Raw genomic sequence first — 52,776 nt, 5'->3', positions numbered from 1 at the left:
ACTGTGATCTTGGTCGACACTGTTCTAGCAGGGGCTCTGTTGCTGTTTCCGCCGATTTGACGACACCACGAAATCGCTAACTAAGTGGTCTTGGGCCTAGACCTCGAGGACGAGGGTGATCGGGCCGTCGTTGACCAGCGACACCTTCATGTCCGCCCCGAAGACGCCTGTCTCCACGTGCGCGCCCAACGCGCGCAGCTCCTCCACCACCGCGTCAACCAGCGGCTCGGCGACGGGCCCAGGGGCGGCGGCCTGCCACGTGGGCCGTCGCCCCTTGCGGGCGTCGCCGTACAGGGTGAACTGACTGATCACCAGGAGCGGTGCAGACACGTCCGAGCAGGACTTCTCGCCGTGCAGGATGCGCAGCCCCCACAGCTTCGCGGCGAGCTTGGCGGCCGAGGCGCGGGTGTCCGTGTGCGTGACGCCCACCAGGACCAGCAGCCCCGGCTCCTCGATCGCCCCGACCGTGCGCCCGTCGACCACGACCGACGCCGAACTCACTCTCTGCACCACTGCTCGCATGGCAACCCATTCTGGACCAGGAGCGACGATCCGTAGACTCATGCCGAAAGGGGAAGCGATATGTCGATGATTGTGGAAGTTGTCCGATCTGGGTTCGTGGAGTCCACGCATCAGGCTCGCATGCTGACCGTGGACGCCGAAGGGCACCCGGTCGCGGCGAGGGGCGCGGTGCACGTTCCCGCGTCGCCACGGTCGTCGATGAAGCCGCTCCAGGCGCTCGGCATGCTCCGCGCCGGTCTGCGGCTGGAGGGGGAGCTGCTGGCGCTGGCCTGCGCCTCGCACTCGGGCGAGCCGTTCCACGTGGACGGCGTCAGGAAGATCCTCGCGGGCGCGGGGCTGGAGGAGCCGGCGCTGGGGTGCCCCGAGGACTACCCGTTCGACCGTACGGTGACCGAACGCGGGCGCGTCTACATGAACTGCTCCGGCAAGCACGCCGCCATGCTGGCCACCTGTGTGCTGAACGACTGGCCCACCGACTCCTACCTCGAGCCGAAGCACCCGCTCCAGCGCGCGATCCGCGAGACCGTGGAGGACCTGACGGGGGAGCGGGTCGCGGCCTCGGGGGTGGACGGGTGCGGGGCGCCGCTGTTCTTCGTGTCGATGCTCGGGGTGACCAAGGCGTTCAGGGCGTTCCCCCTGTCCTCGCCCGATTCGTACGAACGCAAGATCTTCGACGCCATGACCACCTACCCCGAGTGGACCTCGGGCACCGACCGGCCGGAGGCCAGGCTCATGCGTGCGCTGCCCGGCCTCATGCTGAAGGCGGGGGCCGAGGCGTTCGACGCGTTCGCGTTCGAGGACGGGCGCGCCGGGACCGTCAAGATCGAGGACGGGTCGCAGCGCGCCCGCGTCCCGATCACGGTCGCGGCCCTGCGCTCGCTGGGCCTGGACGCGCCCGAACTGGCCGAACTGGCCGCGCCGCCGGTGCTCGGCGGCGGCCGGCCAGTGGGTGAGCTCCGCCTGCGTTAGAGGGGGCGCTAGAGGGTGCGGAACTGGCGGGTGGCGGAGATGGCGCCAGAGGTCGTGGTGGTGAACGTGCGCATCGACCCGGCGAACTTGGACAGGTCCCACTCCGCGGGGCCGTGGTACCAGTACAGGTTGTCGGCCTGGTGGCCGTTCCCGGTGACCGAGGCCACCACGCGCGACCAGTGCTCCACGCCGTCGAAGATCACCGCGTACGGCAGGTAGCGCGAGAACAGCTCCACCCGGTGCTGCTCGGGCACCTCGCCCAGCTCGCCCGAGAACAGGTACTTCCTGAAGCCCATGGTGTGCGCGAGCGCCGCCGAGCCCTTGGCCGTCTTGGCTGGCATGTACTGCCCGCCGACGGCCAGCGCGCCGCCCGCGATGATCAGGGCCAGGCCCAGCAGCCCGTACGTGGTGAACCAGGCCAGCGCCACCGTGGCCACCAGCCCGAGGCCGATGAGCGCCACGCCGATCGTCGTCCACCTGGTGCGCTCGGTGTCCGGGCGCCGGGCGAACCAGCCCTGCTTGACCACGTCGGCGTAGAGGGCGTCGCGTACCTTGCCCAGGTGGGTCGCGAACGAGCCGGACAGCTGCGACAGCAGCACCGCGTCCCGCCCGTCGAAGATGGCGTCGTACAGGGCGCGCTCGTAGGGCAGCAGCGCGTTGGTGGGCGCGTTGGGCAGCCTGACCAGCATCCAGTCGGGCGCGTCGTACGTCTGGCGCGGCTGCTCGTCGATCCGCAGGTAGCCGCGGACCGCGAGGTCGACGATCGTGGCGGTCACGTCGATCACGTCGGCCTGCTCGTCCACGAGCGTGCCGATCTGGCCGGGCCGCACCCCGTCGGGCGGGGAGAAGTGGCCGTTCTGCACCGGATCGACCGAGCCCTGCTCGTGCCCCGCGACCCTGGCGTCGCGCCCGCGCGTCCAGTAGAGCAGGGCGAGGCCGCCGAGCAGCAGCACCAGCAGCCCGGCCAGGGCGCCGCCGGTGACGGCGTTCAGCGTGAACGCGGCGGCCAGCGAGAAGCGCTTCTCCAGGATGGGGGCGCCGCTGCTGGAGCCCTTGGGATAGCCGACGACCACGGTCAGCGCCTGGCCGGTCGCGATGTTCTCCTGCTCGAAGTCGGCCTGGGTGGCCGAGTGGTCCATGGAGGCCGAGGTGCAGCCGATGGCCGAGGTCAGCTCCCCGGCGAAGCAGGACAGGTTCTGCACCAGCCCGGGGCCGTGCACCTTGACCGTGGCCTTGGCGACCTGCTGATTCCAGCCGTTCACCGCGAACCAGCGCAGCTCCTCGACACCGCCCGAGGTCGTCACCGCTCCCTTGACGTCGTACTCGACCGTCCCGTTTCCCTTGACGGTGAGTACGTCGCCTGCCAGGGTGCCGCCCTTGACGTTCGAGATCTGGTAGACGCGGTCGTTGTCGTCGTCGTACCGCGTCCTGGTGATGAACGTCCGCTTGAGCTCACCCGACGCCCCGCCGATCTTCTCGACCACGTGCAGGGTGCCGTTCTTGCCGAGGGTCATCGTCACCTCGTCCGTGATCCCGGCTACCGCTGCATGCGCGGGAGCGGCGGTCAACGTCAGAGCGGTGGCCCCGAGCACGGCCATCGTGAGTCTGATACCCATGGCGGCAAATCGTATCGGTTCGTGACTGTCAGTCCAGCGTGATGCTGGTTGCAGCCCGCTGAACACTCTCCGGCGAGGCGCCCTGGCCGGGGTTCTCGAGGGCGAGCGCCTGGTTCTGCTCGACGAACGGGCGCATGCGGTCCTCGTACCGGTCGAAGGCCGCCACCGGGTCCCTGCCGAGCTCCTCCGCCAGCACGTACGCCCCCACCAGGGCCAGGCTCGTGCCCTGGCCCGACAGCGGCGAGGCGCAGTAGCCCGCGTCCCCGATCAGCGCGACCCTGCCCTTCGTCCAGTGCTCCATCCTGACCTGGGCCATGGCGTCGAAGTAGAAGTCGTCGGCCTGCCACATGGCCGCCAGCAGCTTGGGCACCTCCCAGCCCAGCTTCTCGCAGTGCTCCTGGACCAGGCGCTTCTGCTGCTCGGCGTCGCGATAGTCGTAGTCGATCTTCTCCGCGCCGAAGCCCAGGTTGACCCGCATCACGCCGGCGTCGCGGTCGCTGAAGACGGCGCCACCCACGTCGCCCTCGCTGAACCAGGTCTGCCAGTGGTCCAGGCCGAGGAAGTTGTCGGCGGTGAAGATGGAGATGTACATGCCGAGGTGGCTGAGGAACGGCTCCTCTGGGCCGAAGGCGAGCCTGCGCACGTTGGAGTGGAGGCCGTCGGCGCCGAACACGTAGTCGTAGCGCTCCCGCCGGCCGCTCTCGAACGTCACGTCCACGCCGTCGTCGTCCTGCTCGAGGGTGGCGATCGAGTCGCCGTAGACGTATTCGGCACCGTCGGTGGCAGCGGTGAGGATCGCGGTCAGGTCGTCACGCATGATCTCGATGTCCGGGCTGTCGAACCGGCCGCCGCTGATCGTCTCCTCGTAGCTGCGCATGAGCTCGTTGCCGTCGCCGTCCACCATGGACATGCCGCGCATGGTCGTCCGCAGCTCCCTGATCTGGTCGATGACGCCCATCTTCTCGACCACCGTCATCGCGGCGCCCCTGATGTCGACGGCCTGGCCGCCCTTGCGGGGGGCCGGGGCCCGCTCGACCAGCGTCGTCTCGTATCCGTGCCGCCGCAGCCAGTAGGCGAGGGCGGGGCCGCCGATGCTCGCGCCGGAGATGAGTGCCTTCATGATGTGCTCCTGTCTTGTTGACGTCGTACGCTGAATGTACGTCGTACGGACAGCACGTCACAAGGGTATGATGGCATGATCTGTACTAGTACAGGAGGCGGAAATGACAGCGCCCTACGCCCGGATCGTCGCCGACATCAAGCGGCGCATAGCCGACGGCAAGCTGCGCCCGGGCGACCGGGTGCCCTCCACCAGGCAACTCGCCAGGGACTGGCAGGTCGCGCTGGCCACCGCCGCCAAGGCGCTCGCGCTCCTGGCCCAGGAGGGGGTGGTGGTGGCTGAGCCGCGGGTGGGCACGATCGTGGCGGAGCCGCGCGGGGGACGGGCGGCCGCTCGGCGTCCGGAAATTTCTGGAAATGACGTGACTCGCGAGCGCATCGTGCGGGCCGCCGTCGAGATCGCCGACGCCGAAGGGCTCTCGGAGCTCACTATGCGCGGCGTCGCCGACCGGCTCGGCATGGCCACCATGTCCCTTTACCGGCACATAGGCGGCAAGGACGATCTGGTGCTGCTCATGGTGGAGGCCGTGATCGACGAGTTCCCGCTGCCTGAAGAGCCCCCGGACGGCTGGCGGGCCAGGCTGGAGGTGTCGGCCCGTCTCCAGTGGGCCGGCTACCGCGCGCACCCGTGGATGGCCGGCGTCACGTCACTGACCAGGCCGCTGCCCTCGGCCAGTCTGATCAGGCACACGGAATGGGCCATGGCGGCGCTGGCGGACACGAGGCTCGACGCCACGGCCAAGATGCACGTGCACACCCTGCTCTACAGCTACGTGCAGGGCATCGCCGCCAACCTCGAGCTGGAGCGGCGGGCTCTGGCCGCCACGGGCGTCACCGCCGACGAGTGGATGGCCGAGCAGGACGAGCACCTGCGCTGGATCGCCGAGTCGAACGACTATCCCGCCTTCGCGAAGGTCGTCGACGATCTGGGCGGCGACTTCGACCTCGACCTCGACCGGCTCTTCGAGTTCGGCCTCGGCCCGCTGCTCGACGGCCTCGCCAAGGTGATCGACCAGCCCACCCCGTTTCAGCCGTAGGAGGGCTAGTTGGTGATCTGGATCCGCAGCCGCCGGAAGCCGCGCCCCTTGCTCTCGATCTTGGCCACCTTGATGTGCCCGATCTGCCTGGTGGAGGCCACGTGAGTGCCGCCGTCGGCCTGGGTGTCGAGCCCCACGATGTCGACGATGCGCACGTCCTGCACGCTCTCCGGCACGAGGTTGGTGGCCGTGCGGATGATGTCGGGGATCTCGAACGCCTCCTTGCGGGGCAGCACGCGTACGTCGATGCGCCGGTCGGCGGCGATCTCGGCGTTGCACGCGTCCTCGACCGCCTCCTTGAACCCGGCAGGCACCTCCGGCAGGTTGAAGTCCATCCGCGCGCTGAGCTCGTCCATGTTGCCGCCGGTGACGAGGCAGCCGTAGTCCCTGAACACCACCCCGCACAGCACGTGGAGCCCCGAGTGCGTACGCATGAGGGCCGAGCGGCGCTCGTCGGCCACCGCCGCCTGCACCACGGTCCCGGCGGGCGGGATCGGGTCGCCCTCGGCGGGGATCAGGTATAGATCGTCGCCTTTGCGCACCCCCACGACGCGGGTCTCCACGCCTTGCCAGATCAGAACTCCGTGATCCGCCGGTTGACCGCCCCCGCCTGGATAGAATGCCGACCTGCTCAGCACGATCCCATCAGGCGTCGCGTCCAGCACGACGGCTTCGAAGTCGCGTAGGGCCTGGTCCGACAGTTCCAGTCGCTGGGTGCGCCCGTGGAGGTCGTTGGTCATGTCGGCAGCCTAGTGCCCGAGGTGATAATGCGTGGCCTGAGGCTCATCGCACCGCTCGCCGCGATGACGGCGCTGGTGCCGGGATGCGCCGGTGAAGAGCGAGCCAAGCCCTCGCCCAAGCCGGTGATGATGTTCGTGGGCGACAGCTTCGCCGTGGGGTCGGGGCCGGTGCCGCGGTGGGAGACGTACGCGTCGGAGACCGCGCGGCGGCTGGGCTTCGAGCCGGTCATCGCGGGCGCGGGCGGCACGGGCTATCTCAACACGGGCCGGGTGGGGCGTACGTTCCAGCGCTCGTTCGAGACGGAGCTGGCCTGGCGCCCGGCCCCCGACCTGCTGGTCATCTCCGGCGGCCACAACGACCGGCGCTGGAGCCCGGCGCGGGTGGGGGACGCCGCCGCGCGGCTGCTGAAAGAGGTGCGTACGCGCTGGCCGCGCACGAAGGTCGTCATGGTCGGGCCGATCTGGCTGTCCGGCACGCCGAGGAAGGCCTACGGCATGCGTGACGCGCTGGCGAAGGTGGCCGGCCGGGAGGGCGTGACGTTCCTCGACCCCCTGCGCCATCGCTGGCCCGCGGAGGCGATCCTGCCCGACGGCGTGCATCCCACGCTCGCCGGGCACCGGCGGCTCGCCGCCTGGCTGGCGGGCGAGCTGGCCTGATCACCAGGGGCCGTAGGGCCCGTTGTTGCCCCGGCCCATGCCCTTGACGGCCGGCTTGACGTCCACGATGTAGATCGTGGCCGCGATGACCGCCAGGATCGAGAAGAAGCCCAGGCCGATGCCGATGAACTGGGCGCCGCCGACGAAGAGGAACGCGTTGAGGTAGCTCCACGCGCCCGCGGCGGAGAACAGTGTCGCCAGCACGAGGATCAGCAGCCAGAGGTTCTTCTGCAGCTTGCCCGCCGAGACGAACGCCGAAGGGGGCACCCGGAGCGCGTGCACGAGGGCGTAGACCGACATGCCGAAGATGACGGCGGCGAGCACCAGGAAGAGGAGATTGAGAACACCGTTGATCAAGTTCATGTTGTTGGCTCCGCACAACGCCGCGATGGAAAACGGCTTCAGCCTAATAGGCAGCCCCGACAGGAGGGCACCCTGAAGCGGAAAGGCCCGCCTCCCGAAAGAGGCGGGCTTCCGTGGGGCGGTCAATGAGAAACCTGCTCGTCAGCCTGCCGCTCTACTGTCGTACCTGGTCGAGGCCGTAGCGGCAGGCTGCTTGGCAGGTTTCTCATTGAGCCTTCGCCTTGGTGGTGCGGGGCTTCCTGACCGGCGTCACCGGCTTGGCGACGGGCGGCTCGGCGGCCTCGGACACCTCTTCGAGCTCGAGCGCGGCGGTGCCGCTCGCCTTGCTGACGACCTTGCGCCCGCGCGTGGCGAAGTCCTCGTAGACCTCGGTGGCCCTGGTGGTGAACTGGCCGGCGTACTCGCGGGCCTTCTCGGGGAACTCCCTGGCGAGGCCCTCGGCCTTGTCGGCGTACTCGCGGGCGCGCACCGGCAGCTCCTTGGTGAGCTCGGAGCGGCGCGACTGCAGCTTCTGCAGCTGCTCGGGCAGCTCGCGCAGCTTCTCCACGGCGTAGTCGCCGACGCCCGCGACGGCGTAGAACGGCTTGGACTCGGTGAGCTTCTTGACCTCGGTTGCGAGCGTCATGGGTTAACCTTCCTTGGTTTCCTGGGTGACGTTGCCGTTGCCGGAGGGCGCCGCATAGGGCTCAAGAGCGGCGAGAAACTCCTCCGGCAGTGGTTCGTCGTCCGATGCGGAGTCGCGCCGAGGGTGAGCTTTCTGGGAGGTCTGCTCGCCTTCGGCGTGCTTCTCCTTACGGAACGACTCATAGATATCAATCAGCACCTGGCGTTGCCGCTCGGTGAGATGCGTGTCGGCCCTTATTGCCGTGATGACGTCACTTGGCGGCTCGCGGTCCTCGATGAGGCCCGCCTGCACGTAGAGCGCCTGCGAGGAGATGCGCAGACCCTTGGCGATCTGGTTGAGGATCTCCGCGCTCGGCTTGCGCAACCCCCGCTCGATCTGGCTCAGGTAGGGGTTGGAGACCCCTGCCGCCTCCGCCAGCTGCCGCAGCGAGATCTTCGCCTGCTGCCGCTGCTCGCGGATGTATTCGCCGATCGAACCGACTTTGGGTAGTGCCATGCCCCATAGTCTGCCTCGTCCTGCTTGCAATTGCAAGCAGGACGGTTAACTCCAGCAAGCGTCAGAGCTGGAAAACCCACAGAAGGGGTGTTGTTGTGATCAAAGCCACAGAGAGTGCGATGTACCCGTAGCGCACCGACGCGGCCAGCTCGGGACCCGGCTTGATCAGCCGGTCGACCCTGGCCATGACGTGCTGGGCGTGCACGCCCAGCATGCCGTGGGGCGTCGGCATGGCGCCCGCCGTACCGAACCTGAGCAGCGCCGTCGCCAGCCTGCGCGGCGAGCAGTAGCGCCGGGCGCGGTCGTCGGCGGCCATCTCGATGAGCAGCTCGACCTGCGACTGCGCGTCGGCCACCACCTTCGACCAGGGCAGCGCCCTGCGCAGCGCGGCGAACGGCAGCAGCACCAGGTCGTGCCGCTCGCGCACATGCGCGGCCTCGTGCGCGAGCACTGCCGCCAGCTCGTCCTCCGACAGCAGCTTGAGCGCGCCCTCGCTCACCACGACCTGCGAGCGCAGGCCGGGCACGCAGTACGCCGCCGCGCTGGGGTGGTCGAGCACCCGCACTCCGGGCACACCGGGATCGTCGTGGGAGATCAGCGCGAGCAGCATGCGATGCCGCCGTCGCGCCCGCAGCGCCTGCACGCCGGCCGTGAGGAGCACCGCGATCAGCACGGTCAGCGCGGTGAGCCCCGCGATCAGGGCCAACACGTGCAGCGGGTCCCACGCCTCCAGCGGCGGCTCTCCCTGCGCGAACGCGATCAGCCCGGGCAGCACCCCCACGCCGTACGGCTGGACCGCGTAGGCGAGCATGGCGCCGGTGGTGGCAAGTCCCCAGGCCACACCCAGGGACTGCCAGACGATGATGGCCAGCCGTGGAGCTTGTGAGGTCCACCGGGCCGTGGTGAAACGCCAGGAGCCGACCGCGCACGCCGTCGCGAGCGCTGCCAGCACCGCTGCCGTGATCACTCTTCCTCCAGCTCCGTAAGGGCTCTGCGCAGGATCTCCGCCTCCGTGCCGGACACAGCCTGGGCGAAGCGGGTCAGGGCGGCCGATCGGTCGCCCGTCATGTCCAAGGCTTCAAGCATAAGCTCGGCGATGTACGCGTCGCGGCTTTCGGCGGGTTCATACCTCCACGCGCGGCCGTCGCGGGTGCGCTGGAGGAAGCCCTTACGGGTGAGGCGGTCGAGCACGGTCATGACCGTGGTGGGGGCAAGATCGCGGTCGGCTATGAGTCTGCCGACCTCGCGGGCGGTCAACGCACTGTTCTCCGCCCAGAGGATGTCCATGATGCTGCGCTCAAGCTCGCCAAGACCCTTCACGCCCTTCAGGGTAGCTCTACAACCTGTCGAGCTGGCATTTGGGCTGTGTGAATCCCGCCACGCCGGATGAACCCACTTGCGGCACCCCGCGTACCTCCAGACATGCGTTGGAGCACGGCGATTGTGGCGCCGCTCGGCCTGGTGCCGGCGGCGGGATGCTGCCGGCGCTCGCCCTGCTGGCCGTACGCATGACGCCGGTGTTGGCGCGGGACGGCCGATGATGACACTCTCGGTGAGATGGAGATCACGCTGGTGCGAGGCGACATCACCGAGCAGCGGGTGGACGCCGTCGTCAACGCAGCCAACTCCTCCCTCATGGGCGGGGGAGGCGTGGACGGCGCGATTCACCGCCGCGGCGGGCCGGAGATCCTCGAGGAGTGCAGGAAGCTGCGGGCCGGTCACTACGGCAAGGGCCTGCCCACTGGACAGGCGGTGGCCACGACGGCCGGGCGGCTGCCCGCGAGGTGGGTGATCCACACGGTCGGGCCGGTTCACTCCAGGTCGGAAGACCGTTCGGAGCTGCTGGCCTCCTGCTATCGGGGGTCGCTGCGGGTGGCCGACTCGCTGGGGGCCAAGTCGGTGGCCTTTCCCGCGATCTAACCCGGGCTCTACGGCTGGCCCATGGACGACGCCGCGCGGATCGCCCTCGACGCGGTGCGACAGGCGGACACGTCCGTGGAGGACGTCCGCTTCGTGCTGTTCGACAGCGTGGCCTACGCCGTGTTCGAGTCACGCCTCTGACGGCGGCGGCGCCTCAGCGGGGATCGACGGCTGACCAGGGGAGCGTCAGCTCGCCGAGCCGCCACCTGGCCGGGCCGCCCAGCGGCGGGCGCAGGGGCACCGGCCACGACGTGGAAAGCACCCGTACGGAGGCCAGCCACCGCTGCCGCAGACCGTGAGCCCCATACGGCGCGCTCATCGCCCAGGCATGGTCGAAGTCGCTCAGGAACGCATGAATCCGCTCACCGGGCACATTCCGGTGGATGAGAGTCTTCGGCAGGCGGTCGGCCAGGTCCGAAGGCCGCTCGAAGGCGTCGAAACGGGCTGAGAACGTGATCGTCTGGGGCCCTTCCGGAGACAGCCCCACCCAGACCGCCCGCCGCCCGTTCTCTGACGACGTCCCCTCGACCAGGACGCCGCCGGGAGCCAGCCCGCCCCTGAGCACGTCCCAGTAATGCCACGCCTCGGCCTCGCTGTACTGCCTGAGGACGTTGAAGGCCCGCACCAGCGTCGGCGGGCGCGGGACGGGCAGCTCGAACCCGCCCAGCCGGAAGCTCAACCCGTCCCTCTCGTACGGCTTCGCCGCCGCGACCCTGGCCGGATCGATCTCGATCCCGACCACCTCGACCTCCGGCGCCACCCTGCGCAGCCGGGTGAACAGCTCCAGCGTCGTGGTGTGCGACGCCCCGTACCCCAGATCCACCACGAGCGGCCTTTCCGCGGCTCGCAGCAGCCCGCCGTGCACGGCGACGACCCACCGGTCGGAGCGCCGCAGCCGGTTGTGCCCGGTCGTGCCCCGGGTGATCGTGCCGACCGGTGACACGTGCCCTGCCCGGCGCCGTCTGCCTGCGGCTCCGGCCGCTCTAGCCACTGACGCGGTGCACCTTGTGCTGGGCGGCCTGGGCTCTCGGACGGATGATCATGCGGTCGATGTTCACGTGGGCGGGGCGGGTCACGCACCAGGCGATCGCGTCGGCCACGTCGTCCGAGCTCAGCGGGTCGGGCACGCCCGCGTACACCCGCTCAGCGGCCGCCTCGTCCCCGCGGAACCGGGTGACCGCGAACCCCTCGCTCTTCACCATGCCCGGCGCGATCTCCACGACCCGCACCGGCTCCCCGACCAGCTCCAGGCGGAGCGTCTCGACCATCGACGTCTGGGCGTGCTTGGCCGCGCAGTAGCCGCCCCCGCCCTCGTACGACACCAGACCCGCCGTCGAGGTCAGCATCACGAGCACGCCGTCGCCCGACTCGATGAGCTTGGGGACGAGCGCCTGGGTCATGCGCAGGGAGCCGAGCACGTTCACGTCGTACATGCGCTGCCAGTCATCCAGCCGCGCCTCCGCCACCGATTCGAGACCGAGGGCGCCACCGGCGTTGTTGACCAGCACGTCGCAGCGCTCGAGCGAGTCCACCAGCGCGTCGACGGACTCCTGGGAGGTCACATCCAGCGTCACAGGCCTGATCGAGGAGACGTCCGCGGCCAGCTTGTCCAGGCGTTCGCGCCTGCGCGCGCCCGCCACCACCTCGAAACCCTCGGCGGCGAGCCGCCGCGCGGTCGCCTCTCCGATCCCGCTACTCGCGCCGGTCACCACAGCCGTTCTCCGCATGCCCCTCATCCTGCCAGCCACCCGCCACCACACCACCCCACGGCCACCACCCTCTCCGCCTCCACGCCCCGGCCTGCGCCATCGCCTCCGGCGCCGCGCCTCCGCCCCACGTGCAGGGGGACCTCAGCCGAAGTGGCGCGGGAGGCCGTGTCACCGAGCGTTGGAAGGCACCTCCTCAAAGGGTCCTTGGCCCCGCAACCCGGTCGACGGTCGTCCCAAACACCCGGTTATGACCCAATGTCGGGAATGTCGCAAAAATGTGGATGGTTATAAGCAGCTTGGAGGTGGTGCCGAGTGAGGCGACGACGGGTGAGCCGGGTCGCGACCATCAGCATGCACACATCGCCCCTGGACCAGCCCGGAACGGGCGACGCCGGAGGCATGAACGTGTACATCGTCGAGTCCGCCAAACGGCTTGCTCAGCTCGGCGTGGAGGTGGAGATCTTCACCCGGGCCACCGCCCGCGACCTCCCGCCCGTGGCCGAACTCGCCCCGGGCGTCCTCGTACGGCACCTCACCGCGGGCCCGTACGAGGAGATGGACAGGAGCGAGCTCCCGAGCCAGCTCTGCGCGTTCCTGTCTGAGGTGCTGCGCACCGAGGCCATGTACGAACCGGGCCGTTACGACGTCATCCACTCCCACTACTGGCTGTCCGGCCAGGTCGGCTGGCTGGCCAAGGAGCGCTGGGGTGTGCCGCTCGTGCACACCATGCACACCATGGCCAAGGTCAAGAACCTCCTCCTCGCCCAGGGCGACAAGCCGGAGCCCCAGGCGCGCGTGGTCGGCGAGCAGCAGGTCGTGGACATCGCCGACCGCCTCGTGGCCAACACCGTCGACGAGGCGCACGAGCTCATCGAGCTGTACGGCGCCGACGAGAAGCGCGTCGCCGTGGTGAACCCGGGTGTCAACCTCACCGTCTTCCAACCCGCCTCACAGGGCGCCGCCCGCCACCGGCTCGGCCTGCCGCAGGACGCGCACGTGCTCCTCTTCGTCGGCCGCATCCAGCCGCTCAAAGCCCCGGACGTACTGCTCCGCGCCGCCTCCAGGATGCTCATCGACGACCCCTCGCTCCGCGACCGCCTGGTCGTGGCCTGCATCGGCGGCCCGTCGGGCAACGGCCTGGCCAGGCCGTCCCTCCTCACCGAGCTGGCCACCGAGCTCGGCATCTCGGACGTCGTCCGCCTCGTGCCCCCGGCACCGCAGGAGGAGCTGGCCGACTGGTACCGGGCGGCCTCCGTGACGGTCGTGCCCTCGTACAGCGAGTCGTTCGGCCTCGTCGCGCTGGAGTCTCAGGCCTGCGGCACCCCCGTCGCGGCCGCCGCCGTGGGCGGGCTGCGCACCGCCGTACGGGACGGGGTGTCCGGCCTGCTCGTGGACGGCCACGACCCGGCGGAATGGGCGCAGGCGCTGCGCCGCTTCGTCACCTCGCCGCGCTGGCGCGACTCGCTGTCGGAGGGCGCCCGCACGCATGCGACCGCGTTCGGCTGGCAGGCGACCGCGGCCCGGTTGACGGAGGTTTACGCGGGCGCCGTCGCGCACTTGCACAAGACGCCCGTCGCCCTGAACTTCTAGGTCCGTACTTTGTTCTGGCGGCCTTCTATTCTGGTCAATATGCGCGATGTCGTCGAAGCCGCACTCAAGGCCGCGGACGTCTCCTACGACGAGCCGCGGCCGGGAGCGTTCCTGGTCAAACTGCCCGGCCAGCACAAGCTCGCCACCATGACCTGGTTGATCGTGGGGGAGCAGGCGCTGCACGTCGAGGCGTTCTTCTGCCGCCAGCCCGACGAGAACCACACCGAGTTCTACCGCTGGCTGCTCGGCAAGAACGGCTCGATGTACGGGGTGCACTTCTCGCTCGACCCGGTCGGCGACGTCTACCTGGTGGGACGGGTGCCGCCGGCCGCCGTCACGCAGGACGAGGTGGACCGGCTGCTGGGGTGCGTGCTGACGTACTCGGACGACTGGTTCGACCGGGCGCTGGAGCTGGGGTTCGCGTCGTCGATCAGGCGGGAGTGGGAGTGGCGGGCCAAGCGCGGGGAGTCGCTCGCCAACCTGCAGGCGTTCGCCCGCTTCGCCGACCCGCAGCGATGACGGTTTGATCCACAGAACCGCCCCGTACTCCGGTAACCATAGGATTGGCGACATGGCGACTTTGGTGCTGCTTAGGCACGGCGAGAGTGACTGGAATGCGAAGGGCCTGTTCACCGGCTGGGTGGACGTGAGCCTCTCCGCCAAGGGCGAGGACGAGGCCCGCCGCGGCGGCAAGCTCCTCCAGGAGTCCGGAGTGCGCCCGGACGTCGTCCACACCAGCCTGCTGACCAGGGCCATCCAGACGGCCCAGTTCGCGCTGGGGGAGGCTGACCTGCTCTGGCTCCCGGTCAAGCGGAGCTGGCGCCTCAACGAGCGCCACTACGGCGCCCTGCAGGGCAAGAACAAGGCCCAGACGCGGGAGGAGTTCGGCGACGAGCAGTTCATGCTGTGGCGCCGCTCGTACGACGTGCCGCCGCCCCCGATCGCGGACAACGACGAATACTCCCAGGCCGGCGACCCCCGCTACGCCCTGCTTCCCTCGGAGCTGATGCCCCGTACGGAGTGCCTGAAGGACGTGGTCGACCGCATGCTCCCGTACTGGTACGACGAGATCGTCCCGGACCTGGCGCTCGGCCGCACGGTCCTGGTGGCGGCCCACGGCAACTCCCTGAGGGCCCTGGTCAAGCACCTCGACGGCATCGGCGACGAGGAGATCGCGGGCCTCAACATCCCGACGGGCATCCCCCTGCTGTACGAGCTGGACGGTGACTTCCGGCCCCGGCGGCCCGGCGGCGAATACCTCGACCCCGACGCCGCCAAGGCCGCCATCGAGGCAGTGGCCAACCAGGGCCGCTGACCCAGGAGCACGGCCTTTCACTTATGGGCGCTTCGCGCTCGGGATTCCAGACAGCGCCTCCCAGGAGGGGCAAGCCCCCCTTCGACCCCCCAAAGGCGCGGTCTTCGCAGGTGTGCGCTTCGCGCAAGGGGCTCAGGCTGTGTTGCGTGGGGGCACGCCCCCACACCCCCGGGCGAGGGGACTACCGTCCCCTCGCGCTCCCCGCCTTTGACCGCAGAGCGATGAGATGACAAGGCAGACCTATGTCGATTTCGTGAGATGACGTCACGGAATCGAACATAGCGATCGGACAGGCCGAAGGCCGAAGATCGCGTGCGCCAGGCGGCGGATTTCCCTAGGCTGTCCATCAAGGAGGGACATGATGGGAGCCTACGGCGAGACCCCGCGCACTAGTCTGATCAGTGACTTTCGCTATGTCACTCCTCTCTACACCAAGAGCCAAGCGGCTGACTTGATCGGTGTATCTCGTGAGTCCTTCCGAAACTGGTCCGTCGGATACGCGTACAAGCGGATGGACGGCCTGATCGTTGCCGCTGAACCCTTGGTGACGACCGCGGGCGCGCATGGGCCGACTGTGCCGTTCGTCGGACTTGCTGAGGCTTACATGCTTGCCGCATTTCGAAGTGCGAAGGTGCCGATGCAGCGCATCCGGCCGGCTATCCGCTGGCTTGAGGAGAACATCGGTCTTGAGCAGGCATTGGCCAGCGAGCGGCTGATGACCGACGGTGCTGAAGTGTTGTGGGACTTCAGGGAGCACACCGCTGATCCCGCCGAGCGGGAGGCGGTTGACGGTCTGGTCGTGGTGCGTAGCGGTCAGCAGGTGTTCCGCCCGGTCGTGCGCGGTTATCTTCAGCGCGTTACCTACCAGGACGGCTGGATGAAGGTGATTCAGCTTCCCGGTTATGAGCGCGTGACGGTGACAGTTGATCCATGGATCAATGGTGGACAGCCGACGATCAGCCGCCGCGGGATACGTGTAGCGGATGTCCTCAGCCGCTTGCGGGCTGGTGAGGACAGCCATGAAGTCGCTGAAGATTACGACCTGCAGGTGAACGAGGTCGAGGCGCTCCTGCCGCGGGTCGCGTAGGGAAAGGCCCGTGGCAGGCGAGGCGCAGGATTCCGGACTCAGCTTCTTTCTGGATCGAGGGCTGGGCTCTCGGATCGTGCCCAACGCCCTCCGTGAGGCCGGCTGGGTGCTGGAAACAATGTATGAGCGCTACGGAAAGGACGACTCGCAGCGCATCGCAGATGTCCAATGGATCGAGGAAGCGACGATTCGCGGTGACGTCTTGCTGTGTAAGGATCTTGCCATTACCCGGAATCTGGTCGAGGCGCGAGTCATCTATATGAGCGGTGCTCGCATCTTCGCGCTCGCGCATGCTGGCGTGGTTGGGAGAGAGATGGCTGCCATCTTCCTGGCCAATGAGGCGAACATCGTGCATGCGGCCCAGCGGGTCACGGAGCCATTCGTCTTCGCTGTCGGTCGCGATGGTTTGCGGCGTAGCCGCCTGCGATACCCGGTCGCAGGGTCGTAGGGATATGACCAGGTGAGAGTGGCGGCGCTGCAAGCTCAGGCTGACTCATCATCGATACGAAGGGTGCCCAGGACAGGGGACGCGCGAGGGGATGGGAGTCCCCTCGCCTGGGGGTGTTGGGGCGTGCCCCCACACGACACGGCCTGAGCCCATCGCGCGAAGCGTGTCTCGCCTGCGAAGACCATGCCTTTCGGGGGTCGAAGGGGGCGGAAAGCCCTCTGGGAGGCGCTGACTGGAACCCCGGCGCGAAGCCCCCGAACGTGGCTCTCAGCTGGGCCGGGACCCCGTGACCAGGTAAACGACGTCCGCCGCCACCCGCACCGCGTGGTCCGCGTACCGCTCGTAGTACCGCCCGATCAACGTGATGTCGATCGCCGGCTCCACCCCGTGCTCCCAGTCCTTGGACAGGATGTTCTTGAACAGCCTCCGGTGCAGCCGGTCCATCGCGTCGTCGTCCTGCTCCAGCTCCAGGGCCGAGTCCACGTCCCGCGAGGCGATGCAGCTGCCGGTCTTGGTGACGAGGTTCTCCGCGATCTGCCCCATCTCCACGATCGTCGAGCGCACCTCCGCGGGGATCGCCGACTCCGGGTGGCGGAGCCGGGCGACCTTGGCGACGTGGACGGCGAGGTCACCCATGCGTTCCAGGTCGGTGCCCATGCGCAGCGCCGTGATGACCATCCGCAGGTCCACCGCCACCGGCTGCTGCCTGGCCATCAGCTCGAAGATCGAGCTCTCGACGTCGGCGAATATCGCGTTCACTTCCTCGTCCCGGGAAATGACGCTCTCGGCCAGCTGGAGGTCCGAGTCGAGCAGGGCCGTCGTGGCCCGCGAAATGGCCGAACGGACGAGCCTGGTCATCTCGACCAGCTTGTCGGTCAGTGAATCGAGTTCCTCATGGTACGCGTCGCGCATGGTGTCACCGTACGTGCCCGTCGATGAACGAACTTCTACCGTCAGATGAACTTTCCAGGAAAGGCCGTTCATCCGCTGATGAGGGGGGTTATCCCTGGGAAAACGCCACCTACCATCGGAGATATGAGTGAGATGGCCATGAGCTTCGCAGCCCTGGCCGGGTTCGTCGTGGGCGCCCTGGCGGTCCTGTTCTACCGAAATCAGATCGAGGCGCCCAAACGTGGCGGTGGGCCCGACCCGGTCGAGAGCGGCGCGGCGCTGCCGCAGGGCGTGGCGTCCGTGCTGGCCGTGCTGCCCTCGTCCGCCGTGGTGCTCGACGCGCACGACAAGGTGCTGCGCGCGAGCTCGGCCGCGCGGGCGTTCGGGCTGGTCAAGGGCGACCGGCTGATGGCAGCCGAGCTGCTGGCGCTGGCCAGGCAGGTACGCAGGGACGGAGAGATCCGCGAGAGCGAGATCGACGTCGCCGGGCACAAATTTGGCCAAGAAACCACCAACTTCGCAGTCCGCGTCGCCCCGCTCGGCTCCCACGGCCTGGTGCTGGTGCTCGCCGAGGACCAGACCGAGCGGCGCAGGGTCGAGGCCGTACGCCGTGACTTCGTCGCGAACGTCAGCCACGAGCTGAAGACCCCGGTGGGCGCGATGAGCCTGCTGGCCGAGACCATCCAGGACGCCGCCGACGATCCCGAGGCGGTCGGCCGCTTCGCCGGGCGCATGCAGCACGAGGCGGCCCGCCTCAACTACCTCATCCAGGACTTGATCACGCTCAGCAGGATCCAGGGCGCCGAACCCATCCCCACCCCTGGCCAGGTCTCGATCGACGAGTCCATCCACGACGCCATCGACCACTGCAACACCAAGGCCGCCGCCAAGGACATCACGCTCGTCACCGGGGGCACCGAGGGCCTACGCGTCTGGGGCGACGACGAACTCCTCGTCACCGCCCTGCGCAACCTGATCGACAACGCCGTCGCGTACAGCCCCGAGCACACCAGGGTCGTGGTCAGCGTGCGGCCCGCGGGCGACTCGGTGGAGATCAGCGTCAGTGACCAGGGCATCGGCATCCCCGAGGAGGCGCTCGAGCGGATCTTCGAGCGCTTCTTCCGCGTCGACGCGGCCAGGTCACGCGCGACCGGGGGCACGGGCCTCGGCCTGGCCATCGTCAAGCACGTCGCCGCCGCACACGCCGGCGAGGTGTCAGTCTGGAGCAAGGAAGGCTCCGGCTCCACCTTCACCCTCCGCCTGCCCGCCTTCGGCGGCACGGCGGTGGCAGTACCACCCTCGATTCCCCTGGAGACAGCTAAATGACCCGCGTACTCGTCGTGGAGGACGAGGAGTCCTTCTCGGACGCCCTGTCCTACATGCTCCGTAAAGAGGGCTTCGAGGTGTCGGTCGCGGCGACCGGACCCGAGGCGCTCGACACATTCGACCGCAACGGCGCCGATCTGGTCCTGCTCGACCTGATGCTCCCCGGCCTGCCGGGCACGGAGGTCTGCCGCTCCCTCAGGCAGCGCTCCAAGGTCCCGGTCATCATGCTGACGGCCAAGGACAGCGAGATCGACAAGGTCGTCGGCCTCGAGCTGGGCGCCGACGACTACGTCACCAAGCCGTTCTCCTCGCGCGAGCTGGTGGCCCGCATCCGCGCGGTGCTGCGCCGCCAGGGCGACGTGATCGAGGAGCTGGAGACCGCGGTGCTGGCGGTCGGCCCCGTGCGCATGGACGTCGACCGGCACGTCGTCGCCGTGCGCGGCGAGCAGGTGCAGCTGCCGCTGAAGGAGTTCGAGCTCCTGGAGGTGCTGTTGCGCAACGCGGGGCGGGTGCTGACCCGCGGCCAGCTCATCGACCGGGTCTGGGGCGCCGACTACGTGGGCGACACCAAGACCCTCGACGTCCACGTCAAGCGCCTGCGCGCCAAGATCGAGTCTGACCCGTCCAACCCGCGCTGCATCCTCACCGTGCGCGGTCTGGGCTACAAGTTCGACGCCACCGAAGAGTGAAAAACCCTTGTTCCGGTACGGATCCCGTACCGGAACAAGGGTTTTTGCGTGTCAGTGGGCTTCTTCGGAAGCGCTGGCGGAAGGCGTCGGGGTGGGCGTGGCGGCCGGAGTGGCGTTGGGCGCCGGGGGGTAGTCCTTGAACTCACGGCTGCGCGTGACCACAGGGACGTTCATGGACACGATCCCGGCGTTGGCGAACTGGAGGTCCAGCTTGATGCTTTCGCCGCCCCTGAGGCTCTTGGGGATCGCCTCGAGCATGAGCTGAGGGGTGGGCTTGCCGGTGTTCACCAGCTGGTTGCTCGGGAGCTGGATCGGGGCCGTGATCTTGACCGTCCCCCAGCTGCCCGCGTTGACCGCCTCGAGGGTGTCGGGGGCGCCGGCGGTGTTGAGGATGTTCAGGTAGATCGGGGCCGAGCCGCGCCAGGCGAGCTGCGCACCGGAATCGGGGCCGAGGATGAACGCCTGAGGGATCTGAATGCCGCGCGTGCCGTAAGCACCGTTCTGGATCAGTACCCCTGCCTCGTTGGGCGCGTACGGCATGTTGGTGTTGGCGTCGAATCCAGCCCCGCAGCCCGCGAGCACGGGGGCTGCCAAGAAGGCGGCTACGACAATCCAGCGACGGCTGGTCACGGGCGGGTTCTCCTTGGTCTTGCGGAGGGCTCGCGCATGCGCTAAGCGGAGGTGGCGCGCATGCGTGATGTGCAGCGCCCACCATATCCACCCCAATCCATGGTCATATCCGCACCCCTGCAGGTCATTCGCTATGTCCGCAAATGCGATTCATAGAGTTGAGCGCTTGTCAAGCCCCAATATGAGGCCTTGACCTGCAGTTATGAGGATTTCACTGTTCCGGGAGGCTGTGGATGCGTGGTACCCTGGAGTACAGCGGAAGGGGTACTTGTCACATGACTTTCCAGGTCGGCGACACTGTCGTCTACCCCCACCATGGGGCTGCTCGGATCGAAGCAATCACGACGCGATCCATCAAGGGTGAGGAAAAGACCTACCTGGTGCTCAAGGTCGACAAGGGCGACCTTACCGTCCAGGTGCCAGCCGAAAACGCAGAACTCGTCGGTGTGCGCGATGTTGTCGGCCAGGAAGGCCTTGAACGGGTTTTCGATGTCCTGCGTATGCCACACACGGAAGAGCCCACCAACTGGTCTCGTCGCTACAAGGCCAATCTGGAGAAGCTTGCCTCCGGTGATGTGAACAAGGTCGCCGAGGTGGTTCGGGACCTTTGGCGGAGGGACCGCGAGCGCGGGTTGTCCGCGGGCGAGAAGCGCATGCTCGCCAAGGCGCGCCAGATCCTGGTCAGTGAGCTTGCCCTGGCGGAGAAGACCAACGAGGACAAGGCTGAGGCCCTGCTCGACGAGGTTCTCAACTCCTGAACACGAATCTTCCCCGGGTGGGCGTCGGAGTCGACGTCCACCCGTTCGCTTCGGGAGCCTCGAGGCGGGAGCTCAACCTCGCCGGTCTGCACTGGCCGGGCGAAACCGGGCTCGAGGGCCACTCTGACGGCGACGCGGCCGCGCATGCCGCGTGTGACGCGTTGCTGTCCGCCGCCGGTCTGGGCGATCTCGGGCAGCTCTTCGGCACATCCGATCCACGCTGGGCGGGCGCCTCGGGCGTCGCGCTGCTGGAGGAGACCGCGCGCCAGGTCCGGGCCGCGGGTTTCGAGATCGGCAACGTGGCCATCCAGGTGATCGGCAACCGGCCCAGGCTCGCGCCGCGCCGTACGGAGGCCGAGAAGGCCCTCAGCGCCGCCGTGGGCGCGCCTGTGAGCGTGTCTGCCACCACTACTGACGGACTCGGGCTGACCGGGCGCGGAGAGGGCATCGCGGCCTTCGCGACGGCCCTGGTGGTCAACCATTCCTGAACGCCGGGCGTCTTACGTACGGATGCGTGAGGGTGTCCCGGCGGGCCGTCGCCTGGCCCGCTGAATCAGGAGGCGGCGGTTCGTCACTGGCGCGGTACGGACCGCCGCCTCCCCTTGGTTGTTTGCCTGTTCAGAGGGTAGATGTCCCACGACATGTGAACGTGTCGGGGGGAGCTACACATGATCGGCGCGATTGTTTCCGCAGTAGTCATCGGCGCCATCGTCGGTGCCCTGGCCAGGTTGATCGTGCCTGGCAAGCAGAACATGTCCATCGGCCTGACTCTCATCGTCGGCATCGTCGCCGCCCTGATCGGCACGCTGATCGCGCAGGCGGCCGGCTGGGCCGACACGAGAGGGATCGACTGGATCGAGCACATCCTCCAGCTCGTGCTGGCGGTCGCGGGTGTGCTCCTCGTGACGCGGATGGGTCCGGGACGCGCCGGACGTACCCGTGGAACACCCACCTGACCTGCTCGTTCGTAAAACCCGCGCATAAACGCGGTAGATCGGGTAGCGGCATCCCCGTGAGAGTGAACCGTTCGCTCTCACGGGGAGGTTTCGAGTCATGACAATCGAGTCCATCCTTGGCGCCATCGTGATTGGCGCCGTGATTGGCGCAATCGGTCGCCTGCTGCTTCCCGGCAGGCAGGCCATCGGGTGGATCCTCACCATCGTCGTCGGCATCGTGGCCGCCCTGCTGGGCACGGCGCTCGCGCAGGTGCTCGGTGTGGAGACGACCCCTGGAATCGACTGGATCGAGCTGGTGATGCAGGTGGTGCTGGCAATTGTCGGCGTCGGCCTGGTCGCCGGGCTCAGGCGCGGGTCCAGGGTCTAGGCGGAATAGATGGGCCCGCCCGGGGATCGTGTCCCGGGCGGGCCTTCTCCGTCCTCTGGCTCAGTCTTCCGGGTCTTCCGGGGGCCGCGGGGTGCTGCGCAGGCGCCCCGAGGGGGCCGGGGTGTCGTCGTCGCGGATCACGGGGTGGGGGGCGGTGTCCGCTGACTCGTCGTCCCGCTCTTCCACGTCGGCCAGCTCGGGGCCGTGCCCGGGGTCGGGCGCGTCGTCCGTCACGACCGGGTGGGGCTGGGTGTCGGCGTCCTTGTCGTCGGCGCGCGGGTGGACCAGGACGTCGGTCGGCTTGATCCGATCGCCCCAGCGCATGGGGCGCCGCGGCCGCTCTTCCTCCTGCTCCTGTTGCACGGGACGGGGCTGTGGCTCTTCGTCGTGCTGCGCGGGACGGGGCTGTGGCTCTTCGTCGTCGTGCTGCACGCGGCGGGGCTGTGGCTCTGCCCCGTGCTGCACGGGCCACGCGGCCACCTGCGCCGCCACCGCCGGCGCCTCGGGGACTGCCTGGACAACCTCCTCAGGAGCTTCCTGGACCTCTTCTCGGGCCTCCTGAAGCTGTGGAGGCGGGGGCGGGGTCTCGGCCGCCGGGCGGTCGGGGTGGAAGGGGATGATGTCCTGCTCCACCGCGGTGTGGTCGGCCGCCGCCCGATGCGACTGCACGTGCTTGATCAGCAGCAGCCAGAGCCACAGCGCCACGGCCAGCATGACCCAGGGCGCCAGTGCCACGCCGACGGCCGCCTGCCGTACGTCGAACACGAACCGCACCGCGGTCGCCACATTCGCCGCCGCGGCCGCCACGATGAGCACGACCAGCACGAACGCCGCCTGCACGCGTACCAGCAGCCGGGCCGAGCGCAGCAGCAGCACGTCGATCAGCGCGACCACCAGGAGGGCGTCGAAGGCCGCCGGATAGAGGAAGGCGAGGTCTTGCCTGGCCTCGCCGGTGATGGCCAGCGCGCGCAGGTCGTCGAAGGAGAGCGCGCACGCGGCCCCGGTCAGGGCGGCGACGGCGAGCCCGGCCAGGGCGATGCCCAGGCGGCGGAGCGTAGAGGGGGGAGTCACGTCCATGGCGGTTTCGAGCCTACAGAAGAATGGGGCGCACGATCGATCAAGGGAGATACATGGCCGAGCTGTCGGAAGATGTTCGCAAACTCTTGGATGCGCCGAATTATGCGACGGTGACCAGCATCAACCCGGACGGTGGGCCACAGTCGACTGTCGTGTGGGTGCGTACGGACGGCGACGACGTGCTGTTCTCGACCGTGAAGGGGCGTAGGAAGCCGCGGAATTGGGAGCGGGACCCGCGGGCGAGTCTGCTGGTCATCGACCCGGACAATCCGTACAGATATGTGGAGTTGCGCGGGCGTGTGACCATGACGCCCGACCCTGAAGGAGCGCTCATCCAGGAGCTCTCGCAGAAGTATCGAGGGCTCCCATGGGAGGACAAACCGGGCGCAGAGCGGCTCATCGTACGGATCTCTCCGGACAGGGTCACGTTGCGAGGCTGATTTATCGGTGTGACGGCGGGATTTATCGGCGTGACCAAGGCGCGGAGGCGTTAGCCTTGCCTTCGTGAGCCTGCACATCTACGACACCAGTACGCGCGCCATCCGTGAATTCGTTCCGGTCGAAGCCGGCCGGGCGTCGATTTACCTGTGTGGGGCGACCGTGCAGGCTCCTCCGCACATCGGGCACATCCGCTCAGGTGTGAACTTCGACGTTCTCCGGCGCTGGCTGGCGCGTTCCGGCTATGACGTGACGTTCTGCCGCAATGTCACCGACATCGATGACAAGATCATCAGGGTGTCGGCCGCGGAGAGCGTGCCCTGGTTCGTCGTGGCCGAGCGCAACCAGCGGGCCTTCACCTGGGCGTACGAGACGCTGGGCTGCCTCCCGCCGACCGTCGAGCCGCGCGCCACGGGGCACGTGCCCGAGATGATCACGCTGATGGAGCGGCTGATCGCGCGCGGGCACGCGTACGCCTCCGGCGGTGACGTCTACTTCGACGTCCAGTCCTACGCCGACCGCTACGGCTCGCTCTCCAACCAGAAGCTGGAGAACATGCGGGCCGCGGCCGACACCGACGACGAGTCGTGCAAGCGCGACCCGCGCGACTTCGCCCTGTGGAAGGGGGAGAAGCCGGGCGAGCCGACCTGGCCGACCCCCTGGGGGCCCGGTCGTCCCGGCTGGCACCTGGAGTGCTCGGCCATGGCGACGAAATACCTCGGCTCGACCTTCGACATCCACGGGGGCGGGCTCGACCTGATCTTCCCGCACCACGAGAACGAGATCGCGCAGTCGCAGGCGGCGGGCGACGGGTTCGCCCGCTACTGGATGCACAACGGTCTGCTCAAGATCGGCACGGAGAAGATGAGCAAGTCGCTCGGAAACTCGCTGCTGATCCCCGAGATGGTGCAGAAGGTCCGGCCGGTGGAGCTGCGCTACTACCTGGCGGCGCCCCACTACCGCTCCTCGATCGACTACTCCGAGGAGGCCCTGCTGGAGGCCGCGGCGGCCTACCAGCGCATCGAGGGCTTCGTGACGCGTGCCGCCGAGGTCATCCACGACGTCGACGCGGACGCGCCGCTGCCGCAGGCGTTCGCGGACGCCCTCGACGACGACCTCGGCACGCCGCAGGCGCTCGCGGTCGTGCACGAGGTGGTGCGCGAGGGCAACGTGGCGCTGTCGCGGGGCGACAAGGAGGCTGTGGCCCGCCTGCTCGCCGAGACCCAGAACATGCTGGACGTGCTCGGCCTCGACCCGCGCTCCCCGCAGTGGCGTGGGGCCGGATCGGATCTCTCGCCGGTGGTGGACGCGCTGGTGGCGGTGGCGCTGGAGCAGCGGAAGGCGGCCAGGGAGCGCAAGGACTACGCCGCGGCCGACGCGATCAGAGACCAGCTGGCCGCGGCGGGGATCACGGTGGAGGACACCCCTCACGGCGCCCGCTGGGAGCTGACCCGCTGACCTCCGCCCCGAGCGTGGGATTCAGCGCCCGTCGGCCCGAGTACCCTTGTTGGCATGGCAGCAGGCGGTAGGGCTTCGGGCAGGCCCGCGAAGAAGAAGGGCCCGTCCAAAGGCACCGGGGGGCAGGGCCGCCGGTCGCTCGAGGGCAAGGGCGCGACACCGCCTGCCGAAATGCGTCATTGGTACAAGGACAAGGCCCGCGGCGAGCGCCTCGCCCGCGAGGAGCGCGGTGGCGCACGGCGTACCGCACCGGCGCGGCAGAGGCGCTCCGAGGATGCGCCCGAATACATCGGCGGCCGCAACCCGGTGCTCGAGGCCCTGCAGGCGGGCGTGCCGTCCAACGCGCTCTACGTCGCCCAGCGCGTCGACAACGACGACCGCGTACGCGACTCCATCAGGATCGCGGCGGAGCGCGGGATCGCCCTGCTCGAGGTCACCCGCGACAAGCTCGACCGCCTGACGGAGGGCGCCGTCCACCAGGGCATCGCGCTCCAGATTCCCGCCTACGACTACGCGCACCCGTCCGACCTGGTGGAGCTGGCGCACGAGGCCGCCGAGATCCCCCTGATCGTCGCCCTCGACTCGGTCACCGACCCGCGCAACCTCGGCGCCATCGCCCGCTCCGCCACCGCCTTCGGCGCCCACGGCCTCCTCATTCCCTCCCGCCGCTCGGCCGGCGTGACGGGCGGGGCCTGGAAGACCTCCGCGGGCACCCTCGCCACCATGCGCGTGGCCCGCGCGGCCAACCTGACGGCGGCCCTGCGGGAGTACCGCGAGGCCGGCCTGTTCGTGATCGGCCTCGACGGCGCCGGCGACGCTGACCTCGAGGACGTCGAGCTACTGTCCGAGCCGCTCGTGGTGGTCGTGGGCTCCGAGGGCAAGGGCCTTTCGCGGCTGGTCCGGGAGCAGTGCGACGTGGTGACCCGCATTCCGATGCAGGCGGCTGCCGAGTCCCTCAACGCGGGGGTGGCGGCCGGGGTGGCGCTGTACGAAGTCGCTCGTCACAGGCGTCGCTAGCGTCTACACTGGTAGGCCGTGCCGACGTAGCTCAATCGGCAGAGCATCTGTCTTGTAAACAGAAGGTCAGGGGTTCGATTCCCCTCGTCGGCTCGCAGCTCAAAGGCCCCTTCCGATCCTTGGAAGGGGCCTTTTTGATCTCCGTACAGCAGCGCCGAACAGCAACCGTTCCGCTCGTCACATGCCGAAGCCATCGTCGGGGAGTCCATGTGTCAGGGGAGCGCACTTGTGCTCGTTGATCGAGAGGCCAGCCTGTTCTAGGAGAGGTTCGGGCGCATGGTCAGAGCGGAACACCAAGTCGACCCCCGCGGGTGCGAAGCTCAAGCCTGTCGGGCGAGTCATTCGGGGCTGTATGCCAACGACAGCCTGCCTTGTTCAACGATGCCCTGATCTTCCTCAACGTCATGTGAGAGGGATAGGCGGTGAGCACGTTCGTTCCTGTCGCGGGAAGCGCCGTGCCGACCGTTCGCCTCGACAGCCCGGGACCTCGCCCAGCCAGGTCCGGAGCCGTTCTGGGCGGTCAACCGCTGGGGACAAGGGCCGCGTCTGGCAGGTCGAGGTGGTCGTGGAGTGCGGTGCGGCCGGCTGGGCTGAGCGTGATGATCCGGCTCGGGCCGCCCTCGGTCAGCCAGCCGGCGGCGACCATGTGGCCGTACAGCGCCGCGCCGAGGGCTCCGGCCAGATGAAGGCGCTGTTCCGTCCAGTCGAGGCAGGTGCGGATGTGCGGCTGCCAGCCGGGAGGCGGCGTGTCCTTCGCGATGCCGGTCTCGGCCAGCCAGGCGATGCCCCGCTCGGTGAGCCTGGGACCGTACTCCCAGGTCAGCAACTCGCGTGCGGTCATCCCGTCGGCGATCGCGACGGCCAGCGAACCGGCCAGGTGGTCGTAGCAGACCCGCGCGTGGTTCAGCGCGCGGCGGCGGTTGGCGTCGGCCAGCGAACGTACGGGCGCGGGGCGCCGGGGAGCGCGTGCGGCGAGGTTCTCGATCATTTCGGCGGTGTCGGCGCCGGCGAGCCGCAGGTAACGATGGCGGCCCCGGCGCTCCTCGGCCAGCAGCCCGCCGGCGACGAGCAGGTTGAGGTGTTCGGTGGCCGTCGAGATGGCCACTCCCGCGTAGCGCGCCAGCTCGGTGACCGTCCAGGCGTGGCCGTCCAGCAGGGCGAGGCAGAATGCCGCGCGGCTGCGATCGGCCAGCAACCCGGCCAGCGCGGCGACGTCGGGATGACCGTCGGGCATGTCACGGCTGCTCATCACCCCATCCTCGCAAAGCGACATTTCGGGATCGGCCGAAACGTCCGCCATCTACGGTTGCCGGCCATGACCACCGAAACGCATGACCGCACTGCCGAGACCGTGGGCGACCACGTGGTGATCGCCCCGAGCATTCTCTACTTCGGGACGCCAGTCGCCCTGCTGACCACCGAGAACGACGACGCTACCGTCAACCTCTCGCCGATGTCGTCCGCCTGGGCCTTGGGCCAGGTCGTGGTCCTCGGACTGATGAAGTCCGGGCAGACGGCGCACAACCTGACCGCGCGCCCCGATGTGGTGATCAATCTGCCGGCGCCGCACCAGTGGCAGGCCGTCGAGCGCCTGGCCCGCCTCACCGGCCGCAATCCGGTACCGATCGAGAAGCAGGAGCTCTACCGGTACGAGAGCGCCAAGTTCGAAGCGGCCGGGCTGCGTCCCGAGCCGTCAGACCTCGTCCGGCCGCCCCGTGTGGCGGGTTGCCCGCTGCAGCTGGAAGCCCGCGCCGAACGCGTCCGGCCCGATGCGACCGATCGGTTCCTCATCGTCGAGACGCGGGTGTTGCGGGTGCACGCCGCCCCCTCCATCGTCGTTCCCGGCACCGACCACGTGGATCCGGCCGCGTGGAGTCCGTTGATCTTCAATTTCCGGCACTACCACGGCCTCGGTCCCGAGCTGGGTCACAGCTTCCGTTCGGAGACGGCCCGGCGACGGGTGTCTGGATAGAGTTCGCTGATACGTGGAGGCTGGCGGCGTCGGCCATTCCCTGCTCGAAACTTTGCCGTCCTCCCATGTGATCAGCGCCGCCCATGGACCCCGCCAGCCCGTTCGCGTGCCTGCTGATCGGCCAGCCGACCTTGCGCCGCAAGATCGAGCTCGGCGTGTTGGCCGCGCTCGATCAGCGCATCGCCGTCCGCGACCACATGAACGGCATGACCAGCCAGGAGACCATCGACTACCTACGTCACCACCTCGCCCTGGCCGGCCGCACCGAACCGCTGTTCACCGACGACGCGGCCGCGCTGATCCACACCGCCAGCCGCGGCTACCCCCGCGCGATCAACAACCTGGCCATCCAGGCTCTACTGGCGACCTTCATCGCCGACAAGACCATTGTCGACGAATCGGCCGCCCGCGCTGCTGTCAATGAAGTCATCGCCACAGAGTGACACCGTGCTGCCCCGAAGAAGATCGTCCACTATCCCCCGCTTCGGATCACATGAGCACAATGTTCACATGATTGGTCCCTCAAGAGGACCAATTGTCATGTATTGGCTCTGTCATCAGGCCACTATGAGGACAAGGATCGTGGCATGACGACACAACACGAAGATCTTGCTGCGGTCTCGGTGCCTGAGGCCATCGCCGCGCTCCCAGGGCCCTTCCAGCAGCACAATCTGGCGATGGTGAACGACACCACCGTTGTTCGCCTGGCTCGATTGGAGGGCGAGTTCCCCTGGCATTACCACGATGAGGACGAGCTCTTCTTGTGCTGGGACGGCAGCTTCGAGATCCAGTTGGAGGGGCAAGACCCGGTGGTGCTGAAGGCAGGCGAACTGTTCGTCGTTCCCAGGGGAATGCGACACCGTCCCGTTGCCGACAAGACCGCTCATGTCCTGCTCATCGAGCACCCAGACACCAAGCAGTACGGGAACTGACGCAACGCGCCCCAAGGCCCGGTCTGATCCAGCCCACCCTCAAGGCCCTTCGAGGTTTAAGGACGTCTTCTAGCCGCGCCCGCAGAGGCCGACGACAACCCAACCCCGACGGGCATGATGCACATCAGGCTGTCAGTCTGCACACCAAAACCGGCGACGGACGCTGCCACGCCTGCTCATGACGGCACCCCCGCCCGCTGGCCGCAGTCATTGCAGCGATTCGGGCCGGTGGTCATGCGGTGTCGCCGGTGGGCAGGGTGCGCGGCGACCTGATCCGTCGGTCCTTGCCATCGGATGAGATGGCTGATCGAGTACGCCCCATGTGCGGCGGTCACGTTGGCCTGCGTATCTGCCGCCAGTTGAAGGACTACGCCAGCCGGGACGCGTCATGATGCGAGATTCGCCGGCCTACTGGTGAGCACATGGTCGGCGAAGCACACGATGGCGAGTTGTCGCTCGTGGAGGGCGCCGGCCTCCCAGATCCGGCGTTCGAGCCGAACGCCCTGCTCGTTCAGGCAAGCTGATGAAAGAGCCACTCGTCGCCCCGGTCGGCGCAGTCGAGCAGGGCATCCCGATAACCAGGCAGCTGCTGTTCCAGCGCGAGCTCAACCGGCCGCCGTTCTGGAGGCGGCGGTTCATCCTCACCCCAGATGATCACCATGTCGAGGTCTGAGGTAGTGGTGAATCCGGTGAACACGGATCCTTGGCCGTAGGCGAAGTCCATCGTCCCGCAACGTGCGAAGGCCCTCACTACGCCTCGCGCCACCTGCTCGGCCGCGTGACCCGTAGATCCCTGCACGGGAGTATCCAAGCACGAGAGGGGGCATTGATCACGCAGCTCAGCTCAACCGGCCACTCAGCAAGGTCGGCGCCACTCGAAAGATCCAAAGGGATGATGCGCTCGCTGTGCTGTACAGCGGGACGTACAGCACTGCCGTCATACTCGACCGCATGTCACCGCCTCACGATCACCCCTTGAGCAGGGCGGGATCCCGCTGGCGAGTTGGCTCCCCTGCCCTTGTAAACAGAAGGTCAGGGGTTCGATTCCCCTCGTCGGCTCTGGAACTGAAAGGCCTCTGACAGGCATTACGCCGTCAGGGGCCTTCTGCTTTCCGATCTTCAACCGGGGTCTTCGGCGCCTCCGGGAGCCACCGGGGTCTGTCTCCCCAGGAGAGCGCTGGAGATGGCTTCGGTCGCGGTCCGGCGGTCGCCCTCCAGCGGTGCCCGTAGATGGCCTTGGTGATCGCAATGCTGGCGTGCCCGAGGACTTCGGAAACCGTCGTAGACGAGGGCTGCGTGCGCCCGGCCTGCCCGGACCCGGCGTTCCTTATCGGCCCGGTTCTGCGCCGCGGACCGGCCCTGCCCGACGCCCCCGGCGTGAAAAGACATGCACCAGCAGCCGCCCCACACTCCGTTGTGGCGTTCAACCAGCCGCGCGAAGTCGGGCCAGGTGGTCTCGTTCAAGGGCTGTACCCGCAAGCTCGTCATGCAACGGACCTCAGGAACGCCAGCGTGCGGGAAAGCAGCAGTGCGGCGGCGTCCGGGTCGTAGGACGGCAGCGTGCGATCGGCGAAGTAGTGCTGGTCGCCGGGGTAGAGGAACAACTCGCCCTGCCCGGCCGACATGACTACCTCCCGGGCGAAACCGAGGTCGCCCTCGCCGACGAAGACGGGATCGGCGTCCATGCCATGCACCTGGACCGGCACGCCGTCCGGCCAGGCGTCGCCGAACTCCGAGAGTGGCACACAGGCGTAGTACAGCAGCGCGCCCTGCGCGCCCGGCCGGGTCTGAGCCAGCTTCTGCGCGCAGAGCACGCCGACCGAGAAGCCGGCATAGACCAGTGCGGCGGGCAGGTGCTCGACCGCTCGGGTGCCGCGCTCGATCACCGCACCGAAGCCGACCTTCTGGGCGTAACCCATCCCCTCCTCGATGCTGGCGAACCTGTGGCCCTCGAAGAGGTCCGGCGTGTGGACGGTGTGCCCGGCCTGGCGCAGTTCGTCGGCGAACTCGGTGACGCCTTTCGTTAGCCCCAGCATGTGATGGAACAGAACAATGTCGGCCATATCTCCCCCGGCGTCACCTGGCAACACGAATGAACCGGAAATGTAGTATATTCGGGTGTCTTCGATCAATACCGGCTTTCCCGATTACGACCTCGAGGAACGCAAGGTCGTCACCGCGCCTCACGAGCTGCGTGCCATCGCCGACCCGTTCCGGGGCATCCTCCTCGACCTGCTCCTCGAGCGAGCCGCCACGGTCAGCGAACTCGCCCAGGCTGTCGGCCGCCCGAAGAGCACCGTCGCCCACCACGTCAAAGTGCTCCTCGATGCCGGATTCCTGCGGGTAGTGCGCACCCGCCGAGTGCGCGCGATCGAGGAGAGCTTCTACGGGCGCACCGCACGCAACATCTACGTCGGCAAGGTACGCCCCGAGGACGTGACCCCACCACCCTGGCCGAACGAACTCGCGGACGCCGCCGAGGAGTCCATGCCCGCATACCTCGCCGATCGGATGCGGGCGCTGCGCCACCACGTCAGCATTTCCGAGCGGCAGGCCGCAGAGTTCTGGGAACGTGTCATCGCCCTGCTCAACGAGTTCGACCAGCTACCCCGCGAGGGAGACATACCCTACTCGTTCGTCGTCAGCCTCTACCCGGCCGAGCATCCCACCCTGCCGCCCGCCGCACCGTGAACGGCACCTCTCCGCGGCGTGCCCGACCGTCCGTTCACCCGATCGTGGCCATCGAGTGGAGGTCGGCGTCGATCATGTCGATCAGGAGGACAACCGGTGAGCAGCCCGCACAGGCGGTCGGGGTCGGCGGCGACGCCGGCCCCGCGGCGACAACCGGTAGTGGATCTCCGGGCCGGGCCCTCGTCGAGTTGATCAACCAGTGCGCTCAAGAAGAGACTGACCCGGAGCGGCATCCGACGGCCCGGCAAACGCCCGGAACCCTCGGTTTCCCGGCCTGGAGGTGTGTCTTCAGTCCTGCAGAATCGTGAGCTCCCCTTCGCCGACGGGCTCCTCGAAACCGGCAAGGTACCTGTTGAGAAGATCCTCGGACACGGTCACAGAGTTGGCCCCGTGCAGCTTGTTGCGAACGGCGAGCCGCTGACGCAGCGTCTCAGGGCTCGCCTTGAGATAGATCAGCTCCCACTGACATCCATGGCTCTCGATCAGGGCCTTGTAGTGGTCGCGAGTCGCCCGGCGCCAGAAACTGTAGTCCAAGACCACCGGTCGGCCGGCTTCCATCAGGTCCACGAGCCGCCTCTTCAAGGTTTCCTCGGCAGCCGCCTTGTGGTTCTCGTACTCTGCCGGGTCGAACTCGGCGCCGTCACGCCCGAATTGCGCCCAGATCGCTTCATCGATCGACAGCCGGACATAGCCGCGCCGCACTGCACGAGCACCTCGACACACAGGGACCGCTGCCGGTGGAGCGCGCCGCACAGCTCGCCGCGGGGCTGCTGGCAGCCCTCGGCGCGGCGCACCAGGCGGGCATCGTGCACCGCGACATCAAGCCGGCCAACGTCATGCTCTCCACGGATGGCAGGGTGCTGCTCACCGACTTCGGGATCGCGGTCCACACCACCGACACCACCCTGACGACCACAGGGATGCTCATCGGCTCACCCGAGTACATGGCCCCCGAACGGTTACGCGGCACCGACGGGCTCCCCGCCAGCGACCTGTTCTCCCTCGGCGCGACCCTCTACCAGGCCGTCGAGGGCGTCTCACCGTTCCGCCGCGACACCCAGCCGGCAGCGCTGACCGCGGTCCTGCTGGAAGAGCCCCCGCCGCCACGACGGGCGGGCCGGCTCGCGCCGCTCATCACCCGGCTACTCGACAAAGACCCGCACAACAGGCCGACTGTCGAGCAGGCGCCGACCATGCTCGGTGAGCAGCAACCGGGCCGGGACCGCACCAAGATCCTCCCACCTGGGGAGGTCCCCGTGCAGGTGTGGCAGCGCAAAGGCGTCGCGGTGATGATGGCGATCATCTTCGCGCTCGGTGTCCTCGGCCTCACGAACTCCCTCGGTATCTTCGGCCTCACCGACGTCGGCGACCCCTGGAGGTACATCAGGCACATAGTGGTGGAACACCAGACCTGGGGCGTTGACGATGCCTGGAGCGTTGCCCTGGCAGTCGTCCTCATCGCCGACATCGGTCTGGCCGGCTTGTTGTGCGCCCAGGTCGCCCGGTTCTTGGCGCCGGTCGCGGGTAAGACCGTTGCCATCATCGGGGGTGCCGTCGGGTTCCTCGCCGGTGTCGGCGCCGTGTTTTTCGCTTTTGACGGCATCGCCGTTCTTCTGGCGATCATGGACACCAAGCGTGGCGACAGAATCTGGGTGATCCCGTTGATCGTGATCACTCTCGTCATGTTCCTCATGGGGGGCTGGGCCTGGGAGTCGAGGAAGACCTGGCACCTATGGGAATTCCAGAAGGGGGGATCACCCTCGTCATAGGGCCACCCGGCGTGAAGCCGATGATCGCCCGCCGAGGTTCTGGGCATGGCTCCGGCCTGGGCGTCCACCGCTGGGTGATCGAGCAGACCATCGCACTGCTGCACTGGTTCGGTCGTCTGCGTATCCGCTGGGAGATCCGCGATGACATCCACGAGGCCTTCATGGCCCTCGGCGCCGCCATCATCTGCTGGCGGCGCCTCGCCCGCTGATCATTGTGTTGGAGGTCCTTAGTCGTGAGGACCGGACCGGGATCGATATTCGGTGGTCTGCCCGCCCCCTGAGGACGCAAGATGAGGCGCATGACTTTGGCCACCCCCATACTGCACACCGCTCGCCTGCGACTGCGCCCCTTTGCCGACGCCGACGCGGACGCCCTCTTCGCGCTGCACAGCAGCACCTACGTGATGCGCTACTGGGACTCCCCGCCGTGGACCGAACGGGCCCGCGCCGAGCGCTTCATCATGATGTGCCGGAAGATGGCGGACGAAGGCACCGGGGCGCGGGTGGCCATCGACCGTGTTTCTGACGGGGCCTTCGTCGGCTGGTGCTGTCTGACCGGATGGAACCCGGACTACCGCAGTGCGTCACTGGGCTACTGCCTCGATGAGGCGATGTGGGGCCACGGCTTCGCGACGGAGGCCGCGCACGCGTTGCTGCGGTGGGCATTCGACACGCTGGACCTGAATCGTGTTCAGGCCGAGGCCGATACGCGCAACGTGGCATCTGCCCGGGTTCTGGAGAAGATCGGATTCGTACGTGAAGGGACGTTGCGGGAAGACTGCATCGTAAACGGCGACGTGTCCGACTCGTGGGTGTTCGGGTTGCTCAGGCGAGAGTGGCAGCCGTCGGCCGTGCCGATTCCAGCCTGCTGAAAGCTCCGAACCACCCGAGCAATGGGTGGAGCGCTCCTCGAAGCGAGGAGCTTCGTCGTTCCCGTCCCGGCTGCCCGATCCGTGGCAGCTACCGGGAGAGGGGAGAGGAAGGGGCGAGGCGGTCGCTGACCCAGCGCCGGCGTTCCGCCGAAAGGCGGCGAGCAGCCATAGCCCTATCCAGAAGATCTGGATCGAACCCATGCGCCGCCATGTGGTCGAGAAGAGGTTCATATCGATCCAACCGATCACGCAAGAGCTCTGTGGCCAACCGCAGTTCCAGGCGCACTACAGGAACACGATGCGAGCCACACGTGACCAAGACGAAGTGCTGCCACGGGCCACGGCCAATGCACTCCATCCCGTCGGAGTCGGACTCCTGCTCAACCGTGCTGATCTCTAAATGGACCCCGTTCACCTCGTACCTAGCGAAATACTGCGAACTCTCGGGGAGCCAAGATGCCGCATACAGACAGGGAAAGGACGAGAGAGCGGCAGCGAACGTGTCCACGTCCTCCCGCCGAGCCACCAAGAGGTCAACGTCTCCGACAGGAAGACGAACACCTTGCAGCAGAGCGGCACCTGTGCCACCTACGCGGTACGTCGGGTCGGCCCCCACAGCCTTCAGGGCGGTGAGCGTCGTCTCCAACGCCGACGTTACGTCCTCTAGCTGCAGAAATGCCCCACTGTCTCCCATGGCGATCAGCGTACTCATCATGAGCCTCCAAGGTCAGGGCTCTGGTTGTCGGGCCATCAGCAAGAGCTACGACCTGCGCTGCCCCATGAACCCGCAGGTCGTGGATTGGGCAGGGGTCCCAGGTCCGAGGTGGTACGGCCGGAAGCTGTCGCGGAAGCATGTCAGACAGGACTAAACGCCCACTTAAGACACGGAACAACTTCCCCGGCCAGTTCCTCCACCCCAATAACTTCCGACAACTTCACTCCCCCCGGTAACCTTGCGGGATTCTTTGAGTCCGGTGGAGAGTCGTCGTGGGCCCCGATGTTCGTCATGCCGATCAGTGCGCTCGGGTTGATCTTCGATCTCTTCCTGACCGGATGGAAGTACCTGATCCGTGGTGTGACCACCCCGGGACGGAAGCAGGTCCTGCACCCCCCAACCCCCAGGAGGTAGAGCCGTGGGCTCTGGCAAGAAGATGTGGACGGCAGTCTTACTGGCCACTGCCGTGCTGCCGATCACCGCGGCGTGCGGCGGCGAAGGCGCCAGTGGCGAGATCAAGTTGCGCTTCTCCTACTGGGGCAGCGCCGCTCGGCAGCAGATGACCCAAGAGGTGATCAAGAGGTTCGAGGCGAAGAACCCGAACATCGACATCGAGGAAGAGTTCACCGACTTCGGCAGCTACTACGAGACGCTGGCCACGAAGGTCGCGGGCGGCGAAGCGCCTGACGTCATCACCCTCGAGATCCGCGGACTGCGCGAGTACGCCGACCGCGGCACGCTGACCGATCTGGCCAGCAAGGTCAACACCGCCGACATCGACGGCAAGGTGCTGGCCACCGGTGCCGTCGACGGCAAGCAGTACGCCATCCCCACCGGCGTCAACGCCTGGTCCCTGGTCGTGGACCCGAAGGCGATCAAGGACGCGGGGCAGCAACTACCCGACGACACCGCGTGGACCTGGGAACAATACGTCGACTTAGCGGCGAAGATCACCGCAAGGACCGGTGGCAAGGTCTACGGCACGCAGCAGAGCTTCAACCCGGCTTTCCTGCAGATCTTCGCCGCTCAGCGGGGTGAGTCCTTCTACAAGGGCAACAAGATCGGCATCTCGCCCAGCACGCTCAAGGCGTGGTGGGCCGTCCACCGGAAACTGATCAACACCAAGGGCTCTCCTGACGCCGCCAAGAGCGTCGAGCTCGGGGCACTGGGCGAGGACCGGTCGCTGTTCGCCACCGGCACCGGCGCGATGGGCATGTGGTGGAGCAACCAGCTCGGCGCCATCGCCAAGAAGTCGGGCAAGAACGTGGACCTGCTCCGGATGCCGAAGCTGCCGGGCGCCGCCACCGGCGGCATGTTCCTGCAGCCCGCGATGTTCTACACCGCCTCGTCGAAATCCGCGCACGCGGCGGAGGCCGCCAAGTTCATCGACTTCATGATCAACGACCCGGAGGCGGGCCAGGTCATCCTCAGCGACCGCGGCCTGCCGGCCAGCTCCAAGGTGCTGGCGGCGGTCAGGGACAAGCTTCCTGAGTCCGACAAGAAGACGTTGGCCTTCCTCGACGAGATCAAGGGCGAGCTCACGGACGCGCCCGCCGCCCCGCCGAAGCACGCGAGCGCCATCGAGACCATCCTCAAGCGGTATACGAACGAGGTTTTGTTCCTCCGGATGTCCCCTGACGATGCCGCGCAGAAGCTCATCACGGAGGCCAACGCCCTCATCGCAGGCTGATAAAGCGACATGTCGCACGCGTTCGTCGGGGTCGGGCACCGCGCGTAAACGTACGTCGACGTGCTGCTTGGGGAACGGCGCCCATCAGGGGGTGTGCTGGTCATGCGCACCCCCGGAATGCCCTCAATCACCCGGTCGGGTCAGGCGACCATGAGCGCCTGACCAACGCGGCGAGCCTGAGCGGTCAACGCATTAGTCTGATTCCGGGACGACTCGGATGGAGGCGTGGACGCAGATGAGCCAGACCGATCCGCACATCCACGTCGAGCAGAAGGTGGTGCAGGCCGGGGCCGCCGTCCGCAACGCGATCGTGTCGACGTTGGGCTTCGTGCCCGACGCGCCGAGTGTCGTCACCACCGGTTGCGGACTCCAGGTGCCCTATGCGATGACCTCTCCTCGTCCGGAAAGCGTCACCTGCCTCGCCTGCCGGGAACACGCTCACCAGGAGCACCTGCGCTTCGCCGACCAGGTCGAGCGGTGGAGCCGGATACCTGGCATGCCCTTCACCGGCGAGCAGGCGGCCGAGGCCGCGCAATGGGCCCGGGATCTCGCGAAGAGGTTCTCCAGATAGTGCGGTGACCATGCCTTCGGCCTGGTTGCGTCCTGGCCGCGGAACGGTCGCTGATCGTCGCCGCGGCTGAGCCGGGATCCCCGTCCGAGGTGCTCGTGCACGGCGCCCCTGAGCCGCCGGAGTCAGGGTTGGTCCGGTGCGCGCGGGACGAGCAGGCCCCGGTTGAACGCCTCGGTGACGGCGGCGGCGCGGTCGCCGACGCCGAGCTTGCAGGTACCCAGCCTTGATCTTGTACCGGCGGGTGGTCGCATCGCACCGGTCGGCCCACGCCCACCAGGGCGGCCCATGCGGCGTGAGGCTGCTGCTGTACGTGGGGGCGCTCGACTATGGTCGCGCCATGCAGATCCCCGAGCTTGCAGGCGATATCGGTCCTCTTCTCCATCGACCCCGCGGCGGGTGAGGCGTATATCAGCCTTTACGCGGACGGGGAGGAGATCACGTACATCAGGCGGCTGCGGCGTCTCGGGAGGCTGTCGGTTGAGCGCGGGCGATCCGGCTACGAAGGGCTGAAGCTGTGGTTCTCGGAGGACTACAAGGAGCCGGTTGTGCTCCAGACAAAGCCCACGATCCGGCTCTCATGGGACGTGAAGCCCCTCGGTGAGTGGTAGCCATCGGCTGCTTACCGCCATGGGCAAGGTGAATGGGATGGGGAATCGATGGGGCAGGATAGGCCCATGGTCTCAATGGTGCAGAATGTGGCGATCGACTGTGTGGATGCCTATGAGCTCGCCCGGTTCTGGAGCGAGGTGACCGGCTGTCCCATGCATCCCGAGGACCGGCCTGGGGATGAGGAGACGCAGGTCCTGCTGCCGCAGGGGCCACTGCTGCACTTCAACCAAGTGCCGGAGCCCAAGACGGTCAAGAACCGGCTCCATCTCTGCCTGCGACCGGAGACCTCGCGCGAGGCGGAAATCGACCGCCTGCTGGGTCTCGGCGCCACCTTCGTCGCCGACCGGCGCAACTCCGATGGCACGGGCTGGGCCGTTCTCGCTGACCCCGAGGGCAACGAGTTCTGTGTCCTCCGCAGCGAGTCCGAGCGGGCCGCGACGACCCCCTGAGGCGCTGTTTCTGGCAGCCGGTCACGGTCGCCTGGGGCAACGAGTCCTTGCGGGGCGCAGGGCGTGCCGACGACCACCGAACCAGCTGGACTGTTGTTCGCGGCCCCTGCGAAGAACACCTTCCGCCGAACGGAAAACGCTTCAGGCAGGGGTCACCCGGGTCCTGAGGTGATCATCGCGTGCGCGGGCGAGGTGGTCTCATGGGAGGCCGCAGGTGAGGTCGTGTTCCAGCGTGCGGGCGTAGGACTCGACGCCGGCCACGATGTCGATCATGTCGGGGTCGAGCAGCCACTGGGTCTGCAGGCCGTCGAGGACGGCGATGATCTCTGCCGCCTTGGCCATGGGGTCGGTGTTCGCGCGGGTGAGGCCGGCGGCCTGCGCGGAGCGGTGGCGAGAACGTCGCCAACGCCGAAGCCATCGGTAACCTGGTGACGCAGGTACGGCAGGAGCACGGCGGCGGGAAGGTCAGCCTCGTCGGACACAGCATGGGAGGGCTGTCGGCGCGGCACTACCTGAAGTTCCTCGGCGGCGCCGATGCGACGCTGAGCTATGTCTCGATGGGCACCGGGCAGCTCGGCTACTGGCCCGCTTGCCTCCTGCCGGCGAACCAGGGCGGGCAGATGTGCCCCACCAGCACCTTTCTGAGCCACCTCAACAGCGGCGACCCGACACCCGGCCCGGTCCGTTACACGCTGCTGGCGAGTTCGCTCGACGAGACGCGTGACGACGTCATCGGCGGCGTGTGGTGCACGGCCGAGTTCCCAGCGGTGGCGCATGCCGACGAGCCGAAGTCGCAGGTGTTCGTCGACGGGGTCATCAGCGCTCTGGACGGTCGATGCCCGTCCTGACCTCCGGCGGGGCCGGTTGTGAGTTGGTCCAGAACAGGGGACGGGCGGTGGTCAGGAGGGTGCTGATCAGCGGGTTCTGCTGGGCGGCTTCGTCCAGGGCGGCCGGCAGAATCCGCGCATAGGTGCTCCGCGCCTCGTGGTGGCGGGCGCGGCCGGCATCGGTGATGACGGTGTAGACGCCCCGCTTGTCGTCGGGGCACAGGTCGCGGTACGTGAATCCGGCGGCGTTCAGCCGGCTGACCAGGCGGGTCACCGAGCTCTGGTTGAGCCCGAGGCGGCTTGCCAGGTCCTGCATGCGAAGTTCGCCGTCGTCGGCGCCGGCCAGGAGGTCGAGGGCGCGGTACTCGGACAGGCCAAGGCCGTGCTGGCGCTGGAGGGCGGTGCCGAGGCGGTGCTCGACGTGCGCGTACAGGGTCAGCAGCTGGCTCCACATGAGCGCATCCCCGGTGTCGCTGTTCGGGGCGATCTGCGCGGCTGACGACATCACGTGGTCTCCTTCGCCGGACGATTCAGACTGATTGACACAAGCTTACTTGTACATGCATATTCTTTCGAGTCCAAAAGAACTTGCATATACATACAAATAGGGAGCTGCTTCAATGGCCTGGATTTATCTGCTGATCGCCTCGGTCTTCGAGGTGGTGTTCGCCCTGGCCACCAACGCCACCAACGGCTTCACCGAGCTCGGCCCGTCCCTCCTCACCGCCGGGGCCGCCGCCGGCGGCATCTTCTTCCTCAGTCAGGCACTGAAAACGCTGGACGTGGGCGTCGGCTACACCGTGTGGACAGGCATCGGCTCGGTCGGCACGGTGGTGCTCGGCACCGTGATCTTCCACGAGTCGATGAACATCTGGAAGGCGCTCGCCTTCGTCCTGATCATCGGCGGCGTTCTGGGGCTCAAGCTCGCCGACAAGCTCACCAAGAAGCAGCCCGTCGCCGGCTGACCGGCCCAACACCCATTCCGAAGAAGGAGCACACCGTCATGGCCTGGTTCTATCTGTCGCTCGCCATCGTCTTCGAGATCGCCTTCGCGCTCGGCACCAACGCCACCCAGGGCTTCACGAAGCTGTGGCCCTCGGTCTTCACTCTGCTGGCCGCAAGCGGCGGCATCTTCACTCTCAGCCTGGCACTGAAGACGCTGGACGTGGGCGTCGGCTACACCATCTGGACCGGCCTGGGCTCCATCGGCACCGTCATCCTGGGCGCGCTGATCTACAAGGAGAGGATCACCCTGCCCAAGGTGCTGTCTTTCGCCGCCATCATCCTCGGCGCCATCACCCTCAAGCTGGCCGCCGGGGTCTGACCACGGTCGCGTGCTTCAGCGAGTCATCTGAGCGCTCGGGGAGGGACGATGCCGCTGACGGTGGTCCCCCCGCCGGGCACGCCGTTGACCGTGAGGTCCCCGCCCATTTCGGCAAAGTACGCCTTCATCGCGCTCAGCCCTCGACCGGTCGTCCCAGGGGAGAAGCCGCACCCGTCATCGCTCACCGTCAGCCGCAGGCCGCTCTTTCCCAGCGTGAGGGCGATCGAGACGGTACGGGCGCGACTGTGCCTCTCGACGTTGGCCAGCGCCTCGCGCACCGCCGCGTACACGTTACGGGCGACGGCATCGGGAATGTCGCCCTTGGGCAGGGCCCACACCTCCACGGCGATGCCCGTACTCGCTGACAACTCCGCCAATCGGCGCTCTAGCGTTTGCTGAAGGGTCTTGGCTTCCAACAGGCGAAGGTCGTCGTGCAACTGCTTTCTCCCCGCTTCCCCGCGGGCGTCTCGCTGCCCGCAGTCCGACTGGAGGTGAGCATGTCAGGCCGTGCCGTCAATCTGGTTACAAGTCGCTATCCTGCCCCTGGCGTCCCTTATGTACGGCCACTCGACGACATGCCCAGGGGGCTCCAGCGTAGCCCCGGGACGAGTTCCCTTTCCTGTTCTTTGCCGTACTCTAGGCGCTGTATTGAAACGGCCGGGGAAGTGCGGTCCGAAATTCCGGCAGCGGCATGAATGTCTGGAGCGAGGGATCGCGTCGGCCCTGGGGTGTAATACCGTGTTTCGCGGGTGGTGTGGATAATCGCGAATATGCGGCGATGCGGCGGTAACAATGCTTTGCCGCCGGCTGGGACATTCCGGCTGGTGCCGCGATTAATCTGAGTGATGTCCAGCGCCGCATCGGCGTATCCCGAGACCCGGAACCGACTCTCGTCATCCCCGTGAACCGGGGTTGGGTCCTCACTCAGGGAGTGATCTCTGATGCTCAAGCGTTTGCTCCTCGGCGTCGCGCTGGCGGCGTCCACGCTCTTCGTCACCGGGACCGTCACCGGCACCGCGCAGGCCTCCAGCCCTGACGTCTGCGCGCCGGCCCAGCGCCTCACCACCACGGCCCAGGACTGCAAGTGGAGAGATGATGACTGCTATTACTGCTACACCTACCGGACCGCAACCTGGGAGCGCCAGTATTGCCGGTAGCCGCATCGGTTAGTCCCGACGGACGACCGCAGCCCCGCGAAGCGCTGTAATCGCGGGGCTGCCCGCGGGCGCGCTCTGGTGTCAAAGGTCGGCGGCTATGATTCTTTCGATGTTCCGTTCGGCCAGCGCGGTGATGGTGACGAACGGGTTTACCGAGGTGTTGCCGGGGATCAGCGCGCCGTCGATGACGTACAGACCGGGATAGGCGGTCAGGCGGCCGTAATTGTCGGTGGCCTTGTTCAGCACCGCGCCGCCGAGCGGGTGATAGGTGAGGTGGTCGCCCCAGATCTTGTAGACGCCGAATAAGTCGGTACGGTAGATCGTCCCCTCCTTCGCGTTGATTTTGTCGAAGATGGTCCTGGCCATGTCGATGGACGGTTGTTTCCAGGACGTCTGCCAGCTCAGATCCACCTTGCCGGTGGCGGCGTTCCAGGAGAACTGGGCGCGGTTCGGGTTGTTGGTTATCGACAGATAGAACGAGGCGTAGGTCTCGATCCCGGTGGGCAGCGGGGCGACTTCGGCGAAGGCGCCGCCCGCGGTCCAGTTGTCGATGCCGGAGCACGGGATGGCCGACTGGAGTGCGCCGGTCGGGTCCCACATGTGGTTGGCGCGGCCGCACATGACGTTGCCGTTGTCGCCCCAGCCCTTGCCGATCTCGTTGTTCAGGCTGGGGAGCGCGCCGGTGGCCTTCAGCTTGACCAGCAGCTTGCTGGTGCCCACGCTGCCGGCGGCGAAGAACACGCGGTCCGCGGTCACGGTCTTGGTGGCCGTGGTGTCGCCACCGGTGTTCAGCTGGTCGATGACGACCGTGTAGCCGCCGCCGGTCGTCGGGCTTACCGAGGTGACCTTGTGCAGGGACGAGATGGTGACCCTGCCGGTGGCCTTGGCCTGGGCGAGATACGTTTTCTGCAGCGATTTCTTGCCGTGGTTGTTGCCGTAGAGGATTTCGCCGGCCAGCGCGGACTTGGTGACCGTTCCCGCGGCTTCCTGCTTCATGTAGTCCCAGTCGTACACGTCGGGCACGAAGACGAACGGGAAGCCGGAGCGCTGGGCGTGCTTGCGGCCGACGCGGGCGTATTGGTAGCAGTCGGTGGTGTCGAACCAGGCCGGGTCCACGGTGGCGGTGCCGAGGGCGGCGTTCGCGCGGGGGTAGTACGTGTCGTACATTTCCGCGGGGTTCACGGACGGGAGGACGGCGGCGAAATTGGCGCGTTTCGGGGTGACCGCCATGCCGCCGTTCACCAGCGAGCCGCCGCCGACGCCGCGGCCCTGGTAGACCGTGATGCCGCTGAAGTCCTCCGCGTCCAGGATCCCGGTGTAGCGGGGGATGTCCCGGTCGATGGGGAAGCCGAGGAAGTAGTTGAGCGGGGCCTTCGTCCTCGTACGGAGCCAGTAGGAGCGGTAGTCGGGCGTGCGCGTGTTGCAGAAGATCTTGCCGTCGGAGCCGGGGGTGTCCCAGGCCATGCCCATCTCGACCATGTGCACGTCGACGCCCGCCTGGGCCAGCCGCAGGGCGGCGACGGAGCCGCCGTACCCGGTGCCGATCACCAGCACCGGGACGTGGGCCCCGTTCGCGATCGGGCCCGCCGCGGCGGCGGGCTCGCCGAGGGCCACCACCCCCAGGACGGAACCGGCTCCGGCGAGGAATCCGCGGCGAGAGATGCCGCCCGAGGGGTTGCTGCTCATGTGGTCCTCACTTCCTGGGCTGAGGTGTGGGTGAGGAGCCGCCGGTCAGCGTGCAGGCGGTGTCGAGGCCCAGCACGTGGTTGAGGCGGCCGAAGGCCAGCCATGAGCCGAGGCACATGCTCAGCTCCACGATCTCGAGCTGGCTGTAATGCGCGGTCATCCGCGCCCAGAACTCGTCGTCCAGTCCGTGGTGGTCGAGGGCGTAGCGCTCGGCGTACTCGGCGGCCAGCCGGGTGCGCTCGTCGAACGCGTCGGTGGTGCGCCACCGCGTCACCGCCTCCGCGAACTCCTCCTCGACCTTCTCCCCGTCGCGTTCCGTGCGCCAGTCGAGGCAGAAGGTGCACCCGTTGATCTGGGCGATGCGCAGCCGAGCCGCCTCGAACTCGCGCAGCCCGAGCGTGCTGTGGGCGTACACCGACATCGAGAACTTCGAGGCGGCGACCCCGATGCCGGGCACCATCTCGCCCCAGACGTACGCGATCGGGTCCTTGCCCTGGGGGATGTCGATGTTCACGGCCGGTTCCCTCCGAGTCTGCCGGGGTGCAGCGGGACGTCGAGCGCGTCGTACAGTCCTGGCTCCACCTCGGCGAGCCAGTCGATGGCGCCCACCAGCCGGGCGACCGCGGTGGCGTTCCCGCCGGCGGAGCTGTTGCCGCCCTCGTCCGTGGCCTCGACCGTGACCTCGATGCGCGGGCTGCCCTCGATGATCACCCGGTGCGCGCCCACGCCGTTCGGGGGCGTCGGCCAGTCCGGCGCGCAGGAGGGGTGGATGCGGGTGACGTGCTCGATGACGATGCGGGGCGCGCCCCCGACGATGCCCTGCACCTCGAACCGCACCGCGCCCTGGGTCCCCGCCTCGAACTCGCCCACGGTGGCCTCGAGCGGGCGCCGGTCCCTGGTCTCGCGGATCTCGTCCAGCTCGACGCCGAGCGCCCTGGCCATCAGGCGTATCTGCCCGCCCCACACCATGGTGGGGACGGTCGGCGCGATCATGGGCGGCTCGTAGTCCATCGGCTGGCCCATGCCGACCAGGTACCGGACCGAGTCCGGCTGGTCGTACGTGGAGTAGTCGAAGATCTCCTGGCAGCGGATCGCGTCAATGGTGGTGCCGAGCCCGCTGATCAGCAGTGGCAGCACGTCGTTGCCCCAGCCGGGGTCGATCCCCGAGACGAACAGCGAGCCGCCGCCGTGCCCGATGGCGGCCAGCACCGGCTCGCGCAGCTCGGGCGGGGCGCCGCGCTGGTCGTAGAGCGCATACAGCGAGGGGGTGACGACTATGGTCCCCGCCCGGATCGCCCGGGTGACGTCAGCGAGCGCCTCGTCGGGGCGGAGGTCGCCGGAGGCCGCGTACACGACGGCCCGGGGGCTCGCGGCCAGCACCGCCTCGATGTCGTCGGTCGCCGCGACGCCGAGCTCGTGGCCGAGCCCGCCGAGCTCGCCGGCGTCCCGGCCGACCTTGCCGGGGTCGTGGACGAGTACGGCCCAGAGCGTCAGTCCCGGGTGGGCCGCGACGGCACGGATGGCCGCGCGGCCGACGTTGCCGGTGCCCCAGACGACCGTGGACATCATGGCCGGAGCGTAGCAAGCGCTTGGTTGACTGTATAGGGGTCACCCTCGTACGGCGCACAGCAGGCGGTTGTGCCCTGGTGCCCGGCTGTGCTCAAGTTGCTGCGTCGGCGCACACGACTTGCGCTTGCGCATCTGCTATATCGGTGTCGGCCACGAAGTTCACGGTCCATCCACTGCCGTCCGAGAATGGTTGGCTAAATGTGCCGTAGATGGGAGCGGCCGAGCCAAAGATCTTCCACCCGCCGCTCAGGGCCTTCTTGCCTGGCGAGCAAAATGCTTCTGCCCTGCAGATCTCACCACGATTGCAATGGACGGGCATTCCTGGTTTGGACTCCCAGCCAGAAATGCCACCGGGTCCCGCCGGTCCACGTGCTCCCGGCGGACCCTGTGGTCCGGTCGCGCCTTGTTTTCCCGGCGGGCCTTGAGTGCCGGTCGCGCCTTGTTTTCCGGGCGGTCCCTGTGGTCCCGCCGGTCCACGCGCTCCCGGCGGACCCTGTGGTCCGGTCGCGCCTCGTTTTCCAGGCGGTCCCTGTGGTCCGGCCGCGCCAGGGTCACCCTTCAGGCCTCGGGGGCCCTGTGAGCCGGCTGCGCCCTGTTTTCCCGGCGGGCCTTGTGGACCGGTCGCGCCTCGTTCCCCTGACGGACCCTGTGGCCCGGTCGCGCCCTGTTCTCCTCTCGGGCCTTGGAAACCGCGCGGGCCGGTTGCACCTCGTTCTCCCCGCAGCCCCCAAGGGCCAGTCGGACCTACGGGGCCCGGTGGACCAGGCGGACCTGAAAGGCAGCGACGGCAACGGTGGCGATGGCAACAATGTCTCCGGGAGGAACAGTTCCTCCCCCAGCAGCCTGCCTTTGCGCCGGCGAACGGTTTAGCCTCCTGCTCGACGGCGTTCGGTCGTTCTGTGGCGATACCTGCTTCACTGAAAGCGGGGGGCGATGAGAGCAGGACGGTGGCCGCGACTGTCGTCACGGCGGTGAAGGCCACGAAATGCGGGCAAGCGAATTTATCTCGCTTCTCTCTCTTGCGGGACACGCATATCACCTGCCCGCACCGTGAACGGGAAAAGCCGGTAAGCGGTTGACCGGATGGCAAACAGCCGTCAAAGAATGGTGACGCCGTATATATGTCAGAAAGCCGCTATTTAGGCGGGTGTCACCCTCGTACGGCGCACAGCAGGCGGTTGTTGCCCCGCTGCCAGAGCGTGCCGATCTCCGAGAAGCCGGCCTCCCTGAGTGCCTGGACGTGATCCGACAGGAGCCCGGACTCCGAGCCGTGGTGCGAGGCCCCGGCCGTGGTGCGCCGTTCCTCGTTGAGCTCGGCGAAGGCGGGGTCCGCCTCGACCGCGTCCCACCAGGCCCGCCAGCCCTCCGGCGGGTTCGCGCCGAACGTCCGCTCCGTCTCCCGGTCGTGAACGGCGTGCTCCAGGCGGGCGAGGGCCGGGGTGGCGTCGTCGGTGTCCATGTGGTCGCCGTTGAGCAGCAGCCCGCCAGGGCGCAGCACGGCCGCGACCTCTCCGTACACCGCCTTGAGGTCGGACGGGGAGATCCAGTGCAGCGCCGTCGTGCTGATCGCGGCGTCGGCGGGCCCGTCCAGCTTGAGCAGCTCCGTCCATCCTGTGGTGCGGAGGTCCGCGGAGACGAACGTGAGCTGCGGGTACGCGGCCCGCCCGAGCCCGAGCAGCAGGGGGTCGGCGTCCACCGAGATCACCTTCGCCTTCGGGAGGCGGTCGAGCAGCCGGGCGGACAGCGAGCCGGGGCCGCAGCCCAGGTCGATCACCACCGGATCCGGTCGTCCCAGCGCCTCGACGGCGTCGATCAGGGCGGTGAACCGCTCCTCGCGGTCCGGCAGGTAACCCTCCTGCTGGCGGTCCCAGCGCGCGATCCACCGCGATGCGGCATCGTGAGTGAGCACGAACGTCTCCTTGTGACTGTCATTTATGCTTTGGACAGTTACAAGCTAGAACATGAAGGTGTAACCGGTCAATTGGATTTCAACAGTCACACGGACGTGGTGGTCAGGGCGGCGGTGGCGCTCGTCAACGCCCTGACCCCAGGTGAGCAGCGGGGACGCGCCCATCCGGCGCCGGACAGGCCCGGCACCGCCGCCACCGAGGGCCTGCGTGCCGTCTATCCGGATCATCGAGAGGTCACCGAGCCTGAGGGCGCCGAGCTGGCCGAGGTGGCCGCCCGCCTGCGTGCGGTCTTCGCCGCGGTGGCCGACGGGGACATCGACACCGCGGCCACGCAGGTGAACGCCCTGCTGGAGGAGACCCACGCCAGGCCGATGCTCCAGCGGCACGACGGCGAGCCGTGGCACCTGCACTTCCACGGCCGCGGCGGCACCATGGCGGGCGACTGGGGGGCGAGCTGCGCCACCGGGCTCGCGATCGTGCTGGGCGGCGAGTTCAGCGACCGCCTGGGAGTCTGTACGGCGCCGCACTGCGACCGCGTCTACGTGGACGTGTCACGCAACGGCACCCGTAGGTTCTGCTCCACGGCCTGCCAGAACCGCGTCAAGACGGCGGCCTTCAGGGCGAGGGGCAAGGCTCAGTAAAGGCGCCAGGGGCAAGGCTCACTGAAGGCGGCGGATGGGAGAGCCGTCGAGGAAGGCGTCGATGTCCTCGACGGCCTCGCGGAAGAACGTGTGGTAGTTCAGCTCCGTCACGTACCCCAGGTGCGGCGTGGCCAGCACGTTGGGCAGCGTGCGCAGCTCGTGGCCGGCGGGCAGCGGCTCGGTCTCGAACACGTCCAGCCCGGCCCCCGCGATCCGCCCCGCCTTCAGTGCCGCCACCAGCGCCGCCTGGTCGACGATCGCCGCCCGCGAGGTGTTCACCAGGTACGCGCCCGGCCGCATCAACGACAGCTCCCGCTCCCCGATCAGGCCCCGCGTCCGGTCGCTCAGCACGAGGTGGACGGAGACGATGTCGGCCTCGGACAGCAGTGTCTCCATGTCCGGGGCGAGCCGCACGCCGAGGGCGTCCGTACGTTCCTGGGTCAGGTGCCGGCTCCACGCCACGACGTCCATGCCGAACGCCCGGCCGATCTCCGCCATCCGGGACCCGATCTTGCCGAGCCCCAGCAGCCCGAGCGTGCGGCCGTGCAGATCCGTGCCCAGGGTGCTCTGCCAGGGACCTCCTGTGCGCAGGGCCGTCGCCTCCGGCAGCAGGTGGCGGGCGAGGCCGAGGATCAGGGCCCAGGTCAGCTCGACCGGCGGGGTCGAGCTGCTGCCCGTGCCGCAGACCGTGACGCCGCGCGCCCGCGCCGCGTCCAGGTCGATGGAGGCGTTGCGCATGCCCGTGGTGATGAGCAGCCGGAGGTTGGGCAGCCGGTCGAGCACCTCTGCCGGGAACGGCGTGCGCTCCCGCATGGCGACCACGATCTCGTGGTCGTGGATGGCGGCCACGAGCTCGTCCTGGCCGGCGAAGTGGTCGCGGAAGCTCGTCGACCGCACTCTCGACCAGTCGGCCAGGCGGAGAGCCACTCCCTGATAGTCGTCAAGCACGGCGCAACGCAGCATGGTCGGTAATCCTACGAGGCGTTCGGAAAGCGCTCTTATCCGTCCCCCTGCTCCAGCTCCCCGGGTGCGTCCCGGGGAGCTGGAGCCCGCTTTTCTGCCTCTTCGTGCAGCGCCAGGATGAGAACCAGCTCCAGGTGGAGCTCCTCAAGATCGGGCGCCGCGAGACCGTCTGGCGCGCGCATGTTGGGCCTCCCTGGTTATAGGACGTCCCAGGCGCCTCAACGGTTCACGGATCAGGTCTCGGTCCTGAAACGTTCCCACGCGGACTGCCGCGTCATGCCGAGCGAGGCGCCGATGCGCTCCCAGCTGACTTCCCGGGTGCGCAGGTGCGCCACCCAGTCGCGCAGGTTGTCGTCCACCTGTGCTTGTACGGCGGCGATTTTCGGAAGGTGGTCGAGTATTTGCTCTTCGGTCATCGACTCCCACATCGGCAGCCGGGGCTCGGTGGAGGAGACGAGTCGTTCCTCTGCGAGGATTTCATTGCACAGCCCTATGCATTGGTCGCAAATGTGCACACCAGGACCGGCAATCAGCTTGCTCACATCCGAACTCTTCTTGTGACAGAAAGAGCAGCGGATCTTGTCCTTCCAGTCAGGCATGGCCTGACACTACTCCCGTCAGGCCGCACCTGACAACCCTATGTGCTCCTGCAGGATCTCCTGGCGCTCTTCGGTGATCCTGTGGCAGATCGTCACGTATGCGTTCAGCACCTTGCGGTACAGCTCGCGCGCCTGCTCCAGCTGGACGCGCAGCTCCAGGACGCGGTCCACCTCGCCGCGCTGCTCAGCCTCCGCCAGCAAGGCACGCGCCTCGTCCACTATCTCTTCGGCTCGCATCCTCGTACGGCGAAGCAGTGCGGAGCACTCGTGCAGCTCGTTCAGTCGAGCCGTCGAGGCCATGAACTCAGCAGAGTGCCCGGGCGAGTCGTGCGCCGCCCGCCTGCGGAGATCCGATCCCATTTACCGCCACCTCCCGGTCAAGGTTGCCTAACTGTAGACGCGCAACTCTCAGGAGCGGATCACTCGCCGGCGGCCGGGGGTAGCTCAATGATCCTGGTGGAGAGGTTTCTATTCCCCGGTAGGAAAACCTCGTCCCTGAAACTCGTTCGGTACCGACTAAATGTGGTACTTCGATGCCTATTAGTGGAATGCCGTAAATCTCCGTTGCTGGCAAAAGCCGGGGAGGAAGACACCCGATCCGCCCCCATGGACACCTCTGCCCGTCACATACTGAAACCAACTAGCAGCGCAACGTGACTCAGGCGGCGGTGGTGGCGATGTCGGCAACGGGGAACGATGACGACGCGGTTGACGTGAGCGTCGTCATCCCTGCGCACAACTGCCGGGCATACCTCGACAGATGCCTCACCTCCGCGCTCGTGCAGCGCGTGAAGAAGGAGCTCATCGTCGTCGACGACGGCTCCACGGACGGCAGCGGCGAGCTCCTCGACCTCTACGCCGCCTACCACAAGGACAGCGTCAAGGTCGTCCACATCGAGAGCAGCGGCGGCGCGGGCAGGCCGCGCAACGTCGGCATCGAGCACGCCACCGGCCGGTACGTGTTCTTCTGCGACGCCGACGACTATCTCGGTCCCGAGGCGCTGGAACGCATGGTCGCCATGGCCGACAGGAACGGCTCCGACATCGTCCTCGGCAAGATCGTGGGGCACGGCCGGCGGGCGCCGGTGTCGATGTTCCAGCACAGCGCCGACCGCGTGACCCTCGGCGACAGCAACGTCTACAACAGCCTGTGCTGCTTCAAGCTGTTCAGGAGGGACCTGCTCGAGCGCCACGGCATCAGGTTCGGCGAGGGCATGCTCGTCGGCGAGGACATCGTCTTCACCGTCCACGCCTACTGCCACGCCGGGGTCATCTCCGTGGTGGCCGACTACGACTGCTACCACCTCGTGTCCAGGCCGGACGGCAGCAGCATCATGCAGCAGAAGAACAGCAGGGACCCGCTGGCCTGGCTGGCCATGATCAGGCGGCCGATCCGGCTCATGGCCGAGCACGTCGAGCCCGGCCCGCTCCGCGACCACCTGCTGCGCAGGCACTTCAAACTCGACGCGTTCGCGCAGCTCGGGGTGGTGTTCCTGGAGAGCGACGACGTGCGGCGCAAGGACATCGCCCGGGAGGTGGCCGCCCTCTGCGACGAGTGGTACACGCCCGGGGTGCACGAGCTGCTCAACAGCATCGACAGGCAGCGGGCGACCGCGCTTGAGGACATCGACCGCCTGGTGCGCCTGGCCCGCATCGAGAGCGCCACCGTGCGGCGCAGGCTGACCGGGCTGCGCTGGGACGGCGACCGCCTGGTGGTGACGGGATCGGCCCGGCTGGACGGCATCAGCAGGGACGACGGGCTGGCCGTGGTGCTGCGCCCGCGGCACGACCCGGCGGCCGAGATCGTCGTCCCGGCCGAGCGGAAGGGGGGCGAGTTCACCGCCCGGGTGGACGTCTCCGCGCTCGCCTCGGGGATCTGGGATCTGCGGGTGGCGGTCGAGATCGAGGGCGTGGTGCGGTTCGGCAGGCTCGGGGCCGAGCGCGACAGCGGCGCCGGCCTCCCGCCGCCCCGGCTGATCGGCGGCATGGTGGCCCTGCCGTACTTCACCAGGGACAACGGCAATCTCAGCATCGACGTCGGCGGCCACGTGGTCGCGGTGCCCGGCACGGTGCGCCTCATCAGGACGAGGTGGGCGCTGGGGCACCGGCTGGTCGTCGACGGAGAGGTCAGCGTCGTCGGCACCGCTCCGGCGGCCTCGGCGGTCAAGCAGATCGTCTGGCGCGAGCGGCGCACCGGGTGCGAGCGGACCGAGCGCGTGCTGGCGCTGCCCGGAGGGGGCTTCGCGGCCAGGGTCGCGGTCGGCCAGCTGCCGCCCGGGACCTGGGACGCGTACCTGGAGCTCGATCTCGGCGGGCCGCCCGCGCGGTTCAGGATCGAGACCGACGCCGAGACGGTCGCGGCGCCGCGCATATGGTGGGGCGCGGGCCTGCTCAGGACCGTGCGGCCGTACGCGACCTCGGGGAAGGGGCGGCTGAGCACGGTGGTGCGGCGGCTGACGGCGCGGACGATCATCAGAAGGATCATGCGCTAATTGCCATCCATATGCAGGTGCAAGACGATGTCCTAAAGTAGGGTCGTTTGGCTCTTGCAGGAGGTTTGCCGTGCACGTACCCGATGGCTTCTTCAACGCGGCGACATCCGTGTCGGCCGGCGTCGTGGCGGCGGCCGGCGTCGCCGTCTGCCTGCGCGGGGCGCGGCGCGAGCTCGACGACAGGACCGCACCCATGGCCGGGCTCGTCGCGGCCTTCATCTTCGCCGTCCAGATGCTCAACTTCCCCGTCGCCGCCGGCACCAGCGGCCACCTGCTGGGCGGGGCGCTGGCGGCGATACTCGTCGGGCCGTACACAGGCGTGTTGTGCATGGCCGTGGTCCTGCTCGTGCAGGGTGTGTTCTTCGCCGACGGCGGGCTGACCGCGCTCGGCGTCAACATCACGATCATGGGCATCGTCACCGTGCTGGTCGGGTGGGCGATCTTCCGGCTGGTGACGAGGGTGGCGAGAGGCAAGGTCGTGGTGGCGGCGTTCCTGGGCGCGCTGGTCTCGGTGCCCGCGTCCGCGCTGGTGTTCTCGCTGCTGTTCTGGGTCGGGGGGACCGCGCCGATCGAGGTGGGCGCGGTGGCGGCGGCCATGGGCGGCGTGCACGTGCTGATCGGGATCGGCGAGGCGCTGATCACCGCGGTGACGGTCGGCGCGGTCCTCGCGGTCCGGCCCGACCTCGTGTACGGCGCCCGCGGCCTGGCCAAGCCGCTGGTCCTGCGCGGGGCCGAGGGGACGACTATCACCACCACCGCCGGCGAACAGGAGCCGGTGGCCGCGCCAGGCAGGCTCAAGCCGTTCCTGCTCGGGGGGATCGGCCTGACGCTGGTGCTGGCGGGGGTCGTGTCGTTCTTCGCCTCCTCTTCCCCTGACGGGCTGGAGGCGGTGGCGGAGAACAAGGGCTTCCTCTCGCAGGCGAGCGACCACCTGGTGACGTGGGGGCTGGCCGACTACGGCGAGGTGGGCGGCATCCCCGTCGGCGTGGCCGGGGTCATCGGCGTCGGGCTGGTGCTGCTCATCGCCGGGGCCGTGGCCTACGCCGCGCGGAGCCGTGCCAAGGTCGAGGCCTGACCCGTGGGCGCGGGGCACCATCACCAGCTCTACCTGCCGGGCGAGTCGGTCGTGCACCGGCTGCCGCCGCAGTGCAAGCTGCTGGCCGTCTTCGCCTTCGCCATCGTCGTGGTGGCCACGCCGCGCGAGCGGTTCTGGGCGTTCGCGGTCTACGCCGCTCTGCTGGGGGTCGTGGCGGTGGCGGCGAAGGTGCCGATGACGTACGTCCTGCGGCGGATGGTGATCGAGGTGCCCTTCGTGCTGTTCGCGTTCCTCATCCCGGTCATCGGGCTGGGGGAGCGGACCAGCGTCCTGGGGGTGTCGCTGAGCGTGCCGGGGCTCTGGGCGGCCTGGAACATCCTGGCCAAGGCCACGCTCGGTGTGGTCGCCTCCATCCTGCTCGCGGCCACCACGGAGCCGCGGACGATCCTCATCGGGGCACAGCGGCTCCGGCTGCCGAGCCTG

General features: G+C 68.1%; 64 protein-coding genes, 1 tRNA gene and 2 pseudogenes (1 of these 67 only partly in view). 38 read left to right on the top strand and 29 right to left on the bottom strand.

Features of this window, described 5'->3' with window-relative positions:
* Positions 1–96 precede the first annotated feature (96 nt).
* The gene (gene dtd, locus ACIBVN_RS43395; protein WP_397146136.1) at positions 97–522 is read right to left on the bottom strand and encodes a D-aminoacyl-tRNA deacylase; all 426 of its coding nucleotides are present in this window, start codon (positions 520–522) and stop codon (positions 97–99) included.
* Positions 523–582: 60 nt separating this feature from the next.
* Between dtd and ACIBVN_RS43390 the strand changes: the two genes are divergently transcribed.
* Positions 583–1,491 carry an asparaginase gene (locus tag ACIBVN_RS43390; protein ID WP_397146135.1) on the top strand — a complete coding sequence of 303 codons (909 nt, stop codon included), beginning with the start codon at positions 583–585 and terminating at the stop codon, positions 1,489–1,491.
* 8 nt (positions 1,492–1,499) lie between these two features.
* Here the strand turns inward: ACIBVN_RS43390 and ACIBVN_RS43385 are convergent, their stop codons facing one another.
* Positions 1,500–3,107 (bottom strand): DUF2207 domain-containing protein, encoded by a 1,608-nt coding sequence (locus ACIBVN_RS43385; protein ID WP_397146134.1) that lies wholly within the window; start codon positions 3,105–3,107, stop codon positions 1,500–1,502.
* 28 nt (positions 3,108–3,135) lie between these two features.
* Complete coding sequence (locus ACIBVN_RS43380) at positions 3,136–4,227, bottom strand: FAD-dependent monooxygenase (protein ID WP_397146133.1); 1,092 nt, start codon at positions 4,225–4,227, stop codon at positions 3,136–3,138.
* A 103-nt stretch (positions 4,228–4,330) separates the two neighbouring features.
* Here ACIBVN_RS43380 and ACIBVN_RS43375 point away from each other — a divergent pair, with 103 nt between their 5' ends.
* A complete protein-coding gene (locus ACIBVN_RS43375; protein WP_397146132.1) occupies positions 4,331–5,263 on the top strand; it encodes a TetR/AcrR family transcriptional regulator C-terminal domain-containing protein in 933 nt (310 codons plus the stop codon).
* Positions 5,264–5,268: 5 nt separating this feature from the next.
* On the opposite strand, the gene ACIBVN_RS43370 is transcribed toward ACIBVN_RS43375, so the two are convergent.
* Complete coding sequence (locus tag ACIBVN_RS43370; RefSeq protein ID WP_397146131.1) at positions 5,269–6,003, bottom strand: alanyl-tRNA editing protein; 735 nt, start codon at positions 6,001–6,003, stop codon at positions 5,269–5,271.
* Positions 6,004–6,030: 27 nt separating this feature from the next.
* Here ACIBVN_RS43370 and ACIBVN_RS43365 point away from each other — a divergent pair, with 27 nt between their 5' ends.
* Positions 6,031–6,660: an SGNH/GDSL hydrolase family protein gene (locus ACIBVN_RS43365; protein WP_397146130.1), complete on the top strand. Its 630-nt coding sequence runs from the start codon at positions 6,031–6,033 to the stop codon at positions 6,658–6,660.
* Here the strand turns inward: ACIBVN_RS43365 and ACIBVN_RS43360 are convergent, their stop codons facing one another.
* The 5 genes from ACIBVN_RS43360 to ACIBVN_RS43340 form a co-directional block, all read right to left on the bottom strand.
* Positions 6,661–7,023 carry a DUF2516 family protein gene (locus ACIBVN_RS43360; RefSeq protein ID WP_397146129.1) on the bottom strand — a complete coding sequence of 121 codons (363 nt, stop codon included), beginning with the start codon at positions 7,021–7,023 and terminating at the stop codon, positions 6,661–6,663. It abuts the gene before it with no gap.
* Positions 7,024–7,228: 205 nt separating this feature from the next.
* Positions 7,229–7,648, bottom strand: a complete 420-nt coding sequence (locus tag ACIBVN_RS43355) for a hypothetical protein (protein ID WP_397146128.1) — start codon at positions 7,646–7,648, stop codon at positions 7,229–7,231.
* Positions 7,649–7,651: 3 nt separating this feature from the next.
* The gene (locus ACIBVN_RS43350; protein ID WP_397146127.1) at positions 7,652–8,143 is read right to left on the bottom strand and encodes a helix-turn-helix domain-containing protein; all 492 of its coding nucleotides are present in this window, start codon (positions 8,141–8,143) and stop codon (positions 7,652–7,654) included.
* 61 nt (positions 8,144–8,204) lie between these two features.
* The gene (locus ACIBVN_RS43345) at positions 8,205–9,110 is read right to left on the bottom strand and encodes a M56 family metallopeptidase (protein ID WP_397146126.1); all 906 of its coding nucleotides are present in this window, start codon (positions 9,108–9,110) and stop codon (positions 8,205–8,207) included.
* A complete protein-coding gene (locus ACIBVN_RS43340) occupies positions 9,107–9,463 on the bottom strand; it encodes a BlaI/MecI/CopY family transcriptional regulator (protein WP_397146125.1) in 357 nt (118 codons plus the stop codon). Before ACIBVN_RS43340 ends, ACIBVN_RS43345 begins: the two co-directional genes overlap by 4 nt.
* A gap of 237 nt (positions 9,464–9,700) precedes the next feature.
* Here ACIBVN_RS43340 and ACIBVN_RS43335 point away from each other — a divergent pair.
* Positions 9,701–10,204: pseudogene (locus ACIBVN_RS43335) on the top strand (O-acetyl-ADP-ribose deacetylase).
* 13 nt (positions 10,205–10,217) lie between these two features.
* On the opposite strand, the gene ACIBVN_RS43330 reads toward ACIBVN_RS43335, so the two are convergent.
* Both ACIBVN_RS43330 and ACIBVN_RS43325 read right to left on the bottom strand, forming a co-directional pair.
* Complete coding sequence (locus ACIBVN_RS43330; protein ID WP_397146124.1) at positions 10,218–11,006, bottom strand: class I SAM-dependent methyltransferase; 789 nt, start codon at positions 11,004–11,006, stop codon at positions 10,218–10,220.
* A gap of 40 nt (positions 11,007–11,046) precedes the next feature.
* Complete coding sequence (locus tag ACIBVN_RS43325) at positions 11,047–11,790, bottom strand: SDR family NAD(P)-dependent oxidoreductase (RefSeq protein ID WP_397146123.1); 744 nt, start codon at positions 11,788–11,790, stop codon at positions 11,047–11,049.
* A gap of 333 nt (positions 11,791–12,123) precedes the next feature.
* Here ACIBVN_RS43325 and mshA point away from each other — a divergent pair, with 333 nt between their 5' ends.
* The 5 genes from mshA (at position 12,124) to ACIBVN_RS43300 (ending at position 16,212) form a co-directional block, all read left to right on the top strand.
* On the top strand, positions 12,124–13,362 hold the full coding sequence (gene mshA / locus ACIBVN_RS43320; RefSeq protein ID WP_397146140.1) for a D-inositol-3-phosphate glycosyltransferase: 1,239 nt from the start codon (positions 12,124–12,126) through the stop codon (positions 13,360–13,362).
* A gap of 39 nt (positions 13,363–13,401) precedes the next feature.
* A complete protein-coding gene (locus tag ACIBVN_RS43315; protein ID WP_397146122.1) occupies positions 13,402–13,881 on the top strand; it encodes a YbjN domain-containing protein in 480 nt (159 codons plus the stop codon).
* A 52-nt stretch (positions 13,882–13,933) separates the two neighbouring features.
* Positions 13,934–14,677, top strand: coding sequence for a phosphoglyceromutase (locus tag ACIBVN_RS43310; RefSeq protein ID WP_397146121.1), 744 nt, complete (start codon positions 13,934–13,936; stop codon positions 14,675–14,677).
* A 358-nt stretch (positions 14,678–15,035) separates the two neighbouring features.
* The gene (locus ACIBVN_RS43305; protein WP_397146120.1) at positions 15,036–15,764 is read left to right on the top strand and encodes a DUF433 domain-containing protein; all 729 of its coding nucleotides are present in this window, start codon (positions 15,036–15,038) and stop codon (positions 15,762–15,764) included.
* A gap of 10 nt (positions 15,765–15,774) precedes the next feature.
* Positions 15,775–16,212: a hypothetical protein gene (locus ACIBVN_RS43300; RefSeq protein WP_397146119.1), complete on the top strand. Its 438-nt coding sequence runs from the start codon at positions 15,775–15,777 to the stop codon at positions 16,210–16,212.
* Positions 16,213–16,479: 267 nt separating this feature from the next.
* Here ACIBVN_RS43300 and phoU read toward each other — a convergent pair whose 3' ends face one another.
* Positions 16,480–17,124: a phosphate signaling complex protein PhoU gene (gene phoU, locus ACIBVN_RS43295; protein WP_397146118.1), complete on the bottom strand. Its 645-nt coding sequence runs from the start codon at positions 17,122–17,124 to the stop codon at positions 16,480–16,482.
* 123 nt (positions 17,125–17,247) lie between these two features.
* Here phoU and ACIBVN_RS43290 point away from each other — a divergent pair, with 123 nt between their 5' ends.
* Both ACIBVN_RS43290 and ACIBVN_RS43285 read left to right on the top strand, forming a co-directional pair.
* Positions 17,248–18,429 (top strand): sensor histidine kinase, encoded by a 1,182-nt coding sequence (locus ACIBVN_RS43290; protein ID WP_397146117.1) that lies wholly within the window; start codon positions 17,248–17,250, stop codon positions 18,427–18,429.
* Positions 18,426–19,118 carry a response regulator gene (locus ACIBVN_RS43285; protein ID WP_397146116.1) on the top strand — a complete coding sequence of 231 codons (693 nt, stop codon included), beginning with the start codon at positions 18,426–18,428 and terminating at the stop codon, positions 19,116–19,118. Before ACIBVN_RS43290 ends, ACIBVN_RS43285 begins: the two co-directional genes overlap by 4 nt.
* Positions 19,119–19,169: 51 nt before the next feature.
* Here the strand turns inward: ACIBVN_RS43285 and ACIBVN_RS43280 are convergent, their stop codons facing one another.
* Entirely contained in the window at positions 19,170–19,748 is a 579-nt protein-coding gene (locus ACIBVN_RS43280) for a copper chaperone PCu(A)C (protein ID WP_397146115.1), read from the bottom strand.
* Between the two features lie 275 nt (positions 19,749–20,023).
* Between ACIBVN_RS43280 and ACIBVN_RS43275 the strand changes: the two genes are divergently transcribed.
* The 4 genes from ACIBVN_RS43275 to ACIBVN_RS43260 all read left to right on the top strand — a co-directional run bounded on the left by ACIBVN_RS43275 (position 20,024) and on the right by ACIBVN_RS43260 (position 21,829).
* Positions 20,024–20,506: a CarD family transcriptional regulator gene (locus ACIBVN_RS43275; RefSeq protein ID WP_020544658.1), complete on the top strand. Its 483-nt coding sequence runs from the start codon at positions 20,024–20,026 to the stop codon at positions 20,504–20,506.
* Between the two features lie 17 nt (positions 20,507–20,523).
* Positions 20,524–20,994 (top strand): 2-C-methyl-D-erythritol 2,4-cyclodiphosphate synthase, encoded by a 471-nt coding sequence (gene ispF, locus ACIBVN_RS43270; RefSeq protein WP_397146114.1) that lies wholly within the window; start codon positions 20,524–20,526, stop codon positions 20,992–20,994.
* A gap of 180 nt (positions 20,995–21,174) precedes the next feature.
* Complete coding sequence (locus tag ACIBVN_RS43265) at positions 21,175–21,462, top strand: GlsB/YeaQ/YmgE family stress response membrane protein (RefSeq protein WP_349446584.1); 288 nt, start codon at positions 21,175–21,177, stop codon at positions 21,460–21,462.
* A 97-nt stretch (positions 21,463–21,559) separates the two neighbouring features.
* Entirely contained in the window at positions 21,560–21,829 is a 270-nt protein-coding gene (locus tag ACIBVN_RS43260; RefSeq protein WP_364043983.1) for a GlsB/YeaQ/YmgE family stress response membrane protein, read from the top strand.
* 60 nt (positions 21,830–21,889) lie between these two features.
* Here the strand turns inward: ACIBVN_RS43260 and ACIBVN_RS43255 are convergent, their stop codons facing one another.
* Positions 21,890–22,906 carry a DUF2637 domain-containing protein gene (locus ACIBVN_RS43255; protein ID WP_397146113.1) on the bottom strand — a complete coding sequence of 339 codons (1,017 nt, stop codon included), beginning with the start codon at positions 22,904–22,906 and terminating at the stop codon, positions 21,890–21,892.
* A 53-nt stretch (positions 22,907–22,959) separates the two neighbouring features.
* Here ACIBVN_RS43255 and ACIBVN_RS43250 point away from each other — a divergent pair, with 53 nt between their 5' ends.
* The 4 genes from ACIBVN_RS43250 to ACIBVN_RS43235 all read left to right on the top strand — a co-directional run bounded on the left by ACIBVN_RS43250 (position 22,960) and on the right by ACIBVN_RS43235 (position 25,912).
* The gene (locus ACIBVN_RS43250) at positions 22,960–23,346 is read left to right on the top strand and encodes a PPOX class F420-dependent oxidoreductase (RefSeq protein ID WP_349446587.1); all 387 of its coding nucleotides are present in this window, start codon (positions 22,960–22,962) and stop codon (positions 23,344–23,346) included.
* 64 nt (positions 23,347–23,410) lie between these two features.
* On the top strand, positions 23,411–24,802 hold the full coding sequence (cysS, locus tag ACIBVN_RS43245) for a cysteine--tRNA ligase (protein ID WP_397146112.1): 1,392 nt from the start codon (positions 23,411–23,413) through the stop codon (positions 24,800–24,802).
* Between the two features lie 54 nt (positions 24,803–24,856).
* Positions 24,857–25,819: a 23S rRNA (guanosine(2251)-2'-O)-methyltransferase RlmB gene (gene rlmB / locus ACIBVN_RS43240; protein WP_397146111.1), complete on the top strand. Its 963-nt coding sequence runs from the start codon at positions 24,857–24,859 to the stop codon at positions 25,817–25,819.
* A 20-nt stretch (positions 25,820–25,839) separates the two neighbouring features.
* Positions 25,840–25,912 (top strand) — tRNA-Thr (locus tag ACIBVN_RS43235).
* A gap of 427 nt (positions 25,913–26,339) precedes the next feature.
* Here ACIBVN_RS43235 and ACIBVN_RS43230 read toward each other — a convergent pair.
* On the bottom strand, positions 26,340–27,068 hold the full coding sequence (locus tag ACIBVN_RS43230) for an ArsR/SmtB family transcription factor (protein WP_397146110.1): 729 nt from the start codon (positions 27,066–27,068) through the stop codon (positions 26,340–26,342).
* Positions 27,069–27,134: 66 nt separating this feature from the next.
* On the opposite strand from ACIBVN_RS43230, the gene ACIBVN_RS43225 reads away from it, so the two are divergent.
* The 3 genes from ACIBVN_RS43225 to ACIBVN_RS43215 all read left to right on the top strand — a co-directional run bounded on the left by ACIBVN_RS43225 (position 27,135) and on the right by ACIBVN_RS43215 (position 28,723).
* Entirely contained in the window at positions 27,135–27,791 is a 657-nt protein-coding gene (locus tag ACIBVN_RS43225) for a flavin reductase family protein (RefSeq protein WP_397146139.1), read from the top strand.
* Positions 27,792–27,874: 83 nt separating this feature from the next.
* The gene (locus ACIBVN_RS43220) at positions 27,875–28,234 is read left to right on the top strand and encodes a hypothetical protein (protein WP_397146109.1); all 360 of its coding nucleotides are present in this window, start codon (positions 27,875–27,877) and stop codon (positions 28,232–28,234) included.
* 144 nt (positions 28,235–28,378) lie between these two features.
* Entirely contained in the window at positions 28,379–28,723 is a 345-nt protein-coding gene (locus ACIBVN_RS43215; protein WP_397146108.1) for a cupin domain-containing protein, read from the top strand.
* A gap of 511 nt (positions 28,724–29,234) precedes the next feature.
* On the opposite strand, the gene ACIBVN_RS43210 is transcribed toward ACIBVN_RS43215, so the two are convergent.
* Positions 29,235–29,447, bottom strand: coding sequence for a hypothetical protein (locus tag ACIBVN_RS43210; protein ID WP_397146107.1), 213 nt, complete (start codon positions 29,445–29,447; stop codon positions 29,235–29,237).
* 760 nt (positions 29,448–30,207) lie between these two features.
* A complete protein-coding gene (locus ACIBVN_RS43205; protein WP_397146106.1) occupies positions 30,208–30,786 on the bottom strand; it encodes a dienelactone hydrolase family protein in 579 nt (192 codons plus the stop codon).
* A gap of 55 nt (positions 30,787–30,841) precedes the next feature.
* Between ACIBVN_RS43205 and ACIBVN_RS43200 the strand changes: the two genes are divergently transcribed.
* Positions 30,842–31,414, top strand: coding sequence for an ArsR/SmtB family transcription factor (locus ACIBVN_RS43200; RefSeq protein WP_397146105.1), 573 nt, complete (start codon positions 30,842–30,844; stop codon positions 31,412–31,414).
* Between the two features lie 288 nt (positions 31,415–31,702).
* Here the strand turns inward: ACIBVN_RS43200 and ACIBVN_RS43195 are convergent, their stop codons facing one another.
* Positions 31,703–32,116, bottom strand: a complete 414-nt coding sequence (locus ACIBVN_RS43195; RefSeq protein WP_397146104.1) for an AAA family ATPase — start codon at positions 32,114–32,116, stop codon at positions 31,703–31,705.
* Positions 32,117–32,151: 35 nt separating this feature from the next.
* Here ACIBVN_RS43195 and ACIBVN_RS43190 point away from each other — a divergent pair, with 35 nt between their 5' ends.
* The 7 genes from ACIBVN_RS43190 to ACIBVN_RS43160 all read left to right on the top strand — a co-directional run bounded on the left by ACIBVN_RS43190 (position 32,152) and on the right by ACIBVN_RS43160 (position 38,089).
* Positions 32,152–33,183, top strand: a complete 1,032-nt coding sequence (locus tag ACIBVN_RS43190; protein ID WP_397146103.1) for a protein kinase — start codon at positions 32,152–32,154, stop codon at positions 33,181–33,183.
* An 11-nt stretch (positions 33,184–33,194) separates the two neighbouring features.
* The gene (locus ACIBVN_RS43185) at positions 33,195–33,392 is read left to right on the top strand and encodes a hypothetical protein (protein ID WP_397146102.1); all 198 of its coding nucleotides are present in this window, start codon (positions 33,195–33,197) and stop codon (positions 33,390–33,392) included.
* Between the two features lie 90 nt (positions 33,393–33,482).
* Entirely contained in the window at positions 33,483–34,055 is a 573-nt protein-coding gene (locus tag ACIBVN_RS43180) for a GNAT family N-acetyltransferase (RefSeq protein WP_397146101.1), read from the top strand.
* Between the two features lie 1,133 nt (positions 34,056–35,188).
* On the top strand, positions 35,189–36,460 hold the full coding sequence (locus ACIBVN_RS43175) for an ABC transporter substrate-binding protein (RefSeq protein ID WP_397146100.1): 1,272 nt from the start codon (positions 35,189–35,191) through the stop codon (positions 36,458–36,460).
* 235 nt (positions 36,461–36,695) lie between these two features.
* Complete coding sequence (locus tag ACIBVN_RS43170; RefSeq protein ID WP_397146099.1) at positions 36,696–37,031, top strand: hypothetical protein; 336 nt, start codon at positions 36,696–36,698, stop codon at positions 37,029–37,031.
* 353 nt (positions 37,032–37,384) lie between these two features.
* Complete coding sequence (locus ACIBVN_RS43165) at positions 37,385–37,639, top strand: hypothetical protein (protein WP_397146098.1); 255 nt, start codon at positions 37,385–37,387, stop codon at positions 37,637–37,639.
* Positions 37,640–37,705: 66 nt separating this feature from the next.
* On the top strand, positions 37,706–38,089 hold the full coding sequence (locus ACIBVN_RS43160) for a VOC family protein (protein WP_397146097.1): 384 nt from the start codon (positions 37,706–37,708) through the stop codon (positions 38,087–38,089).
* Between the two features lie 198 nt (positions 38,090–38,287).
* Here the strand turns inward: ACIBVN_RS43160 and ACIBVN_RS43155 are convergent.
* Positions 38,288–38,500 (bottom strand): annotated as a pseudogene (locus ACIBVN_RS43155) (TetR family transcriptional regulator C-terminal domain-containing protein); the annotation flags it as partial.
* A gap of 17 nt (positions 38,501–38,517) precedes the next feature.
* On the opposite strand from ACIBVN_RS43155, the gene ACIBVN_RS43150 reads away from it, so the two are divergent.
* The gene (locus ACIBVN_RS43150; RefSeq protein ID WP_397146096.1) at positions 38,518–38,937 is read left to right on the top strand and encodes a lipase family alpha/beta hydrolase; all 420 of its coding nucleotides are present in this window, start codon (positions 38,518–38,520) and stop codon (positions 38,935–38,937) included.
* On the opposite strand, the gene ACIBVN_RS43145 is transcribed toward ACIBVN_RS43150, so the two are convergent.
* Complete coding sequence (locus ACIBVN_RS43145) at positions 38,906–39,421, bottom strand: MarR family winged helix-turn-helix transcriptional regulator (RefSeq protein WP_397146138.1); 516 nt, start codon at positions 39,419–39,421, stop codon at positions 38,906–38,908. The genes ACIBVN_RS43150 and ACIBVN_RS43145 overlap by 32 nt on opposite strands.
* A 115-nt stretch (positions 39,422–39,536) precedes the next feature.
* Between ACIBVN_RS43145 and ACIBVN_RS43140 the strand changes: the two genes are divergently transcribed.
* On the top strand, positions 39,537–39,881 hold the full coding sequence (locus ACIBVN_RS43140) for a multidrug efflux SMR transporter (protein ID WP_349446602.1): 345 nt from the start codon (positions 39,537–39,539) through the stop codon (positions 39,879–39,881).
* Positions 39,882–39,919: 38 nt separating this feature from the next.
* Entirely contained in the window at positions 39,920–40,240 is a 321-nt protein-coding gene (locus tag ACIBVN_RS43135) for a DMT family transporter (protein ID WP_397146095.1), read from the top strand.
* A gap of 23 nt (positions 40,241–40,263) precedes the next feature.
* On the opposite strand, the gene ACIBVN_RS43130 is transcribed toward ACIBVN_RS43135, so the two are convergent.
* Positions 40,264–40,608, bottom strand: a complete 345-nt coding sequence (locus ACIBVN_RS43130) for a sensor histidine kinase (RefSeq protein WP_397146094.1) — start codon at positions 40,606–40,608, stop codon at positions 40,264–40,266.
* Between the two features lie 573 nt (positions 40,609–41,181).
* Between ACIBVN_RS43130 and ACIBVN_RS43125 the strand changes: the two genes are divergently transcribed.
* Positions 41,182–41,397 carry a hypothetical protein gene (locus tag ACIBVN_RS43125; RefSeq protein WP_397146093.1) on the top strand — a complete coding sequence of 72 codons (216 nt, stop codon included), beginning with the start codon at positions 41,182–41,184 and terminating at the stop codon, positions 41,395–41,397.
* Positions 41,398–41,478: 81 nt separating this feature from the next.
* Here the strand turns inward: ACIBVN_RS43125 and ACIBVN_RS43120 are convergent, their stop codons facing one another.
* The 4 genes from ACIBVN_RS43120 to ACIBVN_RS43105 form a co-directional block, all read right to left on the bottom strand.
* On the bottom strand, positions 41,479–43,083 hold the full coding sequence (locus tag ACIBVN_RS43120; RefSeq protein ID WP_397146092.1) for a GMC oxidoreductase: 1,605 nt from the start codon (positions 43,081–43,083) through the stop codon (positions 41,479–41,481).
* Between the two features lie 7 nt (positions 43,084–43,090).
* Complete coding sequence (locus ACIBVN_RS43115; RefSeq protein ID WP_397146091.1) at positions 43,091–43,597, bottom strand: carboxymuconolactone decarboxylase family protein; 507 nt, start codon at positions 43,595–43,597, stop codon at positions 43,091–43,093.
* Positions 43,594–44,652: a dihydrodipicolinate reductase gene (locus ACIBVN_RS43110; protein WP_397146090.1), complete on the bottom strand. Its 1,059-nt coding sequence runs from the start codon at positions 44,650–44,652 to the stop codon at positions 43,594–43,596. Before ACIBVN_RS43110 ends, ACIBVN_RS43115 begins: the two co-directional genes overlap by 4 nt.
* Positions 44,653–45,802: 1,150 nt before the next feature.
* A complete protein-coding gene (locus ACIBVN_RS43105; protein WP_397146089.1) occupies positions 45,803–46,561 on the bottom strand; it encodes a class I SAM-dependent methyltransferase in 759 nt (252 codons plus the stop codon).
* Between the two features lie 72 nt (positions 46,562–46,633).
* Between ACIBVN_RS43105 and ACIBVN_RS43100 the strand changes: the two genes are divergently transcribed.
* Positions 46,634–47,203, top strand: coding sequence for a CGNR zinc finger domain-containing protein (locus tag ACIBVN_RS43100; protein ID WP_397146088.1), 570 nt, complete (start codon positions 46,634–46,636; stop codon positions 47,201–47,203).
* 18 nt (positions 47,204–47,221) lie between these two features.
* Here the strand turns inward: ACIBVN_RS43100 and ACIBVN_RS43095 are convergent, their stop codons facing one another.
* The 4 genes from ACIBVN_RS43095 to ACIBVN_RS43080 are packed head-to-tail and all read right to left on the bottom strand — an operon-like array spanning position 47,222 to position 49,125.
* The gene (locus ACIBVN_RS43095) at positions 47,222–48,166 is read right to left on the bottom strand and encodes a D-2-hydroxyacid dehydrogenase family protein (RefSeq protein WP_397146087.1); all 945 of its coding nucleotides are present in this window, start codon (positions 48,164–48,166) and stop codon (positions 47,222–47,224) included.
* A gap of 35 nt (positions 48,167–48,201) precedes the next feature.
* Complete coding sequence (locus ACIBVN_RS43090) at positions 48,202–48,348, bottom strand: hypothetical protein (protein ID WP_397146086.1); 147 nt, start codon at positions 48,346–48,348, stop codon at positions 48,202–48,204.
* Positions 48,349–48,399: 51 nt separating this feature from the next.
* The gene (locus ACIBVN_RS43085; protein ID WP_397146085.1) at positions 48,400–48,765 is read right to left on the bottom strand and encodes a ClpX C4-type zinc finger protein; all 366 of its coding nucleotides are present in this window, start codon (positions 48,763–48,765) and stop codon (positions 48,400–48,402) included.
* A gap of 18 nt (positions 48,766–48,783) precedes the next feature.
* Entirely contained in the window at positions 48,784–49,125 is a 342-nt protein-coding gene (locus tag ACIBVN_RS43080) for a hypothetical protein (protein WP_397146084.1), read from the bottom strand.
* Between the two features lie 293 nt (positions 49,126–49,418).
* On the opposite strand from ACIBVN_RS43080, the gene ACIBVN_RS43075 reads away from it, so the two are divergent.
* From ACIBVN_RS43075 to cbiQ, 3 genes are all read left to right on the top strand, one after another.
* Positions 49,419–51,257, top strand: a complete 1,839-nt coding sequence (locus ACIBVN_RS43075; protein WP_397146083.1) for a glycosyltransferase family 2 protein — start codon at positions 49,419–49,421, stop codon at positions 51,255–51,257.
* Between the two features lie 70 nt (positions 51,258–51,327).
* Positions 51,328–52,332, top strand: a complete 1,005-nt coding sequence (locus ACIBVN_RS43070; protein WP_397146082.1) for an energy-coupling factor ABC transporter permease — start codon at positions 51,328–51,330, stop codon at positions 52,330–52,332.
* A 3-nt stretch (positions 52,333–52,335) separates the two neighbouring features.
* A protein-coding gene (gene cbiQ, locus ACIBVN_RS43065) for a cobalt ECF transporter T component CbiQ (protein WP_397146081.1) crosses the window boundary here: on the top strand, positions 52,336–52,776 show its 5' portion. 315 nt of this gene lie beyond the right edge of the window; 441 of the gene's 756 nt are visible here — the first part of the coding sequence; the start codon lies at positions 52,336–52,338; the stop codon falls past the right edge of the window.

This window comes from Nonomuraea sp. NPDC049400, assembly GCF_044466425.1.
GTDB lineage: Bacteria > Actinomycetota > Actinomycetes > Streptosporangiales > Streptosporangiaceae > Nonomuraea.
The sequence above is the reverse complement of the archived record's forward strand: the minus strand, read 5'-3'. Positions and strand labels throughout refer to the sequence as shown.

Coding starts and splice junctions, on each gene's coding strand:
- ACIBVN_RS43275 (WP_020544658.1), top strand. CDS start 20,024: ATGACTTTCCAGGTCGGCGACACTGTCGTCTACCCCCACCATGGGGCT.
- ACIBVN_RS43120 (WP_397146092.1), bottom strand. CDS start 43,083: ATGAGCAGCAACCCCTCGGGCGGCATCTCTCGCCGCGGATTCCTCGCC.
- mshA (WP_397146140.1), top strand. CDS start 12,124: ATGCACACATCGCCCCTGGACCAGCCCGGAACGGGCGACGCCGGAGGC.
- ACIBVN_RS43255 (WP_397146113.1), bottom strand. CDS start 22,906: ATGGACGTGACTCCCCCCTCTACGCTCCGCCGCCTGGGCATCGCCCTG.
- ACIBVN_RS43260 (WP_364043983.1), top strand. CDS start 21,560: ATGACAATCGAGTCCATCCTTGGCGCCATCGTGATTGGCGCCGTGATT.
- ACIBVN_RS43315 (WP_397146122.1), top strand. CDS start 13,402: ATGCGCGATGTCGTCGAAGCCGCACTCAAGGCCGCGGACGTCTCCTAC.
- ACIBVN_RS43370 (WP_397146131.1), bottom strand. CDS start 6,003: ATGACCAACGACCTCCACGGGCGCACCCAGCGACTGGAACTGTCGGAC.
- ACIBVN_RS43180 (WP_397146101.1), top strand. CDS start 33,483: ATGACTTTGGCCACCCCCATACTGCACACCGCTCGCCTGCGACTGCGC.
- ACIBVN_RS43290 (WP_397146117.1), top strand. CDS start 17,248: ATGAGTGAGATGGCCATGAGCTTCGCAGCCCTGGCCGGGTTCGTCGTG.
- ACIBVN_RS43205 (WP_397146106.1), bottom strand. CDS start 30,786: ATGGCCGACATTGTTCTGTTCCATCACATGCTGGGGCTAACGAAAGGC.
- ACIBVN_RS43325 (WP_397146123.1), bottom strand. CDS start 11,790: ATGCGGAGAACGGCTGTGGTGACCGGCGCGAGTAGCGGGATCGGAGAG.
- rlmB (WP_397146111.1), top strand. CDS start 24,857: ATGGCAGCAGGCGGTAGGGCTTCGGGCAGGCCCGCGAAGAAGAAGGGC.
- ACIBVN_RS43110 (WP_397146090.1), bottom strand. CDS start 44,652: ATGATGTCCACGGTCGTCTGGGGCACCGGCAACGTCGGCCGCGCGGCC.
- ACIBVN_RS43080 (WP_397146084.1), bottom strand. CDS start 49,125: ATGGGATCGGATCTCCGCAGGCGGGCGGCGCACGACTCGCCCGGGCAC.
- ACIBVN_RS43305 (WP_397146120.1), top strand. CDS start 15,036: ATGATGGGAGCCTACGGCGAGACCCCGCGCACTAGTCTGATCAGTGAC.
- ACIBVN_RS43310 (WP_397146121.1), top strand. CDS start 13,934: ATGGCGACTTTGGTGCTGCTTAGGCACGGCGAGAGTGACTGGAATGCG.
- ACIBVN_RS43360 (WP_397146129.1), bottom strand. CDS start 7,023: ATGAACTTGATCAACGGTGTTCTCAATCTCCTCTTCCTGGTGCTCGCC.
- ACIBVN_RS43265 (WP_349446584.1), top strand. CDS start 21,175: ATGATCGGCGCGATTGTTTCCGCAGTAGTCATCGGCGCCATCGTCGGT.
- phoU (WP_397146118.1), bottom strand. CDS start 17,124: ATGCGCGACGCGTACCATGAGGAACTCGATTCACTGACCGACAAGCTG.
- ACIBVN_RS43140 (WP_349446602.1), top strand. CDS start 39,537: ATGGCCTGGATTTATCTGCTGATCGCCTCGGTCTTCGAGGTGGTGTTC.
- ACIBVN_RS43135 (WP_397146095.1), top strand. CDS start 39,920: ATGGCCTGGTTCTATCTGTCGCTCGCCATCGTCTTCGAGATCGCCTTC.
- ACIBVN_RS43160 (WP_397146097.1), top strand. CDS start 37,706: ATGGTCTCAATGGTGCAGAATGTGGCGATCGACTGTGTGGATGCCTAT.
- ACIBVN_RS43095 (WP_397146087.1), bottom strand. CDS start 48,166: ATGCTGCGTTGCGCCGTGCTTGACGACTATCAGGGAGTGGCTCTCCGC.
- ACIBVN_RS43230 (WP_397146110.1), bottom strand. CDS start 27,068: ATGAGCAGCCGTGACATGCCCGACGGTCATCCCGACGTCGCCGCGCTG.
- ACIBVN_RS43225 (WP_397146139.1), top strand. CDS start 27,135: ATGACCACCGAAACGCATGACCGCACTGCCGAGACCGTGGGCGACCAC.
- ACIBVN_RS43380 (WP_397146133.1), bottom strand. CDS start 4,227: ATGAAGGCACTCATCTCCGGCGCGAGCATCGGCGGCCCCGCCCTCGCC.
- ACIBVN_RS43385 (WP_397146134.1), bottom strand. CDS start 3,107: ATGGGTATCAGACTCACGATGGCCGTGCTCGGGGCCACCGCTCTGACG.
- ACIBVN_RS43085 (WP_397146085.1), bottom strand. CDS start 48,765: ATGCCTGACTGGAAGGACAAGATCCGCTGCTCTTTCTGTCACAAGAAG.
- ACIBVN_RS43220 (WP_397146109.1), top strand. CDS start 27,875: ATGGACCCCGCCAGCCCGTTCGCGTGCCTGCTGATCGGCCAGCCGACC.
- ACIBVN_RS43145 (WP_397146138.1), bottom strand. CDS start 39,421: ATGTCGTCAGCCGCGCAGATCGCCCCGAACAGCGACACCGGGGATGCG.
- ACIBVN_RS43250 (WP_349446587.1), top strand. CDS start 22,960: ATGGCCGAGCTGTCGGAAGATGTTCGCAAACTCTTGGATGCGCCGAAT.
- ACIBVN_RS43365 (WP_397146130.1), top strand. CDS start 6,031: ATGCGTGGCCTGAGGCTCATCGCACCGCTCGCCGCGATGACGGCGCTG.
- ACIBVN_RS43375 (WP_397146132.1), top strand. CDS start 4,331: ATGACAGCGCCCTACGCCCGGATCGTCGCCGACATCAAGCGGCGCATA.
- ACIBVN_RS43355 (WP_397146128.1), bottom strand. CDS start 7,648: ATGACGCTCGCAACCGAGGTCAAGAAGCTCACCGAGTCCAAGCCGTTC.
- ACIBVN_RS43215 (WP_397146108.1), top strand. CDS start 28,379: ATGACGACACAACACGAAGATCTTGCTGCGGTCTCGGTGCCTGAGGCC.
- ACIBVN_RS43210 (WP_397146107.1), bottom strand. CDS start 29,447: ATGGACTTCGCCTACGGCCAAGGATCCGTGTTCACCGGATTCACCACT.
- dtd (WP_397146136.1), bottom strand. CDS start 522: ATGCGAGCAGTGGTGCAGAGAGTGAGTTCGGCGTCGGTCGTGGTCGAC.
- ACIBVN_RS43390 (WP_397146135.1), top strand. CDS start 583: ATGTCGATGATTGTGGAAGTTGTCCGATCTGGGTTCGTGGAGTCCACG.
- ACIBVN_RS43125 (WP_397146093.1), top strand. CDS start 41,182: ATGCTCAAGCGTTTGCTCCTCGGCGTCGCGCTGGCGGCGTCCACGCTC.
- ACIBVN_RS43090 (WP_397146086.1), bottom strand. CDS start 48,348: ATGCGCGCGCCAGACGGTCTCGCGGCGCCCGATCTTGAGGAGCTCCAC.
- ACIBVN_RS43285 (WP_397146116.1), top strand. CDS start 18,426: ATGACCCGCGTACTCGTCGTGGAGGACGAGGAGTCCTTCTCGGACGCC.
- ACIBVN_RS43170 (WP_397146099.1), top strand. CDS start 36,696: ATGAGCCAGACCGATCCGCACATCCACGTCGAGCAGAAGGTGGTGCAG.
- ACIBVN_RS43350 (WP_397146127.1), bottom strand. CDS start 8,143: ATGGCACTACCCAAAGTCGGTTCGATCGGCGAATACATCCGCGAGCAG.